This window comes from Mycobacterium sp. URHB0044 (assembly GCF_000620625.1).
Taxonomy (GTDB): domain Bacteria; phylum Actinomycetota; class Actinomycetes; order Mycobacteriales; family Mycobacteriaceae; genus Mycobacterium.
Genome location: NZ_JIAW01000007.1, coordinates 115,344 through 171,685, shown reverse-complemented (window position 1 = coordinate 171,685; position 56,342 = coordinate 115,344). Strand labels below are relative to the sequence as shown.

53 protein-coding genes and 1 tRNA gene (2 of these 54 cut by a window edge) are annotated in these 56,342 nt (G+C 66.7%); 25 read left to right on the top strand and 29 right to left on the bottom strand.

What is annotated here, in order from left to right; translation table 11 throughout:
- The 3 genes from N536_RS0116665 to N536_RS0116655 form a co-directional block, all read right to left on the bottom strand.
- Positions 1 to 189: the 5' portion of a DUF302 domain-containing protein gene (locus tag N536_RS0116665; RefSeq protein ID WP_029114635.1), read on the bottom strand. It extends 351 nt beyond the left edge of the window; 189 of the gene's 540 nt are visible here — the first part of the coding sequence; it begins with the start codon at positions 187 to 189; the stop codon falls past the left edge of the window.
- A 117-nt stretch (positions 190 to 306) separates the two neighbouring features.
- Positions 307 to 1,170, bottom strand: a complete 864-nt coding sequence (locus tag N536_RS0116660; RefSeq protein WP_029114634.1) for an alpha/beta fold hydrolase — start codon at positions 1,168 to 1,170, stop codon at positions 307 to 309.
- Positions 1,171 to 1,320: 150 nt separating this feature from the next.
- Entirely contained in the window at positions 1,321 to 2,130 is an 810-nt protein-coding gene (locus N536_RS0116655; RefSeq protein ID WP_029114633.1) for an alpha/beta hydrolase, read from the bottom strand.
- 423 nt (positions 2,131 to 2,553) lie between these two features.
- Between N536_RS0116655 and N536_RS0116650 the strand changes: the two genes are divergently transcribed.
- Positions 2,554 to 3,624 carry an aromatic ring-hydroxylating dioxygenase subunit alpha gene (locus tag N536_RS0116650; RefSeq protein WP_051574556.1) on the top strand — a complete coding sequence of 357 codons (1,071 nt, stop codon included), beginning with the start codon at positions 2,554 to 2,556 and terminating at the stop codon, positions 3,622 to 3,624.
- 32 nt (positions 3,625 to 3,656) lie between these two features.
- Here N536_RS0116650 and N536_RS38685 read toward each other — a convergent pair whose 3' ends face one another.
- From N536_RS38685 to orn, 3 genes are all read right to left on the bottom strand, one after another.
- Entirely contained in the window at positions 3,657 to 4,616 is a 960-nt protein-coding gene (locus tag N536_RS38685) for a helix-turn-helix domain-containing protein (RefSeq protein ID WP_051574555.1), read from the bottom strand.
- Positions 4,617 to 5,043: 427 nt separating this feature from the next.
- Positions 5,044 to 5,116, bottom strand: a tRNA-His gene (locus N536_RS0116640).
- A gap of 41 nt (positions 5,117 to 5,157) precedes the next feature.
- Positions 5,158 to 5,805, bottom strand: a complete 648-nt coding sequence (orn, locus tag N536_RS0116635) for an oligoribonuclease (RefSeq protein WP_029114631.1) — start codon at positions 5,803 to 5,805, stop codon at positions 5,158 to 5,160.
- A gap of 82 nt (positions 5,806 to 5,887) precedes the next feature.
- Between orn and N536_RS0116630 the strand changes: the two genes are divergently transcribed.
- Complete coding sequence (locus tag N536_RS0116630) at positions 5,888 to 7,471, top strand: helicase HerA-like domain-containing protein (RefSeq protein ID WP_029114630.1); 1,584 nt, start codon at positions 5,888 to 5,890, stop codon at positions 7,469 to 7,471.
- Between the two features lie 147 nt (positions 7,472 to 7,618).
- On the opposite strand, the gene cmrA is transcribed toward N536_RS0116630, so the two are convergent.
- Complete coding sequence (gene cmrA, locus N536_RS0116625) at positions 7,619 to 8,425, bottom strand: mycolate reductase (protein ID WP_029114629.1); 807 nt, start codon at positions 8,423 to 8,425, stop codon at positions 7,619 to 7,621.
- A gap of 33 nt (positions 8,426 to 8,458) precedes the next feature.
- Here cmrA and N536_RS0116620 point away from each other — a divergent pair, with 33 nt between their 5' ends.
- Positions 8,459 to 9,766, top strand: a complete 1,308-nt coding sequence (locus tag N536_RS0116620; protein WP_029114628.1) for an MFS transporter — start codon at positions 8,459 to 8,461, stop codon at positions 9,764 to 9,766.
- On the opposite strand, the gene N536_RS0116615 is transcribed toward N536_RS0116620, so the two are convergent.
- Positions 9,763 to 10,512 (bottom strand): MmpS family transport accessory protein, encoded by a 750-nt coding sequence (locus N536_RS0116615; RefSeq protein WP_029114627.1) that lies wholly within the window; start codon positions 10,510 to 10,512, stop codon positions 9,763 to 9,765. The genes N536_RS0116620 and N536_RS0116615 overlap by 4 nt on opposite strands.
- A 267-nt stretch (positions 10,513 to 10,779) precedes the next feature.
- Between N536_RS0116615 and N536_RS0116605 the strand changes: the two genes are divergently transcribed.
- The 3 genes from N536_RS0116605 to N536_RS42625 all read left to right on the top strand — a co-directional run bounded on the left by N536_RS0116605 (position 10,780) and on the right by N536_RS42625 (position 13,169).
- Positions 10,780 to 12,669 (top strand): S9 family peptidase, encoded by a 1,890-nt coding sequence (locus N536_RS0116605; RefSeq protein ID WP_051574554.1) that lies wholly within the window; start codon positions 10,780 to 10,782, stop codon positions 12,667 to 12,669.
- A 93-nt stretch (positions 12,670 to 12,762) separates the two neighbouring features.
- Positions 12,763 to 12,972, top strand: a complete 210-nt coding sequence (locus tag N536_RS0116600; protein WP_029114625.1) for a hypothetical protein — start codon at positions 12,763 to 12,765, stop codon at positions 12,970 to 12,972.
- Between the two features lie 41 nt (positions 12,973 to 13,013).
- Positions 13,014 to 13,169 carry a DUF6131 family protein gene (locus N536_RS42625; protein ID WP_197040155.1) on the top strand — a complete coding sequence of 52 codons (156 nt, stop codon included), beginning with the start codon at positions 13,014 to 13,016 and terminating at the stop codon, positions 13,167 to 13,169.
- Here the strand turns inward: N536_RS42625 and N536_RS0116590 are convergent.
- On the bottom strand, positions 13,166 to 13,783 hold the full coding sequence (locus N536_RS0116590; protein WP_155948630.1) for a TetR/AcrR family transcriptional regulator: 618 nt from the start codon (positions 13,781 to 13,783) through the stop codon (positions 13,166 to 13,168). The two genes, N536_RS42625 and N536_RS0116590, sit on opposite strands and share 4 nt — an antisense overlap.
- Before the next feature lie 93 nt (positions 13,784 to 13,876).
- Here N536_RS0116590 and N536_RS0116585 point away from each other — a divergent pair, with 93 nt between their 5' ends.
- From N536_RS0116585 to N536_RS0116565, 5 genes are read left to right on the top strand one after another with little or no spacing between them, the layout of a single operon-like run.
- A complete protein-coding gene (locus tag N536_RS0116585; protein ID WP_029114623.1) occupies positions 13,877 to 15,427 on the top strand; it encodes a carboxyl transferase domain-containing protein in 1,551 nt (516 codons plus the stop codon).
- A gap of 4 nt (positions 15,428 to 15,431) precedes the next feature.
- Positions 15,432 to 17,429: an acetyl/propionyl/methylcrotonyl-CoA carboxylase subunit alpha gene (locus N536_RS0116580; RefSeq protein ID WP_029114622.1), complete on the top strand. Its 1,998-nt coding sequence runs from the start codon at positions 15,432 to 15,434 to the stop codon at positions 17,427 to 17,429.
- On the top strand, positions 17,426 to 18,586 hold the full coding sequence (locus tag N536_RS0116575; protein WP_029114621.1) for an acyl-CoA dehydrogenase family protein: 1,161 nt from the start codon (positions 17,426 to 17,428) through the stop codon (positions 18,584 to 18,586). The genes N536_RS0116580 and N536_RS0116575 overlap by 4 nt, the downstream gene beginning before the upstream one ends.
- Complete coding sequence (locus N536_RS0116570; RefSeq protein WP_029114620.1) at positions 18,583 to 19,077, top strand: MaoC family dehydratase; 495 nt, start codon at positions 18,583 to 18,585, stop codon at positions 19,075 to 19,077. Before N536_RS0116575 ends, N536_RS0116570 begins: the two co-directional genes overlap by 4 nt.
- Positions 19,077 to 19,895 carry a CoA ester lyase gene (locus N536_RS0116565; protein ID WP_029114619.1) on the top strand — a complete coding sequence of 273 codons (819 nt, stop codon included), beginning with the start codon at positions 19,077 to 19,079 and terminating at the stop codon, positions 19,893 to 19,895. The genes N536_RS0116570 and N536_RS0116565 overlap by 1 nt, the downstream gene beginning before the upstream one ends.
- A 7-nt stretch (positions 19,896 to 19,902) precedes the next feature.
- On the opposite strand, the gene N536_RS0116560 is transcribed toward N536_RS0116565, so the two are convergent.
- The 9 genes from N536_RS0116560 to N536_RS0116520 form a co-directional block, all read right to left on the bottom strand.
- Positions 19,903 to 20,232, bottom strand: coding sequence for a putative quinol monooxygenase (locus N536_RS0116560; protein WP_029114618.1), 330 nt, complete (start codon positions 20,230 to 20,232; stop codon positions 19,903 to 19,905).
- Between the two features lie 29 nt (positions 20,233 to 20,261).
- Positions 20,262 to 21,911 carry a chaperonin GroEL gene (gene groL, locus N536_RS0116555; protein ID WP_029114617.1) on the bottom strand — a complete coding sequence of 550 codons (1,650 nt, stop codon included), beginning with the start codon at positions 21,909 to 21,911 and terminating at the stop codon, positions 20,262 to 20,264.
- Positions 21,912 to 21,950: 39 nt separating this feature from the next.
- Positions 21,951 to 22,976: an NAD(P)-dependent alcohol dehydrogenase gene (locus N536_RS0116550; protein WP_029114616.1), complete on the bottom strand. Its 1,026-nt coding sequence runs from the start codon at positions 22,974 to 22,976 to the stop codon at positions 21,951 to 21,953.
- Positions 22,973 to 23,716, bottom strand: coding sequence for an iron-sulfur cluster assembly protein (locus N536_RS0116545; protein ID WP_029114615.1), 744 nt, complete (start codon positions 23,714 to 23,716; stop codon positions 22,973 to 22,975). The genes N536_RS0116550 and N536_RS0116545 overlap by 4 nt, the downstream gene beginning before the upstream one ends.
- A complete protein-coding gene (locus N536_RS0116540) occupies positions 23,713 to 24,759 on the bottom strand; it encodes an amidohydrolase family protein (protein WP_029114614.1) in 1,047 nt (348 codons plus the stop codon). The genes N536_RS0116545 and N536_RS0116540 overlap by 4 nt, the downstream gene beginning before the upstream one ends.
- Positions 24,760 to 24,797: 38 nt before the next feature.
- Entirely contained in the window at positions 24,798 to 25,139 is a 342-nt protein-coding gene (gene mimD, locus N536_RS0116535; protein ID WP_029114613.1) for a propane 2-monooxygenase effector subunit MimD, read from the bottom strand.
- A complete protein-coding gene (locus tag N536_RS0116530) occupies positions 25,136 to 26,242 on the bottom strand; it encodes an aromatic/alkene monooxygenase hydroxylase subunit beta (protein ID WP_029114612.1) in 1,107 nt (368 codons plus the stop codon). The genes mimD and N536_RS0116530 overlap by 4 nt, the downstream gene beginning before the upstream one ends.
- A gap of 30 nt (positions 26,243 to 26,272) precedes the next feature.
- Complete coding sequence (locus N536_RS0116525) at positions 26,273 to 27,316, bottom strand: 2Fe-2S iron-sulfur cluster-binding protein (protein WP_029114611.1); 1,044 nt, start codon at positions 27,314 to 27,316, stop codon at positions 26,273 to 26,275.
- Positions 27,317 to 27,390: 74 nt separating this feature from the next.
- Positions 27,391 to 29,016: a methane monooxygenase gene (locus tag N536_RS0116520; RefSeq protein ID WP_029114610.1), complete on the bottom strand. Its 1,626-nt coding sequence runs from the start codon at positions 29,014 to 29,016 to the stop codon at positions 27,391 to 27,393.
- A gap of 211 nt (positions 29,017 to 29,227) precedes the next feature.
- Between N536_RS0116520 and N536_RS0116515 the strand changes: the two genes are divergently transcribed.
- The 4 genes from N536_RS0116515 to N536_RS0116500 all read left to right on the top strand — a co-directional run bounded on the left by N536_RS0116515 (position 29,228) and on the right by N536_RS0116500 (position 34,578).
- Positions 29,228 to 30,979 carry a sigma-54-dependent Fis family transcriptional regulator gene (locus N536_RS0116515; RefSeq protein ID WP_029114609.1) on the top strand — a complete coding sequence of 584 codons (1,752 nt, stop codon included), beginning with the start codon at positions 29,228 to 29,230 and terminating at the stop codon, positions 30,977 to 30,979.
- A 266-nt stretch (positions 30,980 to 31,245) separates the two neighbouring features.
- On the top strand, positions 31,246 to 32,346 hold the full coding sequence (gene pdhA / locus N536_RS0116510; RefSeq protein WP_029114608.1) for a pyruvate dehydrogenase (acetyl-transferring) E1 component subunit alpha: 1,101 nt from the start codon (positions 31,246 to 31,248) through the stop codon (positions 32,344 to 32,346).
- Positions 32,347 to 32,374: 28 nt separating this feature from the next.
- A complete protein-coding gene (locus tag N536_RS0116505; RefSeq protein ID WP_197040162.1) occupies positions 32,375 to 33,391 on the top strand; it encodes an alpha-ketoacid dehydrogenase subunit beta in 1,017 nt (338 codons plus the stop codon).
- Entirely contained in the window at positions 33,388 to 34,578 is a 1,191-nt protein-coding gene (locus N536_RS0116500; RefSeq protein ID WP_029114606.1) for a dihydrolipoamide acetyltransferase family protein, read from the top strand. Before N536_RS0116505 ends, N536_RS0116500 begins: the two co-directional genes overlap by 4 nt.
- A gap of 84 nt (positions 34,579 to 34,662) precedes the next feature.
- Here N536_RS0116500 and N536_RS0116495 read toward each other — a convergent pair whose 3' ends face one another.
- The gene (locus N536_RS0116495) at positions 34,663 to 35,415 is read right to left on the bottom strand and encodes an enoyl-CoA hydratase (protein ID WP_029114605.1); all 753 of its coding nucleotides are present in this window, start codon (positions 35,413 to 35,415) and stop codon (positions 34,663 to 34,665) included.
- A 114-nt stretch (positions 35,416 to 35,529) separates the two neighbouring features.
- Here N536_RS0116495 and N536_RS0116490 point away from each other — a divergent pair, with 114 nt between their 5' ends.
- Positions 35,530 to 36,033 carry a DUF4189 domain-containing protein gene (locus tag N536_RS0116490; protein WP_155948623.1) on the top strand — a complete coding sequence of 168 codons (504 nt, stop codon included), beginning with the start codon at positions 35,530 to 35,532 and terminating at the stop codon, positions 36,031 to 36,033.
- Between the two features lie 265 nt (positions 36,034 to 36,298).
- On the top strand, positions 36,299 to 38,980 hold the full coding sequence (locus N536_RS0116485; protein WP_029114603.1) for a hypothetical protein: 2,682 nt from the start codon (positions 36,299 to 36,301) through the stop codon (positions 38,978 to 38,980).
- Between the two features lie 4 nt (positions 38,981 to 38,984).
- Here N536_RS0116485 and N536_RS41555 read toward each other — a convergent pair whose 3' ends face one another.
- The 4 genes from N536_RS41555 to N536_RS0116465 all read right to left on the bottom strand — a co-directional run bounded on the left by N536_RS41555 (position 38,985) and on the right by N536_RS0116465 (position 43,181).
- Positions 38,985 to 41,246 carry a lipase family protein gene (locus N536_RS41555; RefSeq protein ID WP_051574553.1) on the bottom strand — a complete coding sequence of 754 codons (2,262 nt, stop codon included), beginning with the start codon at positions 41,244 to 41,246 and terminating at the stop codon, positions 38,985 to 38,987.
- Positions 41,247 to 41,494: 248 nt separating this feature from the next.
- A complete protein-coding gene (locus N536_RS43350) occupies positions 41,495 to 41,617 on the bottom strand; it encodes a hypothetical protein (RefSeq protein WP_255358459.1) in 123 nt (40 codons plus the stop codon).
- 256 nt (positions 41,618 to 41,873) lie between these two features.
- On the bottom strand, positions 41,874 to 42,500 hold the full coding sequence (locus tag N536_RS0116470) for a M15 family metallopeptidase (protein ID WP_231514554.1): 627 nt from the start codon (positions 42,498 to 42,500) through the stop codon (positions 41,874 to 41,876).
- Between the two features lie 63 nt (positions 42,501 to 42,563).
- Complete coding sequence (locus N536_RS0116465; protein ID WP_029114601.1) at positions 42,564 to 43,181, bottom strand: glycosyltransferase; 618 nt, start codon at positions 43,179 to 43,181, stop codon at positions 42,564 to 42,566.
- Between the two features lie 302 nt (positions 43,182 to 43,483).
- Between N536_RS0116465 and N536_RS0116460 the strand changes: the two genes are divergently transcribed.
- A complete protein-coding gene (locus N536_RS0116460) occupies positions 43,484 to 44,626 on the top strand; it encodes an ATP-binding protein (RefSeq protein WP_369798430.1) in 1,143 nt (380 codons plus the stop codon).
- A 68-nt stretch (positions 44,627 to 44,694) separates the two neighbouring features.
- Entirely contained in the window at positions 44,695 to 45,348 is a 654-nt protein-coding gene (locus N536_RS0116455; protein ID WP_029114599.1) for a response regulator transcription factor, read from the top strand.
- A gap of 38 nt (positions 45,349 to 45,386) precedes the next feature.
- Here the strand turns inward: N536_RS0116455 and N536_RS0116450 are convergent, their stop codons facing one another.
- The 3 genes from N536_RS0116450 to N536_RS0116440 all read right to left on the bottom strand — a co-directional run bounded on the left by N536_RS0116450 (position 45,387) and on the right by N536_RS0116440 (position 47,220).
- Positions 45,387 to 45,623 carry a hypothetical protein gene (locus N536_RS0116450; protein WP_029114598.1) on the bottom strand — a complete coding sequence of 79 codons (237 nt, stop codon included), beginning with the start codon at positions 45,621 to 45,623 and terminating at the stop codon, positions 45,387 to 45,389.
- A gap of 158 nt (positions 45,624 to 45,781) precedes the next feature.
- Positions 45,782 to 46,795: a cation diffusion facilitator family transporter gene (locus N536_RS0116445; RefSeq protein ID WP_029114597.1), complete on the bottom strand. Its 1,014-nt coding sequence runs from the start codon at positions 46,793 to 46,795 to the stop codon at positions 45,782 to 45,784.
- A complete protein-coding gene (locus N536_RS0116440; RefSeq protein ID WP_029114596.1) occupies positions 46,792 to 47,220 on the bottom strand; it encodes a metalloregulator ArsR/SmtB family transcription factor in 429 nt (142 codons plus the stop codon). The genes N536_RS0116445 and N536_RS0116440 overlap by 4 nt, the downstream gene beginning before the upstream one ends.
- Before the next feature lie 152 nt (positions 47,221 to 47,372).
- On the opposite strand from N536_RS0116440, the gene N536_RS0116435 reads away from it, so the two are divergent.
- Together N536_RS0116435 and N536_RS0116430 are read left to right on the top strand one after the other, a co-directional pair.
- Entirely contained in the window at positions 47,373 to 48,464 is a 1,092-nt protein-coding gene (locus tag N536_RS0116435; protein ID WP_029114595.1) for a catalase family peroxidase, read from the top strand.
- Entirely contained in the window at positions 48,461 to 49,039 is a 579-nt protein-coding gene (locus N536_RS0116430; RefSeq protein ID WP_029114594.1) for a cytochrome b, read from the top strand. The genes N536_RS0116435 and N536_RS0116430 overlap by 4 nt, the downstream gene beginning before the upstream one ends.
- A 19-nt stretch (positions 49,040 to 49,058) precedes the next feature.
- Here N536_RS0116430 and N536_RS0116425 read toward each other — a convergent pair whose 3' ends face one another.
- A complete protein-coding gene (locus N536_RS0116425; RefSeq protein WP_029114593.1) occupies positions 49,059 to 50,021 on the bottom strand; it encodes an amidohydrolase family protein in 963 nt (320 codons plus the stop codon).
- Between the two features lie 337 nt (positions 50,022 to 50,358).
- Here N536_RS0116425 and N536_RS0116420 point away from each other — a divergent pair, with 337 nt between their 5' ends.
- Positions 50,359 to 51,666: an Ig-like domain-containing protein gene (locus N536_RS0116420; protein WP_197040154.1), complete on the top strand. Its 1,308-nt coding sequence runs from the start codon at positions 50,359 to 50,361 to the stop codon at positions 51,664 to 51,666.
- A gap of 22 nt (positions 51,667 to 51,688) precedes the next feature.
- Here N536_RS0116420 and N536_RS0116415 read toward each other — a convergent pair whose 3' ends face one another.
- Together N536_RS0116415 and ripA are read right to left on the bottom strand one after the other, a co-directional pair.
- On the bottom strand, positions 51,689 to 53,176 hold the full coding sequence (locus N536_RS0116415) for a multicopper oxidase family protein (RefSeq protein WP_036436632.1): 1,488 nt from the start codon (positions 53,174 to 53,176) through the stop codon (positions 51,689 to 51,691).
- Positions 53,176 to 54,543, bottom strand: a complete 1,368-nt coding sequence (gene ripA, locus N536_RS0116410) for an NlpC/P60 family peptidoglycan endopeptidase RipA (protein ID WP_029114590.1) — start codon at positions 54,541 to 54,543, stop codon at positions 53,176 to 53,178. The genes N536_RS0116415 and ripA overlap by 1 nt, the downstream gene beginning before the upstream one ends.
- Before the next feature lie 304 nt (positions 54,544 to 54,847).
- Between ripA and N536_RS0116405 the strand changes: the two genes are divergently transcribed.
- The 3 genes from N536_RS0116405 to N536_RS40790 all read left to right on the top strand — a co-directional run.
- On the top strand, positions 54,848 to 55,225 hold the full coding sequence (locus N536_RS0116405) for a BlaI/MecI/CopY family transcriptional regulator (RefSeq protein WP_029114589.1): 378 nt from the start codon (positions 54,848 to 54,850) through the stop codon (positions 55,223 to 55,225).
- A complete protein-coding gene (locus N536_RS0116400; RefSeq protein WP_029114588.1) occupies positions 55,222 to 56,151 on the top strand; it encodes a M56 family metallopeptidase in 930 nt (309 codons plus the stop codon). Before N536_RS0116405 ends, N536_RS0116400 begins: the two co-directional genes overlap by 4 nt.
- Before the next feature lie 64 nt (positions 56,152 to 56,215).
- Positions 56,216 to 56,342, top strand: partial view of a DUF6153 family protein gene (locus N536_RS40790; RefSeq protein ID WP_051574550.1) — the 5' end (the start) only. 281 nt of this gene lie beyond the right edge of the window; 127 of the gene's 408 nt are visible here — the first part of the coding sequence; the start codon lies at positions 56,216 to 56,218; its stop codon lies beyond the right edge, outside the window.

Genomic DNA, 56,342 nt, shown 5'->3' with positions numbered 1-56,342 from the left:
GGTCGCATCCAGAATGGTGTGCCAGTCGACACCCTTCTCGACGAGGGTGTCGAACCGAGCCGCCTGGTACTCCGGCACTGCTCGTTCATACCGATCCCTGAATCCATCGAACGAGTCATCGATCTGGATAGTCAACCGGTCCACCCGGTATGAGATCGTTTCGATTGAGCCATTCACTGGCCGAGTCATGGTGCCTCCTAATTCTGGTCTCCAAATTGCCCGGTACGCCGCGGCAAGTAGCTGGGCCGACAACGCTGTCGCATCCAACTACGAGCCGCGGCAACACCACTCGCCAACCAATCCGGATCAGTGCACGGACGCGGCGGCAGCTTCGATGACCTGCGTGACGGCGTCGGGGTGTGAGACCAGCGTCAGGTGCGAGCCACCGTCGAAGTGTGTGACTTGTGAGTGTGCTCGTGCAGCCATGGAGTCCTCCGAGGCCGGCGTGATGACCTGATCTCCACTGCTGATGAAGTACCAGGAGGGAATGTCCTTCCATGCGGCGTTCTTGGACGGTGCGTACAACGCGGCCGCCGCGGCTGACCGCTGGCTGGCCCACGCCCGGGTGGCGAGGTCCGGCGGTAGGTCGTTGCCGAAGTGCTGGAGGAAGATGTCCTTCTTCAGATAGAGCTGCGCCTGCTCCTGGGGGGCGCCAGGGGGGAGTACGGGATCGAACAGTTCGCCTTGGGGTCGGGTCAGTACCGAGTCGGCTCCACTGAGCTGGGCAGTGTTCTCGCCCACGTCGGGGGCTGCGGCGTCGACAAAGACCAGCGCCTTGACGTTCGGATTGCCGGCGGCGGCGTTCGTGATGACCGATCCGCCGTAGGAATGTCCGACCAACACGACCGGTCCGCTCAGCGTGGCGAGAAAGTTCTTCACCGAGTCAGAGTCGGAGTCCAGGTTCTCCAAGGGATTGGCGATCGCGCGTGCGTCGTATCCCTGCTTCTCCAACGCGCCAACTTCGCCACCCCAACTCGACGCATCGGCGAAGGCACCGTGGACCATAACGATGGTGGGCTTCGCGGCGCCCGGTGGAGGCGCGGCGGGTGGGGACGCGGCGGACGGTGACGCGGCGGGTGGAGAAGCGGCGGGCGCGCAGGCGGCGACGGCCGATGGGACTATCACGGCGACCGCCACCGCGGCGGCACCCGTGAGTGCTCCAATGCGCACCGTGTGCCAAGAACGTTGAAACATCAGTATTTCCGATCTGTTTGGGCCGCGTATCAATGCCGCGGCGGAGAGATGCTCGTCGCCGACTTCTTCGGCGTCATTTGGGGTTGCGGGCGGCGGCCGGGGGTCCTGCCACCGCGCCGCATGCGATCAAAAGCCCATGGCCGCCAACCACTCGAGCACGACTACGGCGACTTCCTTCCAGCCACTGTCGATGGTGAGCGAGTGGCCACGTCCTTCGAAAACATGAAAGTCGGTCACTGCCGGGCTTTTTGAATACATGGCGACGACTTCCTGCGTGACCTTCAAGGGAACCACGTGATCTTCGGTGCCCGACGTCAACAGCAGTGGTCCGCGGTCGGCCACGTGGGTGTCCACTTTGGCTGCCGAGTGTCGTGAGAAGTTGGCGCCCGCATCCTCGAACAGTGGCTTACCGGACGCGGGGATGGACCACGCCTCGTGCAGGGCGTTGGATTCTTCTTCGCTGAGAGCGTTGCCAAAGGCGTAGTGGAATTGCTTGGCCGTCAGCGACACGGTGCGGTGTCGGTTGGCTGGGTTGCCGAGAACGGGGAACGCCGACCTCAACTGCGCCACCGGGAGTGCCTTGACTCCTTTGATGGGTGCGGGGTCGATGGCAACGGCAGCCGCGACGAGGCCTTCCGCCAGCAGCTCCTGGGCGATCAACCCGCCAAAGGAGTGTCCAACCACCAAAGGCTTGATGCCGTCGCGTGGATTGATCAGTCCCGCGTAGAGATCGATCATCTGCTGGATGCCGACATCGTTCATTCCATCCGGGTCATCGCGTGTCTGTGCGACAGTCGCGCGCTCCCCAGGCCAACCCGGTGCGGACACCGCGTAGCCATAGTTCTCGAACAGGTCCAGCCACGGTTGCCAAGCAGTCGAGTGGATCCACAGTCCGTGAATGAAGATGACGGGGTTGGGTTTCGTGGGCGATGTCATGGAGTGTTCCTCGTGTCTGATGGGGGGAGTTGGTTTATTCGGGCGCCGAGCATCGACGTGGCGCTTGATTGCGACCCTAGGTCGAATGTGGCACTCCAAAACCCTTGGGAGGCAGGTCGTGCACGCGGTGCACAGGTGTTGGCACACGATGAGGCACGCAGCCGGGATGGTGAAATCCAATGTGTACGAGTACAACCCGCATTCTGACAGCCGACCGACAGCACCTTCTCAGCGGGGACGCCCAGTTGGCCGTGCTAGCTTGACCTCGACTCACCGACGCAGTCGACGTGCGTAGCCCGCCTGCTCGCCCGGTTACCCGGCAAGGCTGCCGGATGGGCAAACGACTTGAGGCGTTGTGCTGCAAGGCAACCCAACCTCGACGCGCATACTCCACCCCACAACCGTCACGTATGGGAAGGTCTCATGACTGTCACCGATCCAGATCAGAAAATCCCCCTCGTCGAACTGCCAAGGAACTGCACCTTCGACGCAGCTGACTTCGCAATCATTGCCCGGTATTGGTACCCGATCGCGCGTTCGACCGACGCCACCACGGCGCCACTGAGTGCGACCCTGCTGGACGAACCTTTGGTGGTCTACAGGGCGGGGGAGCGGATCGTCGTCGCCAACGACATCTGCCCGCATCGGGGCGTGCCACTCTCGGCAGGCACTGGCGACGGGCAGACCCTGGCATGCGCATATCACGGCATCCGCTTTGGGGCGGGCGGCGCGTGCGTCGGCGTCCCTGCCCACCCGACGGCGAAGATCCCGGCCAGACTCGCACTCCGCACGTACCCGGCCGTCGAGCGGTACGGACTGATTTGGACCTGCCTACTGCCGGACCCGCATCACGTCGCCGATCCGTCGACAGCGCCGATACCGCTGATGCCCGGTTGGGACGAGCCCGGCTACCAACAGGTCACCTGCCCGGCCTTCGACGTCGCGGCCTTCGCCGGCCGCCAGGTCGAGGGATTCCTCGACGTCGCGCACTTCGGCTTCGTGCACGTCGACACCTTCGGTGACCCTGACAACGCCGAAGTCCCCAACTACAGCCCGATAACCACCGACTTTGGCTTCGAGGTCGACTACTGGAGCACCGTGGCGAACTATCCCCACGGCACGAAGACCGGCGAATCCGGATTCAAGTGGCTGCGGCACTTCGAGGCGCATCTGCCCTTCACCGCCACCCTGGTAGTGCACTTCCCCAACGGAGGACGGCTCTGCATAATGAACGCCGCCTCACCGGTGTCGACCCGACGCACCAGGATGTTCGCCCCGATCGCCAAGAACTTCGACATCGATCAGCCCGAGCAGGACATCTTCGACTTCAACTTGAGAATCTTTGAAGAGGATCGGGCGATCGTCGAGATCCAGAAACCCGAGAATCTCCCCCTCGATCCCCGCATCGAAGTCAACATCGCCGCTGACCGCAGCTCGGTGGCCTACCGCAGGGGTCTGCGCTCACTCGGACTGACGCAGTTCTTCACCGCCTAGGAGACCAGCGGAGCAGAACCGAGCGGTTGCACTCAGGGCTGTTGTTGGCGGCTCAGTTCGCGCCATTCACTCGGGGACACCCCGTAAGTGGTTCGGAACATTCGCGCGAAACTGGAGGCATCGGTGAACCCCCACCGCCGGGCAACTGCGGAGATTGGATCTTGCTGAAATGCCAAGGCAAGGTCCCGATGCGCTCCTTCGAGTCGCCGCAGTCGGATCCAGTCGCCCAACGAAACGCCTTCGGCGGCCAGGATCCGGTAGAGCTGCCGCACCGATATGTGATGTTCGGCGGCAATGCGGCCGGCGTCGAGGTCCGGTTCCCGAATGTGCAGTTTTACGTACTCCATGATTCGTACGAAGAGAGTGGACTGGAGCGCATCCTTGCCGAAGTCGACGGCGTCGAGATGGGTGGTGATCGCCGCTCGAAGCAGCTCAATTCCCGGTTGGCTGACCACGTCTCCGCCCGGGCGATCAAATGCTCCCGGCTGGGAGGCCAGCCGTTGGAAATAGGCGACGGCCATGTCCGCGATCGGGTGATCTGGACACAGTCGAAGCGCGCTGACTTCTCGGATGACGTCAACCGGCAACGCCAATCGATCCAGGGGTATTCGGAACTTGTGCTGGGAGATGCCGTCGACGTCAGTGATGACGAATGGCGTCGTTGAATCCCATACCGCAAGATCGCCTGGGCGCAAGACCATTTCGCGATCACGCTGGCTCACGACACAGGACCCCATCCGCTGCAGTCCAAGGAAGAGGCTCGGTCTGAAGTCGTCGTGCGGCAGCGCCTTGTAGTGGACCTTGTTGGCCGTCGAGGTCACCGACCACACCGTGAGTTCGGTCAGGTCAGTGATCGCCAAACTCGTCGCCGCCGGGCCACGATCGGCCATGAAGTCGATCTCGAGAGGCGCAAGAGTCCGCGAGACCGTGGCACGTACCACGTCTGCCCGATCGGCAATCGGGATCGCCTGCGCGTCGAATCTAACCGTCATCACGGCGTCCGAGTGCTATCGCACGACTTTCGGTTGCTACTTCGGCCGCATCGAGACCGTCTGTCGCGGGAGCGCACCGGTCTGCAGCCGAGGTCATGACAACCTCCTCGTCGTCGAACGTTTGCTGTCCCTCCTAGGTGGGTCCAACCAACCTAGCGCTGGCATCTATTCCACGAGCTTGCCGCGGATGGACGGTTCCATCCGCTCGGGGTCGTAGCGTTCCAAGAATCGTTCGCCGACGTCGTTGCGCTGGATCCGCCGTCGCCGCGGGCAGCCTCGAAGGCGAGAGGGCGGCGGGCTTTCTGGCCCGAATCGGCACGGCGCTCGTCAGCGAAGCGCCATGGCCGTCATCGAAAGTTGCGATGAGGGTGCAAGGGGTCCGGAGATGTAAAAAGGTCGGAGGGTAAAAATACCCTCCGACCTGCGGGGTGGCTGACGGGGCTCGAACCCGCGACATCCAGGATCACAACCTGGTGCTCTACCAGCTGAACTACAGCCACCATTGCCGTCACGCCTTTCGGGCGTTGGGGCGTCGTCGATCTTAGCCGCTCGGACGGTCCGCGGCCGAATCGATATCCTCGATGTCATTCCCTGGCGGCCCGAGCTCGGCGGCCACGGCCGCAATCTCGCTGGTCGAGGGGCCGGGCGGGGCCACGAACGCGGTGCGCCGGTAGTACTTCAGTTCATTGATCGACTCGTGGATGTCGGCGAGCGCCCGGTGCGCGAGGCCCTTCGCGGGCTGGCCGTAGTAGATCCGCGGATACCAGCGCCTGCACAGTTCCTTGATCGAGCTCACGTCGATCATCCGGTAGTGCAGGTAGGAGTCCAGGGTCGGCATGTCGCGGGCGATGAACCCGCGGTCGGTCGCGATCGAATTGCCCGCCAGCGGCGCCGTGTTGGGCTGTTTGACGTGCGTGCGGATGTAGTCGAGCACCAACTTCTCGGCTTCGGCGAGGTCGACGGCCGACGCACGCACCTCCTCGGTGAGGCCCGACTTGGAGTGCATCTGCGCCACCACCTGCAGCATGCCGTCCAAAGCCGCGTCGTCGGCGTGGATCACCACGTCGATGCCCTCGCCAAGGACGTTCAACTCAGCATCGGTGACCAGGGCCGCGATCTCGATGAGCCGATCGGACCCCAGGTCTAGTCCGGTCATCTCGCAGTCGATCCATACCAGTTCGTCACGCACAGCGTTAGACAGTATTCGTAGTGCCGACGGGCGCGTCCGCATACCCACCGACGGCGGGGGTGTGGCAAGTAGTCTCTGGCGCATGACCACCGAATCGACAGCCAGCCCCGCGCAGCAGATCGCCGCTGGTTACGCCGTTGAAGGGCAGGCCTTGGTGCTCGGCACCGTCGTCGTCGACGGCGTCGCCGATCCCACCGCACAGGTCCGGATTCCGCTCGCGACGGTCAATCGGCACGGTCTGGTGGCCGGTGCCACCGGCACGGGCAAGACGAAGTCGCTTCAGGTGCTCGCCGAGCAGCTCTCGGCCGCCGGGGTGCCGGTGTTGATGGCCGACGTCAAGGGTGACCTGTCCGGGCTGTCGCGGCCGGGCGTGGCGGGAGACAAGACCACGCAGCGGGCCACCGACACCGGCGACGACTGGACGCCAACCGCGTTCCCCGTCGAGTTCCTGTCGCTTGGCACGTCGGGCATCGGCGTTCCAGTCCGCGCCACCATCACCAGCTTCGGGCCCATCTTGCTGTCGAAGGTGTTGGGGCTCAACGCTACTCAGGAATCGACGTTGGGGCTGATCTTCCACTGGGCGGATCAGAAGGGCCTGTCGCTACTCGATTTGAAGGATCTGCGCGCCGTCATCCAGTTCCTCACCAGCGAGGAGGGCAAGCCGGAACTCAAGGCGCTCGGTGCGGTGTCGCCGGCCACCGCGGGCGTCATCCTGCGGGCACTGGTCAACCTCGAGGCGGAGGGCGCCGACACGTTCTTCGGCGAACCAGAACTCGAGCCGAAGGACCTAATGCGGCTCGACGCGCAGGGCCGCGGCGTCATCACGCTGCTGGAATTGGGCGCGCAGGCCGCCCGACCGGTGATGTTCTCGACGTTCCTGATGTGGGTGCTCGCCGACCTGTTCACCACGCTGCCGGAGGTCGGCGACGTCGACAAGCCCAAGCTGGTGTTCTTCTTCGACGAGGCGCATCTGCTCTTCAACGATGCGTCGAAGGCGTTCCTCGAGCAGGTGGAGCAGACCGTCAAGCTGATCCGCTCCAAGGGAGTCGGGGTGTTCTTCTGCACCCAGTTGCCGACCGACATCCCCAACGACGTGCTGTCGCAGTTGGGTGCACGGATTCAGCACGCGTTGCGCGCGTTCACGCCCGACGACCAGAAGGCGTTGAACAAGACGGTGCGCACCTACCCCAAGACCGACGTGTACGACCTGGAGAAGGCGTTGACGAGCCTCGGCATCGGCGAGGCGATCGTCACGGTGCTCTCCGAGAAGGGCGCCCCGACACCGGTGGCGTGGACGCGGATGCGCGCACCGCGCTCGCTGATGGACACCATCGGCCCGGAGGCGATCGCCGCGGCGGCCAAGGCATCTCCACTGCAGGCCGAATACGGCCAGACCATCGACCGCGACTCCGCCTACGAGCGGCTCAACGCCAAGGTGGCGCCCGCACCCGCGGCGGACGACACGCTGCCGCCGCCGGTCGCCACCGGGGGAGCCACCGTCGACGGCCGGGTGAAGATGCCCGACGCGGTCGAGGGTCCCGGCGTCGTCACCGAGGTGCTGCAGAGCTCGGCGTTCAAGAGTTTCCTGCGGTCGGCAGCGACGGTCGCGGGCCGCGAAATCACCCGCAGCATCTTCGGCACGGGTCGGCGCCGCACCCGCCGCTGATCCACTCCCACCGCTGACCCACTCCCACCACCGACCCACTCCCACCGCGTCGAAACTGCTGTCAGATCGCAATTTTCGCCGAATCGACGATCTCCCAGCAGTGTCGGCGCGGAGGGAGGGGTGTGGCGCGGAGGGGGACCGGGTGAGCTACTCGCCGCCGAGTTTCTTGTAGACGGCGCCCACGATCGGGGAGACGATCGCGCGCGGCGCATAGCCGCTGGCCACCGACATCGCCTTGGACGTCACGCCGGGCACGACGCGCATCTTGTTGCGCTCCAACCCGTCGAGGGAGATCTTCGCGGTGTACTCCGTTGAGATCCACAGGAAGTCCGGGATCAGCTTCTCGACGAGCGACTGCTCGTGCGCGTCGGGCAGCGTCTCGCGCACCGGGCCGGGCGCCAGCACGGTGACGTGGACGCCCTGACTCTTCAGCTCACCACGCAGCGACTCGCTGAACGTGTTCACGAACGCCTTCGTCGCGGCGTAGGTGGCGTTGTTGGGGATCGGGGAGTTACCCGCGGCGGATCCGGAGATCAGGATGCCACCCGCCCGGCGCGCCACCATTCCCGGCAGCACGGCGAGGACGAGGTCGTGCACGCCCAGCACGTTCAACTGCACCTGCGCCTTCTCGTCGGCAACGGCGAGGTTTGCCACGGGGCCGAACGTCGCGGTGCCGGCGTTCGCGCAGAGGATGGAGACGTTGCGCTCCGCCAGTTCGTCGGCCAGCGCGGTGCGGGCAGTCGGATCGGCGAGATCCACCGGCCGCACCTCGACGATGACGCCGAAGCGCTCGGTCAGCTTGGCGGCCAGCTTGGTCAGTACCTCCTCGCGGCGGGCCGTGAGGATCAGATGGTGGCCGCGGGCCGCGAGCTCGACGGCCAACGCTTCGCCGATGTTCTGCGAGGCGCCGGTGACCACTGCGCGCGCGTCGGGGTGGGGAGCGGGTACTGGCATGGGGCCAATCGTAAGGACCAATAGAGTGCAGCCATGAGCAGCCCCGTGGTGGATTCCCCGACCGCGGGCCGATCGCGGGTCGTGGCGTGGGCGTTGTGGGACTGCGGGGCCACCGGCGTCAACGCCATCGTCATCACGTTCGTCTTCTCGGTCTACCTCACCCAGCAGGTCGGTGCCGGTCTGCCGGGCGACACCACGCCCGCGAGCTGGCTCGGCCGGGTGCTCACGATCGCGGGCCTGTGCGTCGCACTGCTGGCGCCTGCCACAGGAATCTGGGTCGACGCGCCACACCGCCGCCGCACGGTGCTGACCGTCCTCACCGGTGTGGTCGTCGCGCTGACGTCGGCGATGAGCCTGATCCGGGCCGACTACCACTACCTGTGGCCCGGCCTGATCCTGCTGGCCTGCACGGCCGCCTGCAGCGACTTGGCGACGGTGCCCTACAACGCGATGCTGCGGCAGCTGACGACGCCGGCGACGTCGGGCCGCATCTCCGGATTCGGTTCCGCAGCAGGATATTTCGGCAGCGTCGGCTTACTGTTGATCGTCTATCTCGGCTTCATTCAGGGTGACGGGGACACGCGCGGGCTGCTGGGCCTCACCGCGGCCGACGGCCAGCACGTGCGCGCGGCGGTGTTGCTCACCGCGGCGTGGTTCGCCCTGTTCGCGGTGCCGCTGCTCGTCACCGCACGCCCACCCGCCCCCGAGAACCAAGGGCCCACCATCGGATTCCTCGGCGCCTATCGCTCGCTGTGGGGCGAGGTGAAATCCGAATGGCACCGCGACCGCAACGTCGTCTACTACCTGATGGCCAGTGCGGTGTTCAGGGACGGGCTGTCGGGGGTGTTCGCGTTCGGTGCGGTACTGGGCGTCACCGTGTACGGGGTGTCGCAGGCCGACGTGCTGCTCTTCGGGGTGTGCGCATGCGTCGTCGCCGCCGTTGGGGCGGTGGTTGGCGGCCTGCTCGACGACCGGGTCGGCTCCAAGAACGTCATTGTGTTCTCGCTGAGCGCCATGATCGTCGTCGGCTTGGTGCTGCTGAGTTTGTCTGGCGCGCTGGCGTTCTGGATCTGCGGGCTACTGCTGTGCCTGTTCGTCGGGCCGACGCAGTCGTCGGCGCGGACGATGATGCTGCGGATCTCGGCGGAGGGCAAGGAAGGTGTGGCCTTCGGGCTGTACACCACCACGGGACGCGCGGTCTCGTTTCTGGCGCCGTGGATGTTCTTCACCTTCATCGACCTGTTCGGCACCAACCGCGCCGGCTTGGGCGGACTGTGCGTCGTGTTGGGGGCCGGGCTTGCCGCGATCGTCGCGGTGCGCTCACGCCGGGCCGCGCGCTAACCCAAACCGCTGCAGACCGTCAGGCCAGATCCGGTGCGCTGCTGAATCTGCGCCCCATTCAACGTAATCGAGCACGAAATCTCCCGGCCGACGTTGATGACACTGACACTCGCGGATCGATCGGCAGGTGCGGTCAATTGGACTTCCTTGCTCCACGGCAGCATGACGTTGAACTCGGTCTGCAGCACTCCGCCGGCATCGACGTACGTGATGTTGATCGCCCGGCCGGATCCGTCCACGTCGTAGACGACCGTATCCGTCCCGGCCGGTGTCGTCGGAGCAGTGGTGGTGGCCGACGGGGGAGTCGGGACCGTGCTGCTGCGCGTGGTGGTCGGTACTCGGGTCGTGGTGGTGGACGGCGTGGTGAAGTTCGGCTCGAGGGGTGCAGGGGGCGGCGCGAAGACCGTGTCCTGCTGCGCGCTGTTGACGATCACCAGCGCGATCACCAACCCGATGACCACCACCACCGCAACCGCGGCCAGCGCCCACAGCCAGACACGCGGCCCGCGACCGTTTGGCGCGGGAGGACCCGGTGGCATGCCGCCGGGGGGATGCGGCGGGCCGGTGTAGGGGTCGTAGCCGTACCCCTGGTACGGCGGAAGCTGCTGGGTGGGATTCGTCGGAGGCGCCTGGTAGGGCGACCCGTACGGAGCCTGGTTCGCATACGCCGGGTCGGCGTGCCCGGGATAGCCATAGGGCATCGGCTGCGTCGGATCCGGTACGTCGCGGCGTGGCGAATCGGTCATTCCCACCTCATGGCTGCAGGCTACCCGCGCCGCAGGTGGCTCGGCCCCGTTGACGAGTTCAGTCGGATGGCGCCCCGGGCATGAAACACCGCACTCAAGGGCACCACCTCGGTGAACACTGAGGTATTGCACGCCACTTTCGGTTGCGAATTGCGAGGAACCATGGTCGTCGAAGAGGAATTCCACCTCGTCGATTTCAAGACCGGGCGCCTCCCTGCCGGGGCGCCCGCGATGCTGAGCGAGCTGACGCGATGAACCGGTGGCGCCATGAACGCTGACGGCGTGGCGCGGCAGGTGCGCGCCACCTACGGTGCATCGCTGTCGCCGGATGCGACGGCGTTCGCCCATCTCGTCGACGACGGTGGCTATCCGCGCGCGGTCCAGCGCTTCCTGCGCGGTTGGCGGGCGAGTTCGTCACGCGACGTCGAACTTCCCGTCGAGGGACCGGTCACCCGGGTCATCCACTCGGCGGACGGGCACTGGCTGGCGTGCGAGGTCGCCCCCGAGGGAGGCACGCGCACACAGATCTGGGTGGTCACCACCGATCCAGACGACCGCGCCGCGCGCCGCATCGACCACTGGCCGGCCGATGTTCCGGAGGGCACCGCACAGCTGATCGCGTGGGACGGCACCGAGGTGGCGGCCATCCTCACCGGCGAAGACGGCGTAGGCAGTTCCTGCCTGATCAACCCTGCCGACGGTGCCACCAACGTGTTGGACCGCCGATCCGGTGGCAGGCTCATCGACGCCTGGGCGGGGGCGGCCCTCGTCCGCGTCGGTCCGCGCGGCTACCGGGAACTCATCATGTTGCGCGGGTCTACCGAAATCGCGCTGCTGCCAGCCGATCCCGGTTCGGTGACCGACGCAGGCGTCATCCTCGACGACCATCATCCGCGCCGATTCCGGTCCGGGACGGACGGCGACGTGATGAAGCTGTACCACCCGGCGAAGGACTATCCGACGAACACCGTCCGCGGCTACGTGCGGGCGCTGATCCGCAGCGACAACGGCGCCCAGCATGCCCGGCTCGTCGAGGTCACCACCACCGAGGATGGAGTGTCGTATCACGTCGTCGCCGAACGCCCCGGATACGAGTTGGACGAATTCGCGGTCAGTGACGATCTCTCGACGGTCGCATTGCTGTGGAATGTCCACGGCCGCAGTGAGTTCCAGGTCCTCGCCTACGCCGACAACACGTTGAGCGAACTCATTCCGTTGCCCGGACCGGTGGCCGCCGAGCTCAGCATCAGCGCGGGCGGTTCGATGGTGGCGATGACGGTACAGGGGCCGTCGATGCCGCGCACCGTCGAACTCGTCGACGTCCGGTCCCGCGAGTGGGAGCGCATCGACCGGAAACCCAGTGGCGGCAACGCAACTGGGCATCCGGAACTCGTGACGATCCAGGCGCGCGATGGGCTGCGCTTCACCGGCTGGTTGTATCGCTCGTCGGGCGGCGAATCGATTGGCGCCCTGATCTACCTGCACGGGGGTCCGGAGGGGCAGGCCCGGCCGGAGTACAGCGAGATCTTTCCCGTGCTGCTCGACGCCGGTATCACCGTGCTCACCCCAAATGTCCGCGGTTCCGGTGGATTCGGCAGGATGTTCTCCCACGCCGACGACAAGGAGCTGAGATTCGGCGCCATCGACGACGTCGCGGACTGCGCGCAGTTCCTGGTCGATCGCGGGCTGGTGCGCCGTGACCGCATCGCATGCTCGGGATGGTCCTACGGTGGCTATCTGACGCAGGCGGCGCTGACCTTTCACCCGCAACTGTTCGCCGCGGGCATCAGCATCTGCGGGATGAGCGACCTGGGCACCTTCTACCGCAACACCGAACCGTGGGAAGCCGCCGCGGCTTACCCGAAGTATGGCCATCCCGTCAGCGACCGGGAGCTACTCGACCGGTTGTCTCCACTGCTGCGGGTCGAGGCACTCACCGCGCCACTGCTACTGGTGCACGGGGCGCAGGACACGAACGTTCCGCCCACCGAGTCTCGGCAGATGTTGAACGCTTTGCGAGAACGGAACCGCACTGTCGAATACCTCGAGTTCGACGACGAGGGCCACGACATCGTGAAGCGGGAGAACCGCGCCGCGCTGGTGAAAGCCATCGGTGAATGGCTCATTCGTGCGTTCACACCAGCGGCGGTCACGTAGCCATCACGGTTGCTGGCCGAATGTTTGTGGAAATTGTCCACGGGGTAAGTCATCTGGGCGCCAGTTAGGTGCCAGACGAGATGGAGGCTGACCATGCGAGGTGGCGGGATCATCGGAGTCGTCGTACTGATCTGGTTGCTGATCGGTGTGGTGGCTGCCTACCAGCGCGAATACTTCAAGACGTCTGAAAACAATTGCGCTACGGCGGGAACGATCGCTCTAACCGTCGTCGCCGGTCCGTTGAATTACGCGGGTGTCAACCCAAAGGTCACGAACTGCAACATTCCCGAGCCGAGTCAGTAGCCAACGGGTACTCACTCGATCACCAACACAAGGAGGTCAAGATGATCGCCATCGGAGTCATACTCCTCATCCTGGGACTGATTTTCAGCGTCCCGATTCTCACCTACATCGGCGTGGTCGCCATCGTCGTAGGCGCGGTGTTCTGGCTGCTGGGCGCGGCCGGACACGCGGTCGGCGGAAGACGCGTCTGGTACTAACGTCGCTCGGCTGAGCCGAGAGCCGCCACGGTCATCGCACGCAGAACTGCGCGCGATGACCGTGTCGTTTCTGGAGCAGTGACCTGTTTGAGGCTGTGGGGTGTGGAGTTCAACAACCCGAAGGTGGCATGCGCCATCAACCGGGCGTCCGCTTCCCCGAGTGCCGGGTCGAGGTCACGCAGCACCTGCACCCATATCTCCACGTATTGCCGCTGCGACTTGCGGACCTGACGCTTCGCCGGCGCGGGGAGATGCCCGAGGTCGCGATCCTGGATCCGAATCAGATCCGATTCACCCAGCGCGAAGTCCAAGTGGAAGTCGATCAGCCCGTCGAGGGCATCCGCAGCGCTGGGAGCGGCGTCGACCACGCCTTTTGCACCGGCGAGCAGCCGGGCGCTGATGCCCACCAGCAGTTCCACCAGAAGGGCTTCCTTGTTGGGGAAGTGGCGGTAGATCGCCGGCCCGCTCACCCCTGCCGCGGCGCCGATGTCCTCCAGCCGTACGGCGAGGAATCCGCGTTCGGCCACCAGTCGTTCCGCGGCGGCGATCAGTTGGGAGCGCCGGTCCGACTTCGCCTTGCTGCGCCGCGTCGTGGGCGTGGTCGACGTCGCCATGGGCGCCTCCCGCCAGCTGGTAGACATTTCGGTTAATCGTCACTAACATACCATCAGTTAGTCGTCATTAACTCAACTGAACGGGTACGGCATTTGTCTACGCGGGTATCGCATCGCGAGCAGCACCTCACCTTGGTGGCCGAGTTGCGCTCCAAGCTGTCCACCGCCGCGCTCGGAGGGTCGGCCCGCGCCAGGGAGCGCCACGTCAGCCGGGGCAAGTTGCTCCCGCGCGACCGGGTCGACGGCCTTCTCGATCCGGGAAGCGCATTTCTGGAGTTGGCGCCGCTTGCCGCCGACGGCATGTACGACGACGAATGCCCCGGCGCCGGCCTCATCGCCGGCATCGGAAGGGTGTCGGGTCGCGAGTGCATGATCGTGGCCAATGACGCGACGGTCAAGGGCGGCACCTACTACCCGATCACCGTCAAGAAACATCTACGCGCACAAGAGATTGCAGGCCAGAACCGGCTGCCGTGCGTCTACCTCGTGGACTCCGGTGGCGCATTCCTGCCGCGTCAGGACGAGGTTTTTCCCGACCGTGAGCACTTCGGCCGGATCTTCTTCAATCAGGCCAACCTCAGCGCCGACGGCATCCCACAGATCGCCGCCGTGCTCGGATCCTGCACCGCCGGTGGCGCATACGTGCCCGCGATGAGTGACGAGGCCGTCATCGTGCGCAACCAGGGCACCATCTTCCTCGGCGGACCGCCGCTGGTGAAGGCCGCGACCGGCGAGGTGGTCACCGCCGAGGACCTCGGCGGTGGCGACCTACATTCCAAGGTCTCCGGCGTCACCGATCACCTTGCGCACGACGACCGCGACGCCCTGCGCATCGTGCGGCGGATCGTGAGCACGCTCGGCCCGCGCACCGCCACGCCGTGGGACGTCACGCCGACGGTCGAGCCGATCGCCGACCAGAGCGAGTTGTACGACGTGGTTCCCATCGACTCCCGGGTGTCCTACGACGTGCACGAGGTGATCAACCGCATCGTCGATGGTGGCGAGTTCGCCGAGTTCAAGGCGGAGTACGGCTCGACGCTGGTCACCGGGTTCGCCCGCATCCACGGTCACCCCGTCGGCATCATCGCCAACAACGGCGTGCTGTTCGGCGAATCCGCCGTCAAGGGAGCGCATTTCATCGAATTGTGCGACAAGCGTCAGACACCGCTGCTGTTCCTGCAGAACATCGCGGGATTCATGGTGGGCCGCGATTACGAGGCAGGCGGCATCGCCAAGCATGGCGCCAAGATGGTCACCGCCGTCGCATGCGCGCGCGTACCGAAGCTGACGGTGGTGATCGGTGGCTCGTACGGCGCAGGCAATTACTCGATGTGCGGGCGGGCGTATTCGCCGCGCTTCCTGTGGATGTGGCCCAACGCCAGGATCTCGGTGATGGGCGGCGAGCAGGCCGCCTCCGTGCTGGCAACCGTCCGTGGCGACATGACCGCCGAGGAGGAAGAGGCGTTCAAGGCGCCCATCCGCGAGCAATACGAGCACCAGGGCAACCCGTACTACTCCACGGCACGGCTGTGGGACGACGGCGTCATCGATCCCGCCGACACCAGAACGGTGGTCGGCCTGGCACTTTCGGTCGTTGCACAGGCTCCGCTGGAGCCCGTGTCCTACGGCGTCTTCAGGATGTGACGAGATGACCTCCCAGACCTTTGACACCGTCCTCGTCGCCAACCGCGGCGAAATCGCCGTACGCGTCATCCGGACGTTGCGCGCCATGGGAATTCGCTCGGTTGCGGTGTTCAGCGACGCCGACGCCGGTGCCCGCCACGTCGCCGAGGCCGACGTCGCGGTTCGCATCGGCCCGGCCCCGGCACGGCAAAGCTATCTCGACGTCGACGCCGTCATCGCCGCCGCGCGCCGGACGGGCGCGCAAGCCGTGCACCCTGGCTACGGATTCCTCTCGGAGAACGCCGAATTCGCCGCGGCACTGCAGTCCGCGGGCATCGCCTTCATCGGCCCACCCGTGGGCGCCATCCGCACCATGGGTGACAAGATCGCCGCCAAGGCCGCCGTCTCGGCGTTCGGCGTGCCGGTGGTGCCGGGCATCTCACGGCCCGGCCTCACCGACGACGATCTGATCGGCGGTGCCGGCGACGTCGGCTATCCCGTGCTGGTGAAGCCGTCGGCCGGCGGTGGCGGCAAGGGCATGCGGGTGGTGCACCGCGCCGCCGACCTGCCGGCCGCGCTCGTCAGCGCGCGTCGTGAGGCTGCCGCGGCGTTCGGCGACGACACGTTGTTCTTGGAGCGGTTCGTGTTGAACCCCAGGCACATCGAGGTCCAGGTACTCGCCGACGGTTACGGCAACGTCGTGCATCTCGGTGAGCGCGAATGCAGCCTGCAACGCCGCCACCAGAAGGTGATCGAGGAGGCGCCGTCGCCGCTGCTGGATCCTGAAACCCGCGCGCGCATCGGGACCGCGGCGTGCGACACCGCCCGCAGCGTGGACTACACGGGCGCAGGGACCGTCGAGTTCATCGTCTCCGCCGACCGGCCCGACGAGTTCTTCTTCATGGAGATGAACACGCGGCTGCAGGTGGAGCACCCGGTCACGGAGATGGTCACCGGCGTCGACCTCGTCGAACAACAGATCCGCATCGCGGCAGGCGACAAGTTGCCCCTCGCCCAGGATGACGTCGTGATGACCGGGCACGCCATCGAGGCGCGCGTCTACGCCGAGGACCCCGCCCACGGCTTCCTGCCGACCGGCGGCGACGTCCTCGCCGTCGTTGAGCCGTCCGGACCGGGCGTCCGGGTGGATTCCGGAATCCTCGCAGGCACGGTCGTCGGCAGCGACTACGACCCAATGCTCGCCAAGGTCATCGCCCACGCCGGCGACCGGCCCGCCGCGCTACGGGCGCTGGATCGGGCGCTCGCCGACACCGCGGTACTGGGCGTCACCACCAACGTCGACTTCCTGCGGTTCCTGCTGACGGACCCGGACGTCGCCGCAGGCCGGCTCGACACCGGGCTGCTGGACCGCCGAACCCCCGACTATCTCGGCACCGACGCCGGCGACGACGAGCTCATCGCGGCCGCCGCTCACCACTGGCTGTCACGCTGGCCGCTCGCCGCGCGCGACCTCTGGGACGTCCCCTCCGGCTGGCGGATGGGGGAGCGCGCACCCGTCACGGCGCGGCTGCGCGCCGGGGAGCGCACCGACCACGTCCACCTGACGGGCACGCCGGCCAACGCCACCGCGCGCATCGAGGACGGCGAAAACCGCACGCTGCGAGCCACTCTCGATGGCGACCGGCTCACCGTCACCCTCGACGGACTACGCACCGACTATGTGGTCGCGGCGTCCGACGGCCGGATCTGGATGTCCGGGGCGGGACGCACCACGGTGGTCGAGGAGGTCCGGGAGCCACCGGTCCGCGCCGACGACGCGCACAGCGGCGATGCCGAACTCGTCAGCCCAATGCCGGGTTCGGTAGTAGCGATCGGCACGGAGAACGGGTCGGCGGTGACGGTCGGCACCGTCGTCGTCACCATCGAGGCGATGAAGATGGAACATCAGCTCAAGGCGCCCGTCGACGGCGCCGTCGAACTACTCGTCGCCGTCGGCGACCAGGTCAAGGTGGGGCAGGCGCTGGCCCGCATCACCGCAGCAACGGAGGAGACCCAGTCATGAGCGACTTTCTTTCCACGGGCACCTTGCCCGACCACTACGAGCAGTTGGCCAAGACGGTGCGCGACTTCGCCCAGAGCGTCGTCGCGCCGGTCGCCGCCAAGCACGACGAGGAGCACTCGTTCCCGTACGAGGTCGTCTCGGGCATGGCCGACATGGGACTGTTCGGTCTGCCGTTCCCCGAGGAGTACGGCGGCATGGGCGGCGACTACTTCGCGCTGTGCCTGGCACTGGAGGAGCTGGGCAAGGTCGACCAGAGCGTGGCCATCACGCTGGAGGCCGGTGTGTCGCTGGGCGCGATGCCGGTGTACCGGTTCGGCAACGAGGAGCAGAAGGCGGAGTGGCTGCCGCTCCTGGCCAGTGGCAAGGCGCTGGGCGCCTTCGGCCTCACCGAGGCGGGCGGCGGCACCGATGCGGGCGCCACCAAGACCACCGCCAAGCTGGACGACGGACACTGGGTGATCAACGGCTCCAAGCAGTTCATCACCAACTCCGGCACCGACATCACGAAGCTCGTCACGGTCACTGCGGTCACCGGGGAATCCGGTGGCAAGAAGGAGATCTCGTCGATCCTGGTGCCGGTGCCCACCGAGGGCTTCACCGCGGAGCCGGCGTACAACAAGGTCGGCTGGAACGCCTCGGACACGCATCCGCTGAGCTTCGACGACGTGCGGGTGCCGCAGGAGAACCTGCTGGGCGAGCGTGGCCGCGGGTACGCGGGCTTCCTGCGGATCCTCGACGAGGGCCGCATCGCCATCGCCGCCCTGTCGGTCGGTGCGGCGCAGGGCTGCGTCGACGAATGCGTCAAGTACGCCAAGGAGCGCGAGGCGTTCGGCTCGGCGATCGGTACGTACCAGGCTATCTCGTTCAAGATCGCCAGGATGGAGGCCCGCGCGCACACCGCCCGCACCGCCTACTACGACGCCGCGGCGCTCATGCTCGCAGGCAAGCCGTTCAAGAAGGCCGCCGCGATCGCCAAGCTGGTTGCCAGCGAGGCCGCGATGGACAACGCGCGCGACGCCACCCAGGTCTTCGGCGGCTACGGGTTCATGAACGAGTACCCGGTGGCCCGTCACTACCGCGACAGTAAGATCCTCGAAATCGGCGAGGGCACAACGGAAGTGCAGCTCATGCTGATCGCGCGGGAAGCCGGCTTGTGACCGAGAAGCGTGTGATCGTCCAGCGCGGTTTGTGGTTCGAGGAGTTCGAGCCTGGGGTCATCTACCAGCACCGGCCCGGGCGCACCATCACCGAGGCGGACAACGTGCTGTTCACCACGCTGACGATGAACACCCAGGCCCTGCACCTGGACGCGGCGTTCGCCGAGACGCAGGAGCCGTTCCGCCAGCGCCTGGTCAACTCGATGTTCACGCTGTCGACGCTGGTCGGTCTGTCGGTGGCACAACTGACACAGGGCACCATCGTCGGCAATCTCGGCTTCGGCGAGGTGGCGTTCCCCAAGCCGCTGTTCCACGGCGACACCCTGTACGCCGAGAGCGAGGTACTCGAGAAGCGCGAGTCCAAGAGTCGGCCGGGGGAGGGTATCGTCACGTTCTCGCACGTGGGTCGCAACCAGCACGGCGATGTGGTCGCGACCGCGTCGCGAAAGACCATGCTGCGCAAGCGTCCCACCGACACCGAGGAGTCTTGATGGCGCTCGACCAGACCGGGCCCGGCTGGCTGTTCTGCCCGGCCGACCGACCGGAGCGCTTCGAGAAGGCAGCGGCCGCAGCCGACGTGGTGATCCTCGATCTGGAGGACGGGGTCGCGGCGAAGGACCGGGAGGCCGCGCGCGCTGCGCTGATCGAGACGCCGCTGGACCCGCGTCGCACCGTGGTGCGCATCAACCCGGTCACCACACCCGACCACGAACTCGACCTGAAGGCGCTGGCGGCCACCGAGTACACCACCGTGATGCTGGCCAAGACCGAGTCGGCCGAGCAGGTAGCCTCCCTGGCCCCGCTCGACGTCGTCGCGCTGATCGAGACGCCGTTGGCTGCGCTCCTGCTGACCGAGTTGGTCCGGGTCGACAACGCCTTCGCCGTCATGTGGGGCGCCGAGGACCTGTTCGCCGTGCTTGGCGGAACCGCCAACCGCTGGCCGGACGGGAGCTACCGCGACGTGGCCAAGCACGTGCGGTCGCAGACGCTGCTCGCCGCCAAGGCGTACGGCCGGATGGCCCTGGACTCGGTGTACCTCGACATCAAGGACCTCGACGGCCTGCGCGCCGAATCCGACGACGCCGTGGCCGTCGGGTTCGACGCCAAGGTCGCCATCCATCCCACCCAGGTCGCGGTCATCCGGGCCGCCTACGCACCCACCGACGACCAGCTGCAATGGGCGCGACACGTGCTCGACGCAGCCCGCGATGCACGCGGCGTCTTCCAATACGACGGCCTGATGGTCGATGCCCCGGTACTGCGCCGCGCCGAGCGCATCGTCGCGTTGGGGCCGGACGCTCACCCCTGACGCATCGCTATGAGTGGGCGATCTCGAGTTCGCCCATCGGGGACCAGTCCGCACCCTCGATCTCCGTGTGGATGATCTTCGGGGTACGCATCAGAGCGGTCCGCATGGCCGCCAGACCCTCGCGGAAGTGCTCGGAGCCGACGTGGGCCGAGCCGGCTTCGGCGTCCCGGAACGCCTCGACGAGTACGTACTCGTTGGGATCATCGAGGCCTTGCGACCATTCGAACCAGAGATTGCCCGGCTCGGCGCGGGTCGCGTCGGTGAACGCGCGCGTCAGCGCCGGCCAGCGATTACGGCTCGATTCGTCGACCTGGAACTTGACCACGATGAATTTCACGATTGCTCCAATCCGATTGCGCCGGTGGATCAGTAGATGTTCGACGGGCGGATCATGCCTTCGGCGAGATCGCCGAAACCGGGTGCCATGATGGCGCCGGGCTGTCCGAAGATCTCCTCAACGACGGCGGTCTCGGTGGTGATGAGCAGGGCCGCGATGGATGCGGCGCTCTCCAGCGCGGCCCGGGTCACCTTGAACGGATCGATGATGCCCTCGTCGAACATGTCGCCGTATTCCCCTGTGAGGGCGTTGAATCCGTGACCGAGGGGTAGATCTGCCACGACGTCCACCACGTCGGAGCCTTCGAATCCGGCGTTGATCGCGATCCAGCGCAGCGGCTCGGCGAGAGCTCGCCGAACCACATCACGGCCGATCGCCTCGTCACCGACGAGTTCCAACGCGTCGAGCGCCCGGTGCGCCTGCGCCAGCGCGGTTCCACCTCCGGACACGATGCCCGCTTCGAGTGCGGCCCTGGTTGCGGCGAGGGCGTCTTCGACGCGCAGCATGCGCTCCTTGAGTTCCACACTCGTCGCGCCGCCGACGCGGATCACCGCGACGCGACCGGTGAGCCGGGCAATGCGCAGGTCGAGGCTGTCCTGGTCGGCGTCGAGCTTGGCTCTTTCGCGTTGCGCTTCCAGTTGCGAAACCCGCGCCTCGATGAGATTCAGCTGACCGTGCGGTCCGACGATGGTGGTGTCGTTCTCCGTGGCGGTGAGACGGTCGCAAGAGCCGAGATGATCCCGGGTGATCTCTGTCAGTTCCACGCCGGTGTCCTTCGCGATGACGTGCCCGCCCAGCGCCACCGCCAGATCCTCCAGTTCGGCGACCCGGCGATGGCCGAAGCCGGGTGCACGCACCACCACCGACTGCATGGTCTTGTGCATGTTGCCACCGACCAGCAACTGCAGCGCCGGACCGTCGACGTCCTCGGCCACGACCACGAGGGGACGGTCGGCCCGCTTGGCCACCTCGATGGTGGGCATGATCTCTTGAACCTGGCTGATCTTCTTGTTGGTCAACAGGATCAGCGGATTGTTCAGTACGGCCTCCATGCGTTCGGGATCGGTGACCATGTACCCCGAGATGTAGCCGTGGTCGAACTCGATGCCGTCGACCACGTCGACCGCCATTCCGAGGGTGTCGCTCTCCTCGGTGGTCACGACACCCGACTTGCCGACGTGCTCGACCGCGCGTGCGATGACGTCGCCGATTGACTCGTCATCGCTGGCGGCCAGGGCCGCGATTCGGCGCAGGTCACTGCTGTCGCTGATTTCGACACTGTGGTCGCGCAGCGATTCGACGACGACCGGAATGGTGCGTTCGATGCCGCGTCGCACCCGCATCGGGTTCGCGCCGGCATCCACGGCACGAAGACCCTCGCGGACCATCGCCTGGGCGAGGACCGTCGCGGTGGTGGTGCCGTCGCCGACTACCCCGTTGGTCTTCATCGCCACTTCCTTGACCAATTGGGCGCCCATGTTCGCGAACGGATCCCGCAGCTGAATCTCCCTGGCAATCGTGACGCCGTCGTTGGTGATCGTCGGGGGACCGGTCAACTTCTCGAGAATGGCGTTGCGTCCCTTCGGCCCCAACGTCACCTTGACGGCGTCGGCGAGCGCATTGACACCGTGTTCGAGGCGGGCACGTGCATCGGAATTGAACCGCAGCTCTTTGGCCATGGTCGTGGTCCTTTCGTGTGGATTCGGTGGTGGCGTGGCTCAGGGAACGAGAATGGCGCGTCCGCGTACCCGGCCGGCGTCGAGGTCGTCGAGTGCCTGCTGGAACTCGTCGAGCGGGTATTTGGTGGTGTGCAAGGTGACCTTGCCCTGCGCGGCGAGAACCATCAGTTCCTGCAGGTCGTTGTAGGAGCCGACGAGGTTGCCGATGAAGTTGATCTCCGTCGAGATCACGTCGATCGTTGGCACGTCGATGTTTTCGCCGTACCCGACCACGTAGTAGCTGCCTGCTCGTCGAAGCATGGCGATGCCTTCTCGCGTCGCGCCGCCCTCACCGACGAAGTCGAGGACCGCCTCGGCGCCGTGACCTCCGGTGAGGTCGAGGATCTGCTGGACGTGGCTGCCGTCGGCCACGATGCCGCGATCGGCGCCGACGTTCACCGCCAGGGCGACGGCATCGGGATTGCGGTCGACGACCACCACCGTCACCCCCGATATCGCCTTGAGTACCTGAATTCCGATGTGTCCCAAGCCGCCAGCGCCGATGACGACGCATACGTCCCCTGGGTGCGTCGCGGCGGCGACCTTGGCGGCCGCGTGATACGCGGTCAGCCCCGCGTCGGCGAGTGCGGCGACGTCGGCGGGCTCGAGTGAATCGTCGATCCGAACGACGCTTCGTGCCGTGGTCCGCAGATACTCCGCGTAGCCGCCGTTGGTGTCGATGCCGGGGAAGGCATTGTTCTCGCAGTGCACGTCGTCACCGAAACGGCATGCCCGGCACAATCCGCAGGTGATCAGCGGATGCAGGATCACCTTGTCGCCGACCGCGACGTTGGTCACGGCGTCGCCGACGGCGTGCACCCAGCCGGCGTTCTCGTGACCGATGGTGTAGGGCAACTGCACGCCACTCTTGGCTTCCCACTGACCTTCGAGAATGTGAATGTCGGTGCGGCACACACCGGCACCGCCGATTCGGACGATGACGTCGAACGGGCCCTCGACGGTTGGCTCCGGAACGTCGGTCAATTGCAGTTTGGTGTGGTATCCGACGACCTGTACGGCTTTCACGGGATGCTCCTCTTGGTTCTGGTGTTCGTCACGATGGGGGCGCCGACGGTGTCGCCGTCGGCGTAGCGGGTGGCCAGCAGCCCACGGCAGAAGTGCGCATTGCCTTCCATCGAGATCCGTACGGACTTGGCGAACCGCAGCCGCAGCGGGACACGTTCGACGGGAATGGGTTTGCCGTCGTCGTCGACCAGGACGCGGCTGTTCGGACAATTGCTCAACCCGATGGCGAACCTGCGCCGCAGCAGGGCCGCCTTCGATCGTCCTTCGGGCAGCTCCCGCAGGGTCAGACGCTGAACGTGGTCGACGTCCATCGGCGTCTGGCGCATCAGCGATCCGATGGCCCGCTCCATCGCCGCGGAGTGAGCCTTGCGCCAGAACACGTTCCGCAACTCGGCGAGACTTTCCTGCGCTTCGTCGCCGAACGTGCCGAGATAGCCGGCATCCGCCGCGAGCCCGGTGTTGATCTTGTCGCTGTCGTGATGATCGTCGAGCAGGACCCGCACGTCGCCCGCGTGATCCACGTCGCGCACCGCGTCCAGCGCATCCGACGCCATCAGGTAGGCGAAGTTCGGTGAGCAGAACGCCGTCGGCAACCGCAAATGTATGGTCACACCACGATCGTCGATGTGTACGGATCGAACGAATCCCAGCTCGGTGATGGGTTCGTCGAGTTCAGGATCGGTGACCGTGGCCAGTGCCTGCAGAATCTCGGCCTCGACCGAGAGCAGCGCGGCGGTCATAGCGACACGCTCTCCTTGGCGCCGGCCGCCACCTCGACGCCGCCTTGCCCGGCCGGCTCCGCGAGGCGCAATTCGGCTGGGACGTCGATGTCGTACAGTGCGGCGGCGTTGAGTCCCAGGATCTTCCGCTTCTGTTCGACGGTGATCTGCGCGTACTCGCCGAGCATGTCCTCCGGGATCTGGAAGTCGACGAACTTCTCGATGAGCCACTTCGGTGTCCACAGCGCGTAGTCACTGGAGAAGAGGATCTTGTCCTCGCCGATCCAGTACAGCAGTTCGCCGATGATCTGCGCGAAGTAGCGAGGGCGCGTGTGGATGAAGGGGATGGCCACCGCGAGCCCGCCGTAGACGTTCGACTCCTGGGTGGCGATCCAGCAGAAGTCTTCGAGCCGGGGGAGACCGACGTGCTCGACGACGAAGTTCAACTCCAGGTAGTCGGTGGCCACCTTATCCACGTCGGCGACGTCGAAGGCGTCTCGGTCCAGCGGGCGGATCGTCGGCCCCTTGTGCACGTGAATGTTCTTGATGCCCAGCGTGATGCACTCTTCGAGGTATCGCCGCGACCACGCCTCGTCGAGCTTGTACCCCCGCGAATCGCCGTGCCATTCCGCGGTGTAGAGCTTGACGCCCTGCAGGTTCATCCGCTCGGCGTCGCGGCGCAACTGCTCCAAACCCGCTTCGCCGTACCGCGGGTCATAGGCGTGGTTGTAGGTCAGCTTGTCGGGGTGGCGTTGGGTGAGGCCGAACGCCTCCTCGGTTTGTCCGAAACCGGTGACGTAGAAGTCGCTCAACAGCGTGGCCTGGAAGATGGCGTGATCGACGTAGCCGTCGACGAACAGGTCCTTCATCAACCGGTCACCGCCGTAGTAGGTATATGTGTCGTAGTCCCACAACGCCTCTTCGGGACTGAGATTCTTGTGATAGTCGTAGAAGCAGTCGATGAACTGCCTGCCGTGCTCGTTCTTGTGGTTGGTGGCGCGGCCGTCCCACAGGTGGACGTGACCGTCGACGATGAAGTACTTTTGTCCGTCTTTCTGATACATCGTGAATCCCTTGGCTAGGTGTGTATTTGGTTAGGCGATCACTGGACGGTGAGGTCGAAACCGATGTATTCGGCGGCGTCCTCGGGGCTGGCGAACAGGATGGTCTTGTCGTCGAGATGCACCATGCGTCCGTAGTGCGTCGAGCTGATCTCCTCGAAGATGGAACCGTCGAAGTCCTGTCCGAGCGCTTCGGAGAGTTCGTCGTAGTCGAAGTCGAGCAGGCGCACACCGTCGACGCGAATCATCGACGGATACTCGGTGAGCTCGACACCGTCCTTGGCGCCCATCACCTCTGCCACGACCCGTCCGATGGGCGTGTTCATCAATGTCACGCCGCACATGTTGGAGAACTCGGTGGCTGATCCGAACTGCATGCTCATTTGGTCAACTCCTCGGGGATGTCGAGCTCGATTTCTTCGAGTAGGGCGGCGAACTTCGCGACGGCGGCGTCCAGGCTGGACGCGAACGTGACCGCCTTGTCGGCGGGCGTCGACCAGATCGGCTGCAGAGCGCGGGCGGCATCGAGGCAGCGCGGCACCCAGGTTCCCAGCCACTCGCCGAAGAGTGTTTTGTTCGTGGCGCCGTACTCGGGATCGCGGGCCAACAGCCGGAACAGGTTCCGGGTGTAGTTGAGGTCCCGGTCGTAGTCGTGTTCTCCGGTTCCGACGATCGTCGGCGTGATGTAGTCGCCGTTGCGGGCAGCGATCTGCATGACGAGTTCACTGCGGAACAGTGAGCCCACGAGTTGCTCGAACACGATGTTGGTGGCGAACAACAGCTGGCACCAATCCCCGACGGCCGTCAGCTGTTCGACGACCTGGCGGGTGGGCTGCCACTCCTGGGCGTCCTGCCACGCGTTGCGGTGCGCGCCACCGTCGAAGGCATCCGTGGCCTCGGCGAGGTCGAGGTTGAACAGCGCGAGATCTTGGGCGAAGCGCATCTTGTGCGCGGCGTTCACCGCCACCGCGGTGTTGATCATGTTGGTGGGCCCGGAACGCTGGATGGACGTGAACACGTGCAGCGCCAAACCGTTCTCGGCATGCATCCAGGCGCCGACGTTGCGTTCGATGAAGGTCAGCCAGGCCGAGTTCCAACCGTCGTAGACGCGGGCTCGCTTGGCGTTCTTCAGGCACAACTCCACTTGGCGAACCACCGCGGAGTTGTTCCGGTAGATGGTCTGGTTCCACTCCTCGTTCGGGTCCAGGAAGGCATGCCAGTTGGACGATTTCGCCGCCGTCCAGTCCTGCGGATATCCACCAGGCCCGTCACCGAAGCCGTAGATCCACCCCTGGGTCAGGTGCCGCTCCGGATCGGGTTGGACGTCGACCGTGACGTCCTCGTACATCGTCGCGCGCAGCTTGGCCGGCTTGAAGTACGAGTAGCTGCGACTCTTGGAGCTCGGGAAGTCGCGGGCACCGGCTTCGGAGTCGGTGAACTCGATCTTCGGAAAACTGCGTTCCTTGGGCTTTTCCGGGGCAGACATCGTGATTCCTTTCGGGCGGGCGGGCTGTTACTAGTCGAACAGTGGGCTGGTGAAGCTGTCGTAGAAGATCTGGTCCTTGGGCACTGAACTCCCGTCGAGGAAGACCAGTGCGGCGTCGACCATCGGCGGCGGTCCGCACAGGTACACCTCGGTCTTGGCGATGGTGGCCTCGTGGCGTGACACGACGTCGGTGACCATGCCTTCTTCGACGGTGACCGAGTCGGGTACCTCACCGTCGGCCGATTCGGACAGGCAGGCCACGAACTGGAAGTCGACCAAACCCTTGCCAAGTTGCCGGATTTCGTCGAGATAGAACAGGTCGGCCGCCGTGCGGGCACCGTAGTAGAACCGCACCGGGCGGGTGTTCTCGATCTGGTTCATGTGGCGTAGCAGCGACAGGATGGGAGCCATTCCCGCGCCGCCGCCGATGCAGACCACCGGTAGGACGTGTCCCTCCTTGAGGGTGAAGGACCCGTAGGGCCCGGTGAGCGAGAGTTCGTCACCGGCGCGGAGCTGGCCATCCAGCAGCGCCGAGAACTTGCCGCCGGGATACTTCTTGATCAGGAACTCGACCTCGTCGGTGGACGACGGGGTCGTCGCCATCGAGAATGAGCGGTGTTCCTCGGTGCCCGGGATGTGCAGGTCGGCATATTGGCCTGGCTTGAAGTCGAATTCGTCCGGCTCGAGCGGTGTCAGCCGCAGCGACACGATGTCGCGCGTCATGGGTCGTATTGCGGCGATTCGGGTTCGGACGTTCTGGATCGGGATTCCGCCGAGGAGTTCGTCTTCGTCGAAGTTCAGGAGTTCGATCGTGCAGTCGCTGAACGCATGTGACCGACACAGCAGCACGTAGCCCTCGTCGACCTCGGAGTCGTTGCACGCGAAGGTGGAGTAGTTCTCCATCTGAATGTCGCCCTCGAGCACATAGGACTTGCAGGCGGAGCAACGGCCTTCCCGGCAGCCGTGCATCAGGTGGATGCCTTGCCGGAAGGCGGCGTCGAGGATGTTCTCGTCCTCGCCGACCTCCATTTCGAGGTTGACCGGGTCGAAGTTGATCTTGTGTGAATCCGCCATGGATGCTCCTGTTCGGGGGATTTGTGGAGTGTGAGCCGCGGTGAGCGCGGCTCACACTCCACAAATCGCGTTCGTTAGACCGTTGCGCCGGCGCGGTACGCCGCGACGTGCGCGTTGCGCTCGTCGTCGGTCATCTGATTCAGCAGCACGTTCGGGCTGTTGAACGTGTTGCCGCGCACGTCGTCGAGCGTCCACATCTTCTGCGGATCCAGATTCAGATGCGGTTGACCCACGAGGGTCTTCCCGTCGTCCCTGACGTAGCCGAGGTCGCTCACGATGTCGGCGAGGTCCTTGCCGTGATGCAGCGTCTCCCACTCCCGGAAGCCGGTGAGCCGCCCCATGTTCGGGGTCGGCCGGCCCTCGTACTCGTCCCGGAACGCCGTCGCGTCGGTCCAGTGGCAGGTCTCCGAGCAGTAGGTCCGCCACTGGCCGTCGACCTTGTCGACGACCATGTCCTCGCGGATCAGGGCGGGCACCATGCACGTCCAGCAGCGGTGCGGGTACTCGTAGCCGACCTCTTCGAAGGCGATGGGCTTGTTGCGGCCGGGGTACGCCAACCGGTTGTAGGCCTCCCACCACTTGCCATACTTGGAGTACCAGCCCGGGTACTTGTGTTCGAACCACTCGAAGTCGGTGTCGGTCATGGTGTCGATGCGCCAGTAGTTGACTGGCCAACCGGTGGCGAAGAACCTGGCGACCTCGTGGACGTAGCCCTTCTCGGTGATGCGCTTCCACGCTTCCTCGACCAGGTCGTGGGGGATGGTAAGCCCGTACTTCTCAAGCGGCAGAAGGTAACTGCGGTAGTAGTCGTCGTAGATCCAGCGACGCCACATCTCGGCGTAGCTCTCCCGGTCCTTGCGGCGGTCCTTGGTGCCGTACTCGATGAACGTTCCGATCGCCGCGTCGACCACGCAGTGGTTGTTCCACCACGCATAGCGCAGGTCGCGCTCCAACAGTGGCCGGTTGCGTTCATCCGCCAGCGCCATCAGCAGGATGGAGTAGCCGTTGGAGATGTGCCGCGACTCGTCGGACTGGACCGAGTGGAACACCGTCGGCAGCAGGTAGTCGCCGTTGGCCGCTGCCTCGTCGGGCATCGCCACGAAAAGCGTATTGGTGAAGGCGGTTTCAGCGACCACCGTGAGGTAGATGTTCGCCGCGGTGATGGCGTCACCGGTGATGAAGCCCTCGCCGAACTGCCGGCCGATGGTGCCCGCGTAGTTGTTCGCGAACGCCTTCTCCGTCATGTCGAAACCCGCGGGGTCGATGTAGTTGTTCATGTAGAGCTTCTTGAGGTTCATCTGGATCGTCGAGTGGCGAACCTCGTCGATCATCTGAACCGCGAGCCCGTTGTGGATTTCCGGGTTCGGCACCGCATCGATGGCCATCGGCATCGCCCTGGCCGCGGAAATCTCGGGAAAGGGGATGATCGACAGGAACAACTTCTGCCACTCGAGCCACCGCTGCTGGACCTGCCGAAACATGTTGCCGCGGATGGCGCCGTCCATGGCCCCGTAGACGCGGTTGTCCTTCTCTTCCTCCATCGGGAAGTAGGAGCGCATGATCTGCTTGAGCGGATCCTTCTTGGGCGCCTTCTCGAACGTGTAGTCGGTGCCGAACCGAGTTGCCGGGGTCGCGAACGTCGGTTCCCAGGTCAGTTCGCTGATCTTCGCGTGCGCCTTGGTCAGGCTTTGTCTGCTCAACACGAGCCTCCTGATAGATGGGCCATCGTTCACCGGGGTTGGAGGACGATGCGCGATCGATGTAACCGTGTGGCGTGGCACACAGGCGTCTCACTCTGAGACGGGCATCACATCGGGAGATTGGCACTCGGATTCTCAAATTGAGACGCCGCGGTCGGTCGGCGTGCCTACGCTGCCGGTGGTAGCCCTTCAGGACCGAGGTACAGCCACCATGGTCAAAGACGCCGACACAGCGGTCGGTGCCCGGCGTGCGAGGGAACAGTTCCTCACGGCAGGCGCGCTGAGTGCCGATACCGTCGCGCCCGCCGTGCTCAGTTCATGGCGCCGCTCGCGCGACCTGCACGTACATCCCGACCGGGTGGAGTTGCCCTTCGTGCGCGAGCCCGACACCGACACCCCGCTCACCCACGCAGCTGCACCGGTGCTGCGCCGGATTGCCGAGGATCTCTCGGCCCAAGCCGTGAGCGTCGTCCTGACCTCCGCCGACGGACTAATCCTCGACAGGATCGCGGCCGACGCCAAGATCGAGCGGATGCTCGACGACGTCCGTCTAGCCAGGGGCTACAGCTACGCCGAGCAGTTCGCAGGCACGAACGGCATCGGTACCACGCTGGAGACCGGAAAGCCGGCGTTCATCCAGGGCAGTGAGCATTACGTCGGAACACTGGGGCGCCTTGCCTGTGCGGGGGCGCCCATCCGGGAGCCCGTTACCCGGCGGATCCTTGGCGTGATCGATCTGACCTGCTGGGCGAAGCAGGCGGATCCGTTGCTCTTCGTGCTCGCCAAGAGCGCAGGGAGCCAGATCGAGGATCGCATCTGCGCGATGAACAACGAGACCGAGACCGCATTGCTCGACGCCTACCTCAAGCAGAGCCGCCGGTATCCGGCCGGCGTTCTGGCGATCGGCGGCGACGTCGTGCTCATGAATCCCTACCTCCGACAGGCCCTGAACGCCGCCGATCAGACTGCCCTTCTGGACCACGCCTCGGAGATGACACGGTCGTCGTTGGCGACGACGGTGGTGGCCACCCTGCCCAGCGGCACGTCGGTGAAGTTGTCGACTGCCGAACGCATCGCGGTTCGCGTCCGCAGTGACAGCGTCGTGTTGCACGTGTCACTGCACGTCACCGAGCGGACTCCGGCGCGTGCGGGTCGGCCGATCCCACGATTGGCCGGCCGAAGCAGCTCCTTCCGGCGGAGCTGTCAGCAGGTAGAACGCTGCGTCCGTGATCGGGAGTGGGTGGTGATCGAGGGCGAGCGTGGTTCAGGAAGGACACGGCTTGGCCAATCGGTCGCGCAGTACGTCAGCCCCGAGCGCACGATCCGTGTCTTGCGGGCCGAGTCCTTCGACACCGCAGAGGATTTCGTCGCCGAATTCGAGGCGGAGACGGATGATGACGACTTCGCCGTCATCGTCGCCGATGTCGACGGCCTCGCCGACGAAGTGCTGGAGCCGCTGGCCGCCGTGATGCAGACGCGGGCTGGTCGCGGCTGGATCGCAGCGACCACGAGTACCGAGCGAAACTCACCGCTGGTGGACATGCTCGTGCTGCCCTTCTTCACCCACACCGTGACGGTTCCCGCGCTGCGCCACCGGATCGAGGACCTCGAAGACCTCGTTCCCATGCTGCTCACTGAGTTGACGCGCGGCGAGGTGCGCATGGACGGCGAGGCGATGCGGCAACTCGGCAAGCTGCCGTGGCCGGGCAACGTTGCGCAGTTGCGCGGTGTGTTGGCAGAGACGGTCGGGCGACAGCGATCGGGCGTGATCGGAGTCGACAAGCTGCCCGCCGAGTGCAGTTCGCTGGCTCGCCGCAAGCTCACCCGAATGGAGGCGCTGGAGCGCGACGCCATCGTCCGCAGCCTCTCGGAGAACGACGGCAGCAAGGCCGATGCCGCCGAGGCGCTGGGCATGTCCCGAGCCACGATCTACCGCAAGATCAAGGACTTCGGTATTGCGTGATGCCACGGACGCTCGTGGCGGGGGCCTGGCACTTCGCAAGCAGGTGCCTGAAACGCCGAGCGGTTCATGCGCTCGTGGTCCAGGTCACGGCATAATGGTGGGAGCCCCAGTACTGCGGCGAGCAGAGCGCATCGTCCAGCTAGCGCCACACCCCGGCAGCTAGCGGAGAGCCCTCACACCAGAGGGCCCTCGCCCTGACCACCTCGGTGCTGAGCACCTCAGTCGCCTGACGGCGCAACATGCCGTCAGTGACCCTAGGAGGCGGTATGGCCGGGTCCATTCAGGCACCCTCGACGCCCATCGGCGTCGAGTTGGAGCCGATTCAACTCATCGCGCCGGACGGCACGCCCACGGCCGAAACCCGATACCGAAGAGACCTCCCGCCCGAGACTCTGGGCTGGCTCTACGAGAGCATGGTCGTCACCCGCGAGCTCGACACCGAGTTCGTGAACCTGCAGCGGCAGGGCGAACTGGCCCTGTTCGCCTCCTGCCGCGGTCAGGAGGCCGCCCAGATCGGGGCTGCGGCATGCCTGCGCAAGACCGACTGGCTGTTTCCGCAGTACCGCGAGATCGGTGCGTTCCTGCTCCGCGGGATCACGCCTGCGCAGATGGCCGCGGTCTGGCGTGGCCGCTGGCACGGCGGGCTGGGCTTCACCAAGAAGTGCTGTGCACCCATAGCCGTTCAGATCGGCACCCAGGGTCTGCACGCGGTCGGCGCGGCGATGGCCGCTCAGCGGCTCGGCGAGGACTCGGTGACCGTGGCGTTCCTCGGCGACGGGGCGACGTCGGAGGGTGACGTCCACGAGGCGCTCAACTTGGCGACGGTTTTCGCCGCGCCGTGCGTCTTCTTCGTGCAGAACAATCAGTGGGCCATCTCGACACCGGTGGCTCACCAGTTGGCGGGCCCGTCGATCGCGCACCGGGCCATCGGCTACGGGATGCCGGGAATTCGGGTGGACGGCAACGACGTCCTGGCCTGCTACGCGGTGATGGCGGAGGCCGCGCAACGGGCGCGCAGCGGCGGCGGGCCGACGTTGATCGAGGCGGTCACGTATCGGATGGGACCGCACACCACGTCCGACGACCCGACGCGCTACCGCAGCGACGACGACGTACGACATTGGCGGGCACGGGATCCGATCGACCGATATCGGACGTACCTGCACACCACGGGTGGCTGGACCGAGCGGCTCGAGGAGCGCACCGCGGCCAGGTCGCAACGGCTGCGGTCCGAGCTGCGCGACGCGGTGATCAACACGCCCGACGTCGACGTCGCCGAGGTATTCGACACGGTGTATCACGACATCACCCCCGAGCTGATGCGTCAACGCGACGAGCTGGCAACCGAATTGGCGAAGGAGGGGTGAGATGACACAGATCATCGAGCGACTACCGATGCACGGAGACGACAACCCGGAGCCGTTCCTGACGACGGTGCCCGCCGTCGCCGATTCGACCATGGCGCGTGCGATCAACCAGGCGTTGCACGACGCCATGGCCGCCGACGACCGGGTGCTGGTGTTCGGCGAAGACGTCGCCAGGCTCGGCGGCGTGTTCCGGGTCACCGAGGGGCTGGCCGAAACCTTCGGCGACGGGCGATGTTTCGATACGCCGCTGGCGGAGTCCGCGATCATCGGCATCGCCATCGGGATGGCGATCCGCGGGTTCGTACCGGTGCCCGAGATCCAGTTCGACGGTTTCGCTGCGCCCGCGTTCGACCAGATCGTCAGTCACCTGGCGAAGTACCGGATGCGGACCCGCGGCGACGTCGACATGCCGGTGACGATCCGGATCCCGTCGTTCGGCGGAATCGGTGCGGTCGAACATCATTCGGAGTCGACCGAGACCTATTGGCTGCACACCGCCGGCTTGAAGGTGGTGGTGCCGTCGACGCCGTCGGACGCGTACTGGCTGCTGCGGTACGCCATTGCCGACCGGGATCCGGTGATCTTCCTGGAACCCAAGCGGCGGTACTGGGGTCGTGAGACCGTCGACACGTCGGTGCCCGGTGAGCCCATCGGACGGGCCGCGATCCGGCGGGCTGGTGACGACGTCACGGTGCTCACCTACGGTTCTCTGGTCTCGACCGCGCTGAGCGCTGCCGAGTCGGCCCACTACGGGCTCGAGGTCGTCGACCTGCGGTCGCTCAATCCGCTCGACTTCGACACCATCGCGGCGTCGGTGCGCAAGACGGGCCGGGCCGTGGTGATGCACGAGGGTCCGCGCACGCTCGGCTTCGGTGCGGAGTTGGCCGCGCGCATCTCCGAGGAGCTCTTCTACGATCTCGAGGCTCCGGTGTTGCGTGCCACGGGTTTTGACACGCCCTACCCGCCGGCTCGGCTGGAGAAACTCTGGTTGCCTGGCGTGGATCGACTGCTGGATTGCGTCGAGAAGGCGATGAGCCAGCCATGAGCGCCGACGGCATACGGGACTTCCTGGTACCGGACCTCGGCGAGGGGCTGGAGGAAGCAACCGTCACCGCCTGGCTGGTATCCGTCGGCGATCAGGTGGAGCTCAACCAGACGCTGTGCACCGTGGAGACCAACAAGGCAGAGGTCGAGATCCCCAGCCCGTATGCCGGCCGTGTCGTGGAACTCGGTGGCGCCGAAGGGGAAACATTGGCGGTTGGCTCCACTCTGGTACGCATCGCGACGGCAGTGGGTGCAGTCCAGGCAAGCGCGGCGCCAGCCGGGGATGACACCGCCGTGCCGGCCCGCAAGCCCGTGCTCGTCGGCTACGGCACCGACGACGCGATGGACGATTCACGGCGCCGCCCGCGGGCGAAGCCGCCGGTGCGCAAGCTGGCCGCCGACCTCAACGTCGACATCACCGCCATCGCACCGGGTTCGGGCCCCGGCGGTGTGATCACCCGCGACGACGTACTGGGCGCGGTGTCCGGCTCGTCGACCGATTCGATGCCCGTCGGTGGCGTGCAGACCGAGATGGCTCGGCGGATGGCGTTGTCGCGCAGAGAGATTCCCGACGCACATGCCTCCGTTCAGGTGGACTGTTCGGCTTTGTTGGCACTGCGCGACCGGCTGTCCAAGGTAAGTGCGGAGCCGATCACGCCGTTCGTTCTGACGTTGCGGTTGTTGACGATTGCGCTTCAGCATCACCCGATCCTGAACTCCACGTGGATGGACACCATCGACGGCCCACGCGTCCACGTCCATCCGAGCGTGCACCTCGGCATCGGCGTGGCTGCGCCGCGTGGCCTGCTGGTACCCGTCGTGTCCAACGCCCAGGCCAAGACCACCCGCGAGCTCGCGGATGCGGTCACGCGCCTGGTGGCCGACGCGCGGGCCGGCACGATCAAACCCGTTGAGCTGCAAGGCTCGACGTTCACGGTGTCGAACTTCGGCGCGCTGGGCCTCGACGAGGGCGTTCCGGTGATCAACCATCCCGAAGCCGCCATCCTCGGGATGGGATCGCTCAAGGAGCGTGCCGTCGTGGTGGACGGCGCCGTGGTCGCCCGCCCGACCATGACGCTGACGTGCGCATTCGATCACCGCGTCGCCGACGGCTCCCAAGTCGCCGCGTTCCTCGGCGAATTGCGGAATCTCATCGAGACGCCCGACCTGGCCCTGCTCGACCTCTGACCCTCTCTTCCCTCGCGATTTGTGCACCGGCAGTGGCGCGCGCAGCAACCGCGAGTGCACAAATCGCCCCTGGGCGAGAGGGGGTTAACGCTGTTTGGCGGCGGCCAATCGCGCGGCGAACTCGGGGGACTCGATGGACGCCGCCTGCGGACCGATCTCCACGTCGACGGCGATCCGGTGCTGCTCGGTGTCGACGGTGCCCGGATTGGCGGTCGCCCGCATGGAGGCCTTCGTTGCGAGCACGACGTCGCGCGGCGCCGAGGCGGGGCCCGCGGCGAGTTCGCGCGCGGCCGCCACCGGGTCGTCGGCGACCTGCAGGGCCAACCCATGTCGCACCGCCGCGTCCGCGTCGAACCGCATGCCGAACAGCAGCGACGCCCGTGCCACCTGCGGGCCGACCGCGCGCTGCAGCATCCACGTCGCGCCGCCGCCGGGATGGATTCCGAGCTTCTGGAACCGGGGATCGAACAAGGCGCCCGGCCCTGCGATGCGCACGTCGGCCGCGAGCGCCAAGTTGAGTCCGGCGCCGACGGCGGGGCCGTTGACCGCCGCGATGGTCGGTAGTGAGCACTGCGCGAGGGCGAGAAAGCCGTCGTAGATCACGCGTAGGCCATCCTCGGCCGCGGCGCCCAGCGCGGTGAGATTGGCGCCCGCGCAAAACGCCTTGCCGGCGCCGGTGACTATCACGGCATGTACATCCGGGTCATCCTCGACGGCGTCGACAGCCGCGCGAAGCGCTGCCGAGATCTCGGCCGTCACCGCGTTGCGGCGGTCGGGATCGTTGATGGTGATGAGCGCGACGCGATCATCGATGCTCGTGAGAACCAGGTCGGACACGCACTCAGCGTAGTGAAGGTTCGTTTCACCAAAACTGAGGGAATCGGTGCGACCACTCACTCCTAACAGGTGAACGCAGCCCGACCGGGCCGCGAAGACCTGAAGGAGACCATCATGAGCACCACCACCCGCCGTCGGATCACCGCCGCCACCCTGCTGATCGCTGCCGGCGCCGTCGCCGCCGGCGGCCTGGGCGCCGCGACCGCCAATGCGCGTCCAATCGTCCCCACCCTCCCGGGAAAGCCGAGTGCCCCGGCTCAAGTAGCGAGCCCGACGCAATACTCGGCCATCGCCTTGTCGGCGGAGACCGGAGTCTGGGCCACCTGGGTGAATGCGCCGACACGAGACGGCGCCCGCCTCAACGCGCTCAGTGCCTGCCAGAGCGCGGGCGGGAGCCAGTGCCTGGTGACCGACATTGCCGAGAGCAAGTGCACCGCTCTCGCCGTCAACCCGCTCGCCTGGGAGCTGTGGCACGCCGGCCAGGGTCCGACCGTGATCAGCTCGCAGACCGCGGCCCTTCAGTCCACTGCCGGCTATCGCATCGCGACGGTGGCGTGCTCGAACGGCGGTTCGGCCTTGTCGTTCACCGGGCACATCGGTCAGCTGTCGGGGACCTGAGTCCGCAGCGCCGAGTCGGCCCGCCACCTCGTTGGGTGGCGGGCCGATCGCGCGATTCGGCACGCCAAATCGAGGGCACCATCGCGCGATCCATCCATCGAATGTTCTTCACCATGTGAAATAAATTGCGCGCCAATGCCTCTCGCATGAGGTCACGGGCACGGATCGCCTTCGTATCGGATCGGTAACCCCGTTATTGTCGCATCGGCAAATTACATCGCTGGGACTTACCTTCGGCCTTGAACCGAGAAGGGCTGGGGAGAATATGTCAAGGACGACCAATCGCGTCGCCGTCACCACCATGGCGCTCGCGGCGATGTGCTCGCCGCTTTTCGCGCTCAGCTCCGCAGCACTGGCGGAACCGGCGAGCCAATCGCCTCCTGGCGTGCCGTGTCTGGGAATGATGCAGCAGTTGGCGGCGGCGCCGGCGAACGTCCCGGCGTCGATGCAGAGTGCCACCTCGATTCTCACCGGCGCCGTGTCGCCGCCCGCACCGGTCGTGATTCCTCCGGCCAGTAGTGCGGTGCAAGGTGGCGCCGCGGCGGCCAATGGCGTTGCCGCGAGTGGTGCGGCTGCCAACGGTGCTGCGGGCGGTGGTGCCACGGTGGCGAACGGCATCACGGCGGCGAACGGCATTGCCGCGGCCAATGGTGTTGCCTCGAATGCGGCCGCCGTCAACAGTGGTGCCGCAGGCGGTGGTGTCGCCGGTGGCGGGGCAGCCGCAGGTGGCGCGGCCGGTGGGGCTGCAGCTGGTGGTGGCGCTGCCGGTGGCGGTGCCGGGGGTGTGAACGCGGCTGGTGTGTTGCAGGACGCCGCCGGGGTCGGTGGTGGTCAACAGGCCGATGCAGGTTCGGCGACGGCAGTGGGCGACGTTCATGACAACGCCGGCTTGGCCGACGCCGGCCATGAATCGGGCGATGTGATTCGGGATGCGGGCGTCTCGGGCGGTGCCGGCCAAGGCGGTGGGGGTGCAGACGGTCTGGAAGGAGCACAGTCCGACGGGTCGGTCGACGCCGACATGCTGCGGGACGCGGCGGGACAGGGCGGCGGCGCGCAGAACGTGGCGGCTCCCGTCGCGGCGAACGCGGGCGTCGGAGTTCCCGCCGCGGGTGCAGCCGACGTGGCATCGACCGCGGGTGGAAACGGCGTTGGGGCCGTCCCGGCTGAAGCGCTTGCTGCCGTTCCCGGCGGTGCCGCCGGTGGTGACGCGGCCGCGGCCGCGGTGCCCGTCGGTGAGTCCGCCGCGGCTGGTGTGCCGACGGCGGCCGTCGTCGATGCCGGCGCTCCCGCGGCGGACGAGGTGCCGGTTCAGGTGGCTGCCGGTAATTCGGGCGCGGTGGAGGTGCCGGTTCAGGTGGCTGCGGGCAATTCGGGTGGTGTCGAGGTGCCGGTTCAGGTGGCCGCGGGCAATTCCGGTGGCGTCGAGGTGCCGGTGCAGGTGGCCGCGGGAAACTCCGGCGCGGTCGAGGTGCCGGTACAGGTGGCTGCGGGTAATTCGGGCGCCATCACCGGCGGTGCACCCGCCGCCAGTGCGGTGACGGCCGGTGCGCCAGGCACGGCTGCGGTCGGCGGACTTCCCGGGATGAGCCTGCCCGGGTTCAGCGTGCCGTCGATCGCACCACCGGCCGCGGGCACGGTTCCGCTGGGACTCCCGTCCGCGGCGTTGAGCGCCCTACCGAGCGCCGCGCAGGCCGGGGCTGTCGGCGGTGGCGCCGCACAAGCCGCAGCAGCGGGTGGTGGCGCCGCGCAGGCCGGAACTGCGGCTGTCGGCGCCGCCGACGCTGCGTCCGCGGGACTCGCTACCGCTTCCGGCGTGGCCGAGGGCGCCGCCGTGGCGGACAGCGCTGCCGCGGCAGCCGGAGTGCCGGCGGCCGGTGCGCTCGAGGGTGGCTCTGCGGCGGGGCTGCCGGGTGCGGGCGGCGGTTCGGCGGTCGATGCCGTCACCGCCGCAGCCGGTGGATCGGGCGCTGGCGCCGGTGGTGCCGGTGGCGGCGGTGGATCGGGTGCCGGGGCCGCTGGCGCCGCTGGTGCCGAGCAGGGCCTGGCGGCGGCAGGGGTGGAGCAGGCGTCGTCGGCCGCCGACGCGGGTGATGGCTTGGCAGCGGCCCGACTCGAGGAAGACGCTGCCCGTGCGGCGGCGGAACTCGAGAGAGGTGACGCCTCGGGCCAAGCGGGCGGCTCGGGCCAGGCAGGTGTCGATGTATCAAACGCCCAAGAGCTCGCCGCGTCGTCGTCGGATGACGCGCTACGGCAAGCGGCCGGCACGGGCGGGCAGGAGGCCGCCGCCGTGCCAATGGCAGACGCCGCGCAGCTTGGCTCGACCGGTGGCGGCGCGGCCGGTGCGCCGGCGGCCGAAGCCGCGGTTGGCGGTGGCCCGGCAGGCGGTGGCGGCGCGGGAGTCGGAGGTGGCGGTGCCGGTGGTGGCGGTGGTGGCGGTGGTGGCGGAGCCGGAGGTGGTGGTGGCGGTGCCGGTGGTGGCGGAGCCGGTGGCGGTGGCGGTGCGGCTGTCCCGGTCGCCGCGGCGGCAGCGGCGCCGGCCGCGGCCACCGTTGGTGCCCCTGCTGCAGCCGCGGTTGGTGCGCCTGCCGCGGCCGCGATGGGTGTCCCGGCCGTCGCGTCGGGATTGATCGGCGCCCCCTTGGCCGGCGCGGCGCAGGCCGTTCCCGGCGAGGTCATCGCTCCGCTCACGGGAGCTGCGGCCCTGGCCGCCGAATTCCTGCCGCAACCGACGCTCGCGGCGCCCGGTGCGGGCGGAGGTGGCGGGTTGTTCGCCATGCCGGCTTTGAATCTGCCCGCGGTGAGCGGCTTCGGGGTGCCGTTGCCCACCCAGATCTCGCTGCCACAGGACATGGTCTGCGCCGGCCCTACGTGGTCGGCGCCGGCTCACCCCAACGATCCGTTGGCGGTCATGGCGCCGACGAGCCCGACGGGTCGTGACGACTGGTGACGGGCTAGGGCGCCGGGCAGTCGCTCGTGATCGGCACGGCCTGAAAGCGGTCCCGGAGCCAATAGAGCTGGCCGATCCAGTCCAGGTCGGCGTGACCCTTCCCGGGTTGCAAGCGGAAGTTCATCGAATCGCCAAGTGCGCACGAGCGGGCGATGGCGTCGGTGGTCCACTGTTGGTCGACGTACTGATCGGCAGTGCCGTAGACGATGGACAGCGGCGCGGACAGCTGGCGTTGTGGCAATGCCCAGCGCTGCAGAATCGAATGCAGTTGGTCGGCGGCTTGCGTTGGCGCCGAAGCGATCTCGCCCGTCTGAACGCTGTCCGGTACCGAGGCAACGCATGGGCCGACGAGTCCCCAGTTCTCGACCGCGGTCCCACGGCGGAAGTCGTCGGCGTCGAACTCCGGGTGCACCCGTTCCATGGAGGTGAGCAGTGTCTGGAGCGTGGCGAGCTGTTCGGGTGTCAGCGTGCCCTCGACGGCCTTGTCGACGATGCCCGTCACGTCCGCCGCCGGCGCCAGTGCGACCGCCCCGACGAGATCGAGTTCGGGCGCGTACGTGCCGACTTGTTCATCGGCCGCCCATACCGCTGCCCCGCCTTGCGAGTGCCCGATGGCGGCCCATCGTCCAGAGACCTCGGGGAACGTCGCGCGGAGGGCTCGCACGGAATCGATGACGTTGAGTCCTGCCGTGCGCGAGTCCAAATAGGGGTGCACGCCTGGCGCACCGAGTCCCTCGTAGTCGGCGAACGCGACGGCGTAACCGGCTTGGAGTAGCCCGCCTACCGCGGACGCCTGCTCCAGCAGGGTGCTGGACAGTGACGGCGCGCACTGTTCGTAGATGCCGGTGGTGCCGTGGCCGTATGCGATGACGGGCCAACCGCCCGGTGGAGCTGTGCCTGCCGGTGCGAAGACCGTTCCAGAGACCACCGTCGCGGCACCGGTGTCGGCGCGGGTCGATCCGTACAGCACCCGGGCGGCGTGAGAACCCGGTGGAAGAGAGGCGGCGACGTCCGGGATCTCCTCGGTGCGTAGCACCGTGCCCGCCGCCGGACCGCTCACCGACCCGGAGTTGCAGAGGTTGGCCGCGGGCGTCCCCGCGAATCGTTCTGCCAGCCAATCGATCTGGTCGGGCGGAGTGCTTGCACCGTCGTCACCGCGCTGCACGCGCCACGCGATCGTGCCGCCGGCGCCGCACGCGCGGTTGATCGAATTCATGGTCCACCGATACTCCGCGGCGGTGGCGTCGGCGTCGTAGACCACCGAGAGAGGTGCCGTCAGCGGCTGATCGGTGATCGCGAACTGGCGCATCAGGGCTCGCAGCGTGTCGGCCGACTCAACCGTCGACGGCGCGAGATCTCGTGGGCCGAGGTTTCTCGCCGCAACGCTGCCCTTGTGAACCAGCGCGCCCGAACAAGCCGTCAGTGCGTCCCATTGCCGAGCGGCTACGCCGTGGCGGTAGTCGTCGAGATCGAGGTCCGGATGCAGGCGGCTCAATGAGGCGAGCGACCATAGCAGCGTGGTGCGTTGCCCCACGGTGAGCGTGCCGTTCTGAGCGCTGTCCACAAGCCCGCTGGCATCGGTGATGGGGGACAAGGCAATTGCCCCTACCAACTGGAGATCCGCGGCGTAGCCCGCGGCCTGTTGGTCCGCCGCCCATGCGGCACCGCCACCCTGGGCGGTGCCGACCGTGGCCCACCGCGTCGAGACGTTCGGAAAGATGCCGCGCAGGGCGCGGACCGAGTCGATGACGTTGCGTCCCGCGGTGGCGGCGTCGAGATACCCGTGCACGGTGCCGGGTACGCCGAGCCCCTGATAGTCGGTGAGCGACACGGCATAACCGCGTTGGAGCAGGGTGGCGACGAGCGGCGCCTCGCCGAGCAGTGTCGTCGACAACGACGGGGCGCAGTCCTCGTCGATGCCGGATCCGCGGTGCCCTATCGCGACGACGGGCCAACCACCTTGCGGCGCGGTGCCCTTCGGCTCGAACACCGAACCCGACACGGGAGTCGGGCTTCCGGTGCGGCCGTCCGTCGAGCGGTAGACTACGCGGACCGATCGCGCGCTGACCGCCTCGATCTCCGGTGCCACGGAGCGCAGCGGCGACACGCTGACGATGCTGCCGGGTCTGGAGGCGTCGAGGGTGGCCGCGGTGGTGGAGTTCGGCACGCCTGCCAAGGCGTCGGGTCCCGTGCGATATTCGCCGACGCCGAGCAGCACCAGCACGCTGCTGACCACGGCGAGCCACCGCGCCTTGGGCGAGTGCATCCAGCGGCGCAGGGGGACCAACGGGCGCGTCGAGGCAGATCGATGACGTGACAATTCGTCTCCCGCTGGCTCCGCGCCCGGCCCGCGCTGGCCAGCACCATGAGGCGCTACTCCACGTCGTGCACAGCGGCACACCGATGGAGAGGCAATTGACGCCATCGTAAGGGAAATTGCGTCGACGTCAAATTGTTTGCTGAAATCGGAGGTTCGCGTGTCGTTTCCCGCGTGTGATTGGTGGCCTCAGCGGGTTAGCTGGACCACCGCAAGAGGTAGTGGTAGTACAGCCCGCGTCGGATCACCGCGCCAGGAAGCACTTCGGCGGCGTCGCGGCGGATTTCACCAAGAGACTCCTGCGGCGCGGCACGGGTCACGCCAATGTCGGGCGTGTCCCGGTGTCACCGATCGGCCACCATGACGGCGGGAACGCAGCACGCCGACAACATCCCGTCCCATATCGATTTGTTTGCTGCCGGGCCAACGACCGCAATCTCGCCGCCCGGCGCCAGCGAGTCACGTCGAGCACGTCGCCGTGGTGTTTGGCTGCGATGCCCACGATCGGGGGTGGTAGGCGGTGTCGTGGTTCCAGTAGTCACCGGCAGCTGCGGTCACCATGCCCGTGGCTCCGGTCTAGCCTGCTGCGTTCGGGCGCAGCGGCGGGCATCTGCCTTCACCGTCGGCAGCCAGTTCGAAGTGCCAGTTCTCGTTGGCGTAGATCTGGCACAGGCCGAATCGCGGGCCGTTGCGGATGAGCCAGGCCGATGCACCCTCGCCCGCGATGTCGATCGCTTCGCCGACGACGTGCCTGGACACGTCGGGCGACGCGACGAATTGCCCCGCGACCTCAACGCTGCCATAACGGCGGACCGCGTCGTCGAACAGGCGCTGCTGGAAGCCCTTCGACCGCCAGCCGGACGTGATCGTGATGTCAATGCCCTGCGACTGGGCACTACGGGCGGCGTCCTGAATCGCCTTGAGCAGCAATGGATCCAGTAGTGCGAGCACCTGACTCGAGGTGTCGAAGGGGCTGAGCGTCATGCCATCCGGGAGGTAGCCACTCCACGAGTCGGTCGCGCCCGTGCCGATGGACAGCGGCTCTGCGCCCGAGGGCGTCTCGTCCCCAGTGGCGGGTGCGACGGTCGTCGGCTCGGCCGCCGCCAGTCCCGAAGTCACCGTCGTCGAGCAGCCGCACGCGGTCACGGCAAGCACTGTGCCTGCCGCGGCCAGCGCGGCGTCGACGAACAACCGATGTGTCACGGTGTTCAGGGTAGGTCAATGGCCGACGGGCTCGCCGGAACGGACGATGGGCCGAGCGTCGAATCAGGCGTATTGCCGTCCGTCGTGCGGCCACTGCTGGATGACGGTCTTCACGGGTAGGCGCTGTGCGGCTTGCCTTGCGCGGATGCCCATTTGGCGTCGGAGTTCGGTCTCGGTGAGCAGCCGCGACACGGCGGCGGTCATCGCCGAGGCGTCTCCGGGCCGGTAGAGCAGGCCACCGCTGCACGGCATTACCAGCAGGGCGGTTGCCGGGCCCGCGGGCGCGACCAGTGCTCGTCCCGCGGCCATCACCTCGACGAGCGCGCTGGGAGACGACGCCGGCGCCGGAATGACGAGGTCCGCCCCCGCGAGCAGGCGCGACCGCCGCCGTCCACCGCATTCGTCGATCACGAGCAGCCGGGTTTCCAGCTCGTGCTCGACCGCGTGGTGCGCGACGACGTGACGACCGGCACCCGTGCCCACCATCACCAGCTGCGTCCGACAGGTCTGCTGCACCGCGACGAACGTGGCAGCCAGGTTCTCGGCGTGCGCAACGTCATCGAACGGTCCGATGGCGACGACGATCGCGAGGTCGGGCAAGCCGATCCACGACTGAGTGGATGCGGAGCCGTCGGTCCGCACGCGGTGCTGCCGGTTGATCAGCGAACTGGGACCTCCCACCCGGCGGCTCATCGACCGCTCGACTTCTGCGAAACTTCCATGGCTCCAGCCGGGGGACGTGACGTGACTTTGTGCATGGCATCTACCCTCGCCACGACGGCGGCCCGTGTCGTCGAGGCTGGTACCCATCTGGACGCCCCCGCCAGCGCTACCTGCCGTATACCGGCCAGCTGCAATGAAGTACGGCCCGCGCACGGCGTCGGCGAGATCGTGGCAGGTTCCCAGGGATCTCACATGGTTGCGGATTACCGTCGCGCACGGGGCCATGTACATGGCCGCAACGATCGAACAGAACCGAAGTCATGACGCGGAGCAGTGTGCAGGCGCTGGGCCTGCTGTCCTCGGCGGTCGTCGTAGCCGACCGCCGGCCCATCGATGCGGAACTAGGTCGGCCACCGATGCGTGCGCGCCTCATCACCCTGTTGCTTCGTCCGGTAACTCCACCCCTGTGGCTGGGACTGCTGGTGGCTGCGGCGTTCATCCTGGCGGAGACGGGCGCCGTCATTCTGCTCCATTACTTCGCTCCGATGAGCGCGTTCGGGGTGTTGTACGTGCTCGGCGTCCTGTTGGTGTCGACGGTGTGGGGTTTCGGGCTGGCGGCGACGACGTCGGTGGCCAGCGCCCTTGCCTTCGACAACTTCCGCGAGTGGCCGCTCCGCGTGATCTGGGGTGCCGACGACTGGGCGGTCATCGGCGTGTTCGTCTTGGTCGCCTTGGTGGCGAACACGCTGGCGTATTTGGCGCGGACGCGAGCGGCGGAGGCGGATCAGCGTCGCCGCGAGGCGGAGTCGAGCCGGGAGGAACTCCGCGTGCTTGCCGAACAGCTCACCGCTTCGCGCGCGCGGATCGTTTCCGCCGGCGATGACGCGAGACGGCGGTTCGAACGCGACCTGCACGACGGTGCGCAGCAACGGTTGGTTTCGCTCGGGCTCAATCTTCGCTCTGCGCAAGAGCTCGTGCCGGCCGAGCTGGACGATCTGCGTCGGCAGATGTCGGACATCGTCGAGGGTCTGGTGGGGGTATCCAAGGATCTTCAGGACATTTCCCGTGGCATTCATCCGGCGGTTCTCTCGCGTGGTGGATTGGCGCCCGCGCTCAAGACGCTTGCGCGCCGCTCAGCGGTCCCCGTCGAACTTCTTCTCGGTGTGGACCGGCGGTTGCCCGACTGTGCCGAGGTGGCCGCGTATTACGTTGTGGCGGAATCGTTGACGAACGCCGCCAAGCACGCCCAGGCATCCGGCGTGACGGTGGAGGTGAATGCCGACGCCGACGACTTACGGCTGTCCATTCACGACGACGGGTCCGGTGGCGCCGACTCCCGCAGGGGATCGGGACTCCTCGGACTCCGGGACCGTGTCGAGGCGCTCGGGGGACGCCTGCTGGTCTCCAGCCCGATCGGCATCGGGACGTCGCTGACGGCGACGATCCCACTGCGCGTCCAGTGACGGATCGCCCCCCGACTGCGCGGAATAGGTTCGGCGAGTACGGCGGCGCCCCGCACATCCGCTGCGGAATGACGCCGGTGCGTGTGGTCGTGGCCGAGGACGACGTCTTGCTGCGTGAGGGCATCGTTAGCCTGCTGGGGCGCAGTGGGTTTGAGGTCGTCGGACAAGCCGGCGACGGACCTGGGTTGCTCGCGGTGGTGCGGGACACGACGCCGGAGCTGGTGGTGACCGACATCCGGATGCCGCCCACCCACGGCAGTGAGGGACTCGACGCGGCGCGCGTGATTCGCGCGGAGCTGCCCGACATCGCGATCGTGTTGCTCTCCGCGCACGTCGAGGTCGATCAGGCGATGGAACTGCTCGGCAGCGGCCGCAGCGTGGGCTATCTGATGAAGAGTCGGGTCACCGACGTGGCCGACTTCGTCGACACCCTTCAGCGCATCGCAAAGGGGGCATCGGTCGTGGATCCGGCGCTGGTGTCCGAGCTGGTGTCGGCAAGCCGGCGCAGTGACCCACTGTCCGCCCTCAGCGCGCGGGAACTCGAGGTGTTGGCACTGATGGCGGAGGGTCGTTCGAATGCGGGTATCGCGCACCGACTTTGGGTTGCCGAGGGCACCGTCGCAAAGCACGTGAGCAGCATTCTGAACAAGCTGGATCTCCCGGCGACCGACGACGCCCACCGCCGCGTCCTGGCTGTGATCACGTTCCTCGAGGCGCGCTGACGCGGTCGGTGGGCGGCGGTCGGCGAAGCGGATGCCGGCTAGCGATGGCCGCCGGCCCGACCGAGGCCGAATAGCGAGAAGTCGGGGTACTGCTGCGCGTACTGGACGGGCGCGGAATCGTTGATCTGGACGTTGCCGGGTGTCTGGCATTCGGAATTCGGGCCGATGGAACTGCACGACGGGGTATCCGCCGCCGCAATCGGTGCAGCGGAGATGGCAATCGCGCCGGCACCTGCTGCCAGCAGTAGCGTGAGTGCACTGATCTTGGTTCCCATGAGTGATGCTCCTATGCAATCGATGCCCCGGTCTGGGGGCTCACTCCAGGATTGCCGTCAAGGCAGTGCAAGTCGCCACGGGAGACCCCCATTCACGACTGACGTCAGTGGGGGTTTACGTCTACCGGCCAGCACGTAGCGCGTACGCGCGACCGGAGTCAATCGTGTCCCGAGGGGTAGGCGTGGATAAGCGCCGTCGACAGTTTGGGTACCGCGTGGGTCAGTGTGTGTTCGGCCTCGTGCGCGATGCGGTGCGCCTCGCTCAGGCTGGTCGCGGGGTCGATGTCCAACTCCGCATCGGCATGCAGGCGATGGCCGATCCAGCGCATCTTCACGCTGCGGACGGCGGTGACACCGGGCTCGGCTGCCAGGGCTCGTTCGGCGGTGTCCACGAGTTCGGGATCGACACCATCGAGCAGGCGACGGAGTACGTCGCGCACGGCGGTGCGCAGCACCGCGAGTATCGCGATCGTGATCAGGATTCCGACGATGGGGTCGGCGAGCGGGAAGCCCAGCGCCACGCCGCCGGCACCGAGAAGCACTGCCAGCGAGGTGAATCCGTCGGTGCGGGCGTGCAGGCCGTCGGCGACCAACGCGGCGGAACCGATGCGGCGCCCAATGCGGATGCGGTAGACGGCGACTAGTTCGTTGCCGATGAACCCGACGAGGCCGGCGGCCGCGACCCAGCCGACGTGTTCGATCGTCACCGGATCAATGAGGCGCCGCACCGATTCGTAGGCCGCCACGGCGGCGGAGAGCGCGATCATCGCGATCACGAACAGCCCCGCGAGGTCTTCGGCACGGCCGAAGCCGTAGGTGTAGCGGCGGGTCGCGGCGCGCCGGCCCAACGCGAACGCGATCCAGAGCGGGACGGCCGTCAACGCGTCGGAGAAGTTGTGGATGGTGTCGGCCAGCAGTGCTACCGAGCCCGAGAGCAGCACGATGACCAGTTGGACGATGGCGGTGGCGCCCAGCGCGAGCAGGCTGATCTTCACGGCGCGGATGCCCGCGGCGCTGGACTCCAGTGCACCGTCGATGCTGTCGGAGGCGTCGTGGCTGTGTGGCGCGAACACCTCCCGCAACGCGGCGCCGACGCTGCCGTCCCGGCCCTCGTGGTCGTGGTGGTGCCCGCCGTGGTCGTGGTCGTGGTCGTGATCCGCTTGATGGGTCATGCGCCCCGCTCCTTGCGCGGCGAGCGGCCTGCCTCCGAGGTGCTGGAAGCGTTGGCGTGCAGCGTCCGTAGTTGATCGGCGGTGCGGTGATGACCGGGGATGCCTGGTCCAGCGTGTTCGGCGTTGAAGACTGCGTCGGTGACGAGCTGACCGATGTGGTCGTTCTCCAAGGAGTAGAAGATCGTCGTGCCATGCCGACGGGTACGGACGAGGCGAGCCATCCGCAGTTTCGCCAAGTGTTGCGACACCGACGGAGCTGGCTTTCCGACGTGTTCGGCGAGCTCGTTGACCGACATCTCGCGGGCGACCAGTGCCCACAGGACCTGAACGCGGGTGGTGTCGGCGAGCATCCGGAAGACCTCGACGATCAATCCGAGCTGATCCTCGGGCAACGGACGCCGACATGCCTCCCTATCTGCATTCATACGCAGATAGTACATGGCGTCGACCCGCGCTGAACTCCTCTTCCCGCTGGGTGGGGGGTACCGCTGGGTGGCAGCCGCAATGACGACGGCGCCCCCGGAAGCGATTCTCAAACTGCGTACGCGGACGAAGCCCCATTAGCCAGGAGATGACCATGCCCTCAGAGCCCAAGCCGGAACCGCCATCGGCAGGGCTCAACAGGCGGCGAGTCTTGTTGGGGATGGCCGCAGTGGGCGGCTTTCTCGCGATCGACCTGGGCGCCGTCCTGTACAGCGCGGGGTGGATCGGCGGCGGCGACCGGCTGCGACAGCAGACCTTCATCGACGCGTTCAAGTGGGTCAACGGGCCGCAATTGGGGTTCAGGAAGAACCACGCAAAGGGGGTTGCCGTCGCCGGCTACTTCGACGCCAACGGTGCCGCTCAACAGGTCTGCAAGGCAGCCGTATTCCGGCCCGGTCGCTACCCCGTCGTTGGGAGGTTCTCGTTGTCGGGAGGAGACCACGCGGTGGCGGACAACACCACCGCTGCACGGGGACTCGGATTGCAGTTCACTCTGCCCGGCGGGGAGCAATGGCGTACGGCGATGCTGAATCTGCCGGTGTTCCCGGACAACTCGCCGCAGGGCTTCTGCGACCGCCTGGTTGCCTCGAAAAACTCGCCGGGCACCGGCAAGCCGGACCCGCGGGCGACGGCACGCTTCCTCGCCGCTCATCCGGAAACCGTGCGGGCCATGTCGGTCATCAAGGCCAACCCACCCGCGACGGGCTTCGCCGACAGCAGCTTTCACGGCCTGAACACCTTCTACCTGGTCGACCATGCCGCCGTCCGGCATCCGGTCCGCTGGTCGCTCATTCCCATCTCGCCGCCGATCCTCCGTAAGGACGGGAGCAGCCAAAATTGGATGTTCGACGACGTCATTCGCCAGGTTCGCAAGGCGCCGCTGCGGTGGCGGCTGTCGCTGACCATGGCCGAACCATCGGATCCCATTGCGGATGCCACCATTCCGCTGCCTCCGGATCGGCGAGTCATCGACGCGGGCATCCTCACCCTGAACTCGATCGCCACCGAGGGCCCCGGCAATGCGCGAGACGTGAACTTCGACCCGCTGGTCCTTCCGGATGGCATCGAACCCTCCGAGGACCCGCTGCTGAGTGCGCGCTCCGCCGTGTACGCCGCGTCCTACCGGCTGCGCACGCGCGAACCCAAGGGTGACCCGGCAGTCACGATCGAGGATGCCGCGCTGTGAGCACGACGCGCGAGGAGCAGTCGGCCGCGCCGCCCGGCGAGCGAAAGTACACCCCTCTCGGCCGAATCCTGCACTGGCTGACGGCGATCCTGTTCGTTGTGGTGCTGTTCATCGGGTTCGTCATGGTGAACTCGCCGGGGCACTACGCGACGCTGGTGATGGTGCACAGGGCGCTCGGTGTGTCGGTGCTCGGCGTCGTCATCGTGCGGGTGATCAACCGGTTGACACATCGGCCACCGGCGTTGCCGAACACCGTGGGCAGGGTCGAACGATGGATGGTGATCGGTTCGGAGATGGCCTTGTATGCCTTGTTGATTGCGCAGCCGGTGGTCGGCTGGGCGATGGTCTCGGCGTCGGGCGTCCCCGTCGTCGTGTTCGGACACGTGCGGCTGCCCGCTATCGCTCCGGTCGACGCGGCGGTGTTCTCCGCGCTGCGCGAGACCCATTCGGCGTTGGCGTATGCGCTCGTAGCCGTTGTCGCCGCGCACGTTTCCGCGGTGCTCTTGCACAGCATCACGCTCGGCGACGGAATGCTGCGCCGCATGACGTTTTCATCGTCCCGCGGGTCGAGGTGACGGGCGACGCCGGCGCAGGTCAGCCCAATCGCAGGAGTTGCTCGACGTTGCCATGCGCTAGTTTCGCCTTGTCGCGCGGGCTCATCGGCGCCGTGTCGAGCAGTGCACGCGCTGCGCGATTGTCGGTGTAGGGATAGTCGACCGAGAAGATCAATCGGTCGATCCCGATGACCGAGAGTGCGCACTGCAGTGGGGGAAAGGTGGTGTACCCGCTGGTCGTCATGAAGACGTTGGTCTGAAAGTACTCGGCCACCGGCTGGCGTAGTGAGGTAACGGGCGTCAGCACCGTGTCGATCCGCGCCAACGCGAACGGAATCATCTCGCCCATGTGACCGATGATCACCTGCAATTCGGGGAAGCGATCGAAGACACCCGTGACGATGAGGCGGAGTAAGTGCAGCGCGGTTTCGGCGTGCCAACCCCAGCCTGCCGCGCCCAGGAGACTGGCGACGACGGGATCCAGTCCGCCGTAATAGGTCTCGGCGACGCTGGGCGGCGGAAGCGACGGATGCAGGTACAGCGGGACGTCCAGCCCCGCGGCGGATTCCAGCACCGGCAGGAACACCGGGTCGTCGAGGAATTTGCCGTCGGTCAGGCCGTTGAGCATGGCGCCCTTGAAGCCGAGCTCCGACACCGTGCGCTGCAACTCGGCCGCGGCAGCACCGGGATCGCGCATCGGCAGCGCCGCGAAGCCGGCGAATCGATCGGGATGTTCGGCGACCGTCTTGGCCAAGTCGTCGTTCACCGTGCGAGTGTTCGCCACGGCGTGTTCTGGCTCGAACGCTTCGGCGCCCGGCACGTTGTGCGACAACACCTGCAGATCGATGCCGGCCGCATCCATGTCCGCGATCCGGCCCGCGCCAACGTCTTCCAGCTTTTCCTGGAGGTGTGAAAGTTGCGGATGCCGACGGAGATTGGCGAGCGCCTCAGGTGTCTGAAATGCTGGGTGAGCGTAATGCTCTTCAATGGCGATTACCCGCATGGTGTTTCCTTCCGTGGTTCGGTGACCACCAACCGAATATACCCTCCAGGGGTATCCTGTGAATCGCCTGAAGGGGCGCTGGGCTAATGCCCGGCAATGGGCTTGTGTGCCACTCGTCCACCCGGACTGAGGATTCGGAAGGCCTCGGATCAGGCGGGCCGCTCTGCGGTCTCAGTCAACTCTTTGCGGCGACGGGGTGACAAGGTGGAAAACCGGACTCGATGGTCGGGAAAACCAGGGCTTCAGGTGTAACTCGTGTTCGATCGGGGAAGAGGGTAGGACACGAACCGGCAGCTCAGGGCCGCGCGCCGGACGACCTACGTAGTAAGGCCGTAGAATGAAGGCGGTCATCAGACGTCAACTCGCGGTGGCGGTTCAACTGCGCCGAACGGTGGAAGAAGGGGGACGAGGCGTGCGGGAGAACCGCTCACTGATCGGTCGGCGTGGGTTGTGGCGGGCCGCCGTCGTCGTGCTGGCAGCGGTCGCATTGCTGCTCAGCGCGTGCAACAGCAACAGCAGCAGCACCGCGCCGCAACAGCCATCGCCAGCGCAGGAGATCAGCGCGAAGGGTGATCCGTACTCGAATATGTTGATGCCGAAACTGCAGGCGTCCGCGGTCGACGGCGCCGTCGGCGTCGAGGTGGACTCGCCGGTCACCGTCACGGCCGTCGGCGGCGTGTTGGGCACAGTCAGCCTGGTCGGCGAGGACGGTACGCCGGTTGCGGGTCGGCTCAGCCCTGACGGCCTGACTTGGGCCACGACGGACCCGCTGGGCTACAACGAGCAGTACACGCTCACCGCCGAGGCGCTTGGGCTGGGCGGAATCGCGCGCAGCGACATGACCTTTCAGACCCGGTCGCCCGAGAATCTGACCATGGCCTATGTCCTGCCGAACGAAGGGGAAGTCGTCGGCATCGGCCAGCCGGTGGCGATCCGGTTCGACGAGAACATCCCCGACCGTGCGGCGGCCGAGAAGGCCATCAAGGTCACCACCAATCCGCCCGTGGAAGGTGCGTTCTACTGGCTGAGCAACCGCGAAGTGCGTTGGCGTCCAGAGAATTACTGGAAGCCGGGCACGACGGTGGAGGTCGCGGTGAACATCTATGGCGTCGACATGGGCGACGGTCTGTTCGGTCAGGATGACGTCAGCACCCGCTTCACCATCGGCGACGAGGTCATTGCGACGGCGGACGACACCACCAAGACCCTGACCGTCCGCGTGAATGGCCAGGTGGTCAAGACGATGCCGGTTTCGATGGGCAAGAACAGTTCACCGACCGACAACGGCACCTACCTCATCGGTGATCGCTACCGCGATCTCGTCATGGATTCATCGACCTACGGTGTGCCCGTGAACTCGCCCAACGGATACCGTCTCGAGGTCGAGTGGGCAACGCAGATGTCCTATAGCGGCATCTACGTGCACGCCGCACCGTGGTCGGTGAATAGCCAGGGCCGCAGCAATGTCAGCCACGGTTGCCTGAACGTCAACACCAACAATGCGCAGTGGTTCTACGAGAACACCAAACGTGGCGACATCGTCGAAGTCGTCAACACGGTCGGCCCGACATTGCCCGGTATCGACGGCTTGGGCGACTGGAACATTCCGTGGGAGCAATGGCGGGCGGGCAACGCAAACACGTGAGGGCGTCAGTACCGGCGCGGCATCACTTCACGTACTCGAGGCTGGTCATCATGCCGGCTTCCTGGTGATAGGTGTTGTGGCAGTGCATCATCCAGACGCCTGGATTGTCGGCGATGAAGGTCGTGCTCACCGTTTGCTTGGGCAGCACGATCGCGGTGTCCTTGCGCGCGCCGAGGCTGCCGTCGGGCCGCATCATCTGAAAGGTGTGGCCGTGCAGGTGCATTGGATGCCACATCGTCGTGGTGTTGCGGAAGGTGAGGGTCACCCGTTGGCCCTGCTGCAGGGTCATCGGCTTGGCGTCGGCGAAGGGCACGCCGTTGATCGCCCAGTCGTAGCCCATCATCGACCCGGTCAGTTCGGCGGTGAGGGTGGCGTCGGCAGCAGCGGGCGGGAACGACACCTCCGCGGTGGCGGCGAACGTGTCGACGGTTCCGATGCGGCCGCTCAACTCGGCGGGCCGATACCCGACGTCCGGGGCGTCGCCGGCACCGGTCGACAGCAGTGCGCGCGCCAGCGCGTCCTTCCCCTCGGCCACCGCCACCAGAGGAAAGACCCCGTCCTTCGCGGTGACGATCACGTCGTAGCGTTCACCCATGCCCACCAGTAGGGCGTCGACTTCGGTCGGCACGACGGGGAAGCCGTCGGTGTGCGTGACGGTCATCGGGTGTCCCGCGAGGGCGACCCGGAACGCGGTGTCAGATCCGGCGTTGATGATCCGCACTCGGATCCGTTGCCCGGACTTGACGGGGAATGTCGTTGGCGCTGCTGGGATTCGACCGTTGATCAGGTAATAGGGGTACTTGACGTCACCGGCGTCTCCGCCGAGCAGGATGCTGGTACCGACACCCGCCATGCTCGACATGTCCATGCCCGGCATGTCGTCGTGTGCAGGTGCTCCGCCGCCGCCGAGGTCCTGCCAGATCTGCTCGGGTGTCTTGCCGACCCCGTCGGTCCAATCGTCGAGGACGACGATCCACTCGGCGTCGTAGTCGCCTGGCTCCTTGGGATCGTCGACGATCACCGGCAAATACAGCCCGTAGTCGGCGTCCAGGCCGGTGTGTGGGTGAGCCCAGTAGGTTCCGGAATGCGGCACCGAGAATCGGTAGGTGAAGTCCCGGCCGGGGTCGATGTCGGGGGTGGCGGGGGAGGCGCCGTCCATGTCGTTGCGCAGCGCGATGCCATGCCAGTGCACCGACGTGGCATGTGGAAGCTCGTTGGCCAGGGTTACGGCGAGTTCGTCGCCGACATTGGCGCGGATGAGTGGGCCGGGCAGCTCAGCTCCGTAGGCGAGGGTACGGGCTTGGACGCCACCGAGATCCAGCGTTGCGGGCCGTGCGGTGAGTCTCGCCGTAACCACGCGTCCGGTGTGCGGGCGCGCCGCTTCGGCGGCGTCGATCTCGGACTTGCCGGTCGTCGTCGGAGTGTTCGAACGCGTGCAGCCCGCGAGCGTCAAGCCACCGGCGACGGCTGCCGCGACGAACTGTCGCCGGCTCAGTGAGAGATGTTCCATCAGTATTCGATCAACCTCGTGACGTAGGGGGTCATGCCACTGGTCCGCACGGGAGCCACCCTGACCTGCGACCCGGTGTAGGGCGCTTCGAGCATCTGGCCGTTGCCCAAATACATGGCCTCGTGCTGGCTGGCGTTGGGGCCGTAGAAGATCAGGTCGCCGCGGCGCATCTGCGCCGAGGGAATCTTGCGGCCGGCGTTGTACTGCGAGCCAGAGTAGTGGTCCAGTTTGATGCCAACCCCGGCGAATGCGTACAGATACAGGCCGGAGCAGTCGAAGCCGACTGTGCCTGCGCCCTGGTCGATTCCGTTGGAAGGCCCGTTGGCGTTGCCGCCGCCCCAGGAGTACGGCACGCCGAGCTGCGACATCGCGCGGCGAATGACGTACTCGGACGCCTCCCGGCCGTAGACCCGCGGGATTCGTCCATTGGTGATTCCCGGATCGACGGCGGCGGTGGCGGCGGGAAGGATGCCGAGTTTGGTGAGGAACTGGCGACCCATGTTGGCGGTGAGTTGGGCTGAGGTCGTCGATATCTGAAGCACGGTGTTGATGATCGCGATGGGATCACCGGCGACGTTGGCGCTCGGCACCATCGGAAGCTTGGTGTCCCACTGGGTTTCGGACGGCTGCGCGGCTGCAGTGTCCCAGTCGTCGCCGTCCGCCGCGGGCGCCTGCGCTGGGCCCGCCGACGTCGATTGAGTTCGCACCGCGTCGAGCCGGGCCTGGGCGTCCCGCCGCTGCTCGACGAGCCGGTCCACCTCGGCCTGTTGGGCTCCGAACTGCCGTTGCGTGTCGGTGAAGGTGGCCACGGCAGTGTCCATGCTGGCTTGCGCCTGGGCTGCGGTGTCGTCGGCTCGTTGTTGGGCTGCGCGTGCGGAGGACTCCTTGTTGACCAGTTCGGTACGCGTTCTGGCCAGATCGGCCACGGTCTTCTCGAAGCTGATCTGCAGCGTCTGCCCGGCGCCGGCCGTGGCGATCATCTCGTCCGGATTCGTCGCCGTGAGATACGACCCCGACGGGCCCTGGACATAGGTGGAGGCTGCGAACGTGTCGAACCGGCGCTGAGCCGCCTCGATCGCCGAAGTGGCGTCGCGCACCGCCAGCTGTGCGGCCTGCACGTCCCTGCTGGCCTGAGCTGCAAGCTCGCGCGCCGTCTGCACCTCGGCGATCGCCTTGTTGACGCCTTCCTGGCGGCCTTGTATCTGCGCGCCGACTTCCTGCAGTCGTTGATCGGCCTCGGCCACCCGCACTACGAGCGCGGCCACCTCCTCGCCACCCGGGCTTGGGTCCGCGAGCGCAGGTGACGGCGCGCTGATCATGGTCAATGCCACCACGGCTGCCACCATCCTCGACGTGAATGTCCACATTGCCCGACTGGATGCCATCCGACTGATGTCTCCCTATGACTCGGACTACGGCCACTGGCTGCGGCGCGATGTCCCCGGTTCCATCGGACGGCTCGAAACTACGTAGAAACATAGTACGTAGTTAAGCCGTACGTTGGGGTACCGTACATCACATAGGCATCATTGGTAACTTCCGTAACGAATCCGTTTCCCGGGGCAGCCGCGCCACGGTTGGCGCGGAACCCTTCGGGCCCTAGGTTGGCTTCGAAGGCATCAACAGCCCGCCGCTGCGAGGTGTCGCAGCTGAAGACAGCAGAGGTGAGCCGTGCGAGTCCGTGGGTTCGGTGAACTCGAGGCCGTCGTGATGGATCGATTGTGGATCCGCGGCGAGGTCAGTACGGTCCGCGACATCTTCGACGAGCTCGCCAGTGACCGCGCGATCGCGTACACCACCGTGCTCTCGACGATGGACAACCTGCACCGCAAGGGCTGGCTGGTCCGCGAGCGGGTCGGCAAGGCCTATCACTACCGGCCGAAGATGACCCGCGAAGAGCACTCCGCCAAGCTGATGCGCGATGCCTTCGAATCTGGAGGGGACACCGACTTGGTCCTCACCTTCTTCCTCGATCAGATGAACGACGACGAGTCGGCCGAGGTGCAGGCCGCGCTGCGCCGCATCATCGACGGGCGGTCCGGTTCATGAGCGTCGCGGCGGGCCTGGTGCTGTACGCGGCGCTGCTGAGTTGGCTCGGACCGCGGGTGTTGGCGAAGATCACCGCCAGCGGCATCAACCCGCTCCTGGGCGTGGCTGCCTGGTTGACGGCGATCGGGGGCGTCATGGGCGCCTGGCTGGCGGCCGTCGTCGTCTTGATCGTCGATGCCGCACGGACGGTGTTCGGCGGTCCGGTGTGGACGGTGTGCCTGGAACTCATGGGCCACGTCGGACAGATCGACATGGCCCGCCCCGTCGCCGCGACGCTCGGGATCGGTTTGATCGGCCTGGCTCTGGTGGTATCGGCGTTGACCGGCCGGCGGATCGGCCGCACCCTGCGCAAGCTGCGGTCGCACAGTCATCGGCATGCCATGGCGGCCCGTGTCGTCGGGTCGCCAACCCGGTGGCGCGACGTCGTCGTGGTGGAAGCCGAACGGCCCGCGGCGTATTGCGTTGCCGGGCGGCCCTGCGCCATCGTGGTCACCACCGCCGCCGTCGCCACCCTCGAGGACGATCAGCTGGCCGCGGTGCTGGCCCACGAGCAGGCACACCTCCGCGGTCGTCACCATCAGCTATTGATGCTGCTGCGCGCCGTCGCCGCCGGGCTGCCCCGGCTGCCGCTGCTCGTCGCCGGACCGGACGCGGTGGCGCGACTTCTGGAGATGTGCGCCGATGACACTGCGGCGCGCCGCCATGGCCCCCACCCCCTGTTGTGTGGGTTGATGAATCTCGTTGGTAGGCCAACAATTCCGGCTTCGGCGCTCGGGGCGGCGAGTACGGCGGTGTTGGACCGGGCGACACGGCTGGCGTCGCCTGCACCGACCGGTGCGCGCTGGCGTGACCGGGTGAGGCTGTGGGCCGTGATTGGTTTGACGGTCGCCGTTCCACTGTTCACCGGCGTGCTCTGTCACCACTGATGATGGCCGCATACCCCAGAGGGGTATGCTTCAATCGTGATTTCGTGCTGGCTATCATGGCGACGTGGCTGAATTGCGTGGCGTGACACGGCTGCCGGCCGCAGTGCAAGTGCTTCTGCTGCTGGCGCTGTTGGGTGGCATCGTCACGATGCACGCCGTCGCGATCACGCCAGGGCCCGACGCTACCGGCA

What these genes read in the sequence shown, in the direction of transcription:
- N536_RS0116655 (WP_029114633.1), bottom strand. Translation starts at nt 2,130, where the DNA reads ATGACATCGCCCACGAAACCCAACCCCGTCATCTTCATTCACGGACTG.
- N536_RS0116650 (WP_051574556.1), top strand. Translation starts at nt 2,554, where the DNA reads ATGACTGTCACCGATCCAGATCAGAAAATCCCCCTCGTCGAACTGCCA.
- N536_RS38685 (WP_051574555.1), bottom strand. Translation starts at nt 4,616, where the DNA reads ATGACGGTTAGATTCGACGCGCAGGCGATCCCGATTGCCGATCGGGCA.
- N536_RS0116630 (WP_029114630.1), top strand. Translation starts at nt 5,888, where the DNA reads ATGACCACCGAATCGACAGCCAGCCCCGCGCAGCAGATCGCCGCTGGT.
- cmrA (WP_029114629.1), bottom strand. Translation starts at nt 8,425, where the DNA reads ATGCCAGTACCCGCTCCCCACCCCGACGCGCGCGCAGTGGTCACCGGC.
- N536_RS0116620 (WP_029114628.1), top strand. Translation starts at nt 8,459, where the DNA reads ATGAGCAGCCCCGTGGTGGATTCCCCGACCGCGGGCCGATCGCGGGTC.
- N536_RS0116615 (WP_029114627.1), bottom strand. Translation starts at nt 10,512, where the DNA reads ATGACCGATTCGCCACGCCGCGACGTACCGGATCCGACGCAGCCGATG.
- N536_RS0116605 (WP_051574554.1), top strand. Translation starts at nt 10,780, where the DNA reads ATGAACGCTGACGGCGTGGCGCGGCAGGTGCGCGCCACCTACGGTGCA.
- N536_RS0116600 (WP_029114625.1), top strand. Translation starts at nt 12,763, where the DNA reads ATGCGAGGTGGCGGGATCATCGGAGTCGTCGTACTGATCTGGTTGCTG.
- N536_RS42625 (WP_197040155.1), top strand. Translation starts at nt 13,014, where the DNA reads ATGATCGCCATCGGAGTCATACTCCTCATCCTGGGACTGATTTTCAGC.
- N536_RS0116590 (WP_155948630.1), bottom strand. Translation starts at nt 13,783, where the DNA reads ATGGCGACGTCGACCACGCCCACGACGCGGCGCAGCAAGGCGAAGTCG.
- N536_RS0116580 (WP_029114622.1), top strand. Translation starts at nt 15,432, where the DNA reads ATGACCTCCCAGACCTTTGACACCGTCCTCGTCGCCAACCGCGGCGAA.
- N536_RS0116575 (WP_029114621.1), top strand. Translation starts at nt 17,426, where the DNA reads ATGAGCGACTTTCTTTCCACGGGCACCTTGCCCGACCACTACGAGCAG.
- N536_RS0116565 (WP_029114619.1), top strand. Translation starts at nt 19,077, where the DNA reads ATGGCGCTCGACCAGACCGGGCCCGGCTGGCTGTTCTGCCCGGCCGAC.
- groL (WP_029114617.1), bottom strand. Translation starts at nt 21,911, where the DNA reads ATGGCCAAAGAGCTGCGGTTCAATTCCGATGCACGTGCCCGCCTCGAA.
- N536_RS0116545 (WP_029114615.1), bottom strand. Translation starts at nt 23,716, where the DNA reads ATGACCGCCGCGCTGCTCTCGGTCGAGGCCGAGATTCTGCAGGCACTG.
- N536_RS0116540 (WP_029114614.1), bottom strand. Translation starts at nt 24,759, where the DNA reads ATGTATCAGAAAGACGGACAAAAGTACTTCATCGTCGACGGTCACGTC.
- mimD (WP_029114613.1), bottom strand. Translation starts at nt 25,139, where the DNA reads ATGAGCATGCAGTTCGGATCAGCCACCGAGTTCTCCAACATGTGCGGC.
- N536_RS0116530 (WP_029114612.1), bottom strand. Translation starts at nt 26,242, where the DNA reads ATGTCTGCCCCGGAAAAGCCCAAGGAACGCAGTTTTCCGAAGATCGAG.
- N536_RS0116525 (WP_029114611.1), bottom strand. Translation starts at nt 27,316, where the DNA reads ATGGCGGATTCACACAAGATCAACTTCGACCCGGTCAACCTCGAAATG.
- N536_RS0116515 (WP_029114609.1), top strand. Translation starts at nt 29,228, where the DNA reads ATGGTCAAAGACGCCGACACAGCGGTCGGTGCCCGGCGTGCGAGGGAA.
- pdhA (WP_029114608.1), top strand. Translation starts at nt 31,246, where the DNA reads ATGGCCGGGTCCATTCAGGCACCCTCGACGCCCATCGGCGTCGAGTTG.
- N536_RS0116505 (WP_197040162.1), top strand. Translation starts at nt 32,375, where the DNA reads ATGCACGGAGACGACAACCCGGAGCCGTTCCTGACGACGGTGCCCGCC.
- N536_RS0116500 (WP_029114606.1), top strand. Translation starts at nt 33,388, where the DNA reads ATGAGCGCCGACGGCATACGGGACTTCCTGGTACCGGACCTCGGCGAG.
- N536_RS0116490 (WP_155948623.1), top strand. Translation starts at nt 35,530, where the DNA reads ATGAGCACCACCACCCGCCGTCGGATCACCGCCGCCACCCTGCTGATC.
- N536_RS0116485 (WP_029114603.1), top strand. Translation starts at nt 36,299, where the DNA reads ATGTCAAGGACGACCAATCGCGTCGCCGTCACCACCATGGCGCTCGCG.
- N536_RS41555 (WP_051574553.1), bottom strand. Translation starts at nt 41,246, where the DNA reads ATGCACTCGCCCAAGGCGCGGTGGCTCGCCGTGGTCAGCAGCGTGCTG.
- N536_RS0116460 (WP_369798430.1), top strand. Translation starts at nt 43,484, where the DNA reads ATGACGCGGAGCAGTGTGCAGGCGCTGGGCCTGCTGTCCTCGGCGGTC.
- N536_RS0116455 (WP_029114599.1), top strand. Translation starts at nt 44,695, where the DNA reads ATGACGCCGGTGCGTGTGGTCGTGGCCGAGGACGACGTCTTGCTGCGT.
- N536_RS0116450 (WP_029114598.1), bottom strand. Translation starts at nt 45,623, where the DNA reads ATGGGAACCAAGATCAGTGCACTCACGCTACTGCTGGCAGCAGGTGCC.
- N536_RS0116445 (WP_029114597.1), bottom strand. Translation starts at nt 46,795, where the DNA reads ATGACCCATCAAGCGGATCACGACCACGACCACGACCACGGCGGGCAC.
- N536_RS0116440 (WP_029114596.1), bottom strand. Translation starts at nt 47,220, where the DNA reads ATGAATGCAGATAGGGAGGCATGTCGGCGTCCGTTGCCCGAGGATCAG.
- N536_RS0116435 (WP_029114595.1), top strand. Translation starts at nt 47,373, where the DNA reads ATGCCCTCAGAGCCCAAGCCGGAACCGCCATCGGCAGGGCTCAACAGG.
- N536_RS0116425 (WP_029114593.1), bottom strand. Translation starts at nt 50,021, where the DNA reads ATGCGGGTAATCGCCATTGAAGAGCATTACGCTCACCCAGCATTTCAG.
- N536_RS0116420 (WP_197040154.1), top strand. Translation starts at nt 50,359, where the DNA reads ATGAAGGCGGTCATCAGACGTCAACTCGCGGTGGCGGTTCAACTGCGC.
- N536_RS0116415 (WP_036436632.1), bottom strand. Translation starts at nt 53,176, where the DNA reads ATGGAACATCTCTCACTGAGCCGGCGACAGTTCGTCGCGGCAGCCGTC.
- ripA (WP_029114590.1), bottom strand. Translation starts at nt 54,543, where the DNA reads ATGTGGACATTCACGTCGAGGATGGTGGCAGCCGTGGTGGCATTGACC.
- N536_RS0116400 (WP_029114588.1), top strand. Translation starts at nt 55,222, where the DNA reads ATGAGCGTCGCGGCGGGCCTGGTGCTGTACGCGGCGCTGCTGAGTTGG.